The organism is Pseudomonas sp. OV226 (assembly GCF_003148705.1).
GTDB lineage: Bacteria > Pseudomonadota > Gammaproteobacteria > Pseudomonadales > Pseudomonadaceae > Aquipseudomonas.
On record NZ_QGGS01000022.1, the window covers coordinates 53,595 to 111,265 of the forward strand.

48 protein-coding genes and 2 pseudogenes (2 of these 50 cut by a window edge) are annotated in these 57,671 nt (G+C 59.8%); 18 read left to right on the forward strand and 32 right to left on the reverse strand.

Annotation, left to right across the window (positions count from 1 at the left end; genetic code table 11):
• Both C7534_RS25935 and C7534_RS25940 read right to left on the reverse strand, forming a co-directional pair.
• On the reverse strand, positions 1-2,361 hold the 5' portion of the coding sequence (locus C7534_RS25935) for a bifunctional glycoside hydrolase 114/ polysaccharide deacetylase family protein (RefSeq protein ID WP_109787480.1). The gene continues 453 nt to the left of window position 1, outside the view; the window shows 2,361 of its 2,814 coding nt (coding positions 1-2,361); the start codon lies at positions 2,359-2,361; its stop codon lies beyond the left edge, outside the window.
• A 63-nt stretch (positions 2,362-2,424) separates the two neighbouring features.
• Positions 2,425-3,357: an NAD-dependent epimerase/dehydratase family protein gene (locus C7534_RS25940; protein WP_046031877.1), complete on the reverse strand. Its 933-nt coding sequence runs from the start codon at positions 3,355-3,357 to the stop codon at positions 2,425-2,427.
• Positions 3,358-3,805: 448 nt separating this feature from the next.
• On the opposite strand from C7534_RS25940, the gene C7534_RS25945 reads away from it, so the two are divergent.
• The 3 genes from C7534_RS25945 to C7534_RS25955 all read left to right on the forward strand — a co-directional run bounded on the left by C7534_RS25945 (position 3,806) and on the right by C7534_RS25955 (position 6,108).
• Positions 3,806-4,723 (forward strand): hypothetical protein, encoded by a 918-nt coding sequence (locus tag C7534_RS25945; RefSeq protein WP_109787481.1) that lies wholly within the window; start codon positions 3,806-3,808, stop codon positions 4,721-4,723.
• A 711-nt stretch (positions 4,724-5,434) separates the two neighbouring features.
• Positions 5,435-5,815 carry a DUF6124 family protein gene (locus C7534_RS25950; protein WP_109787482.1) on the forward strand — a complete coding sequence of 127 codons (381 nt, stop codon included), beginning with the start codon at positions 5,435-5,437 and terminating at the stop codon, positions 5,813-5,815.
• Between the two features lie 35 nt (positions 5,816-5,850).
• A complete protein-coding gene (locus C7534_RS25955; RefSeq protein WP_109787483.1) occupies positions 5,851-6,108 on the forward strand; it encodes a hypothetical protein in 258 nt (85 codons plus the stop codon).
• Between the two features lie 187 nt (positions 6,109-6,295).
• Here C7534_RS25955 and C7534_RS25960 read toward each other — a convergent pair whose 3' ends face one another.
• From C7534_RS25960 to C7534_RS25970, 3 genes are all read right to left on the reverse strand, one after another.
• Positions 6,296-7,495, reverse strand: coding sequence for a type II toxin-antitoxin system HipA family toxin (locus C7534_RS25960; RefSeq protein ID WP_109787484.1), 1,200 nt, complete (start codon positions 7,493-7,495; stop codon positions 6,296-6,298).
• Positions 7,492-7,743 carry a helix-turn-helix domain-containing protein gene (locus tag C7534_RS25965; RefSeq protein ID WP_077430915.1) on the reverse strand — a complete coding sequence of 84 codons (252 nt, stop codon included), beginning with the start codon at positions 7,741-7,743 and terminating at the stop codon, positions 7,492-7,494. The genes C7534_RS25960 and C7534_RS25965 overlap by 4 nt, the downstream gene beginning before the upstream one ends.
• 74 nt (positions 7,744-7,817) lie before the next feature.
• On the reverse strand, positions 7,818-8,732 hold the full coding sequence (locus tag C7534_RS25970) for a YeeE/YedE thiosulfate transporter family protein (protein ID WP_109787485.1): 915 nt from the start codon (positions 8,730-8,732) through the stop codon (positions 7,818-7,820).
• A 144-nt stretch (positions 8,733-8,876) separates the two neighbouring features.
• On the opposite strand from C7534_RS25970, the gene C7534_RS25975 reads away from it, so the two are divergent.
• Together C7534_RS25975 and C7534_RS25980 are read left to right on the forward strand one after the other, a co-directional pair.
• The gene (locus C7534_RS25975; protein WP_046031870.1) at positions 8,877-10,283 is read left to right on the forward strand and encodes a DUF2252 domain-containing protein; all 1,407 of its coding nucleotides are present in this window, start codon (positions 8,877-8,879) and stop codon (positions 10,281-10,283) included.
• Positions 10,284-10,504: 221 nt separating this feature from the next.
• Positions 10,505-11,956 (forward strand): phospholipid carrier-dependent glycosyltransferase, encoded by a 1,452-nt coding sequence (locus C7534_RS25980; RefSeq protein WP_109787486.1) that lies wholly within the window; start codon positions 10,505-10,507, stop codon positions 11,954-11,956.
• Here C7534_RS25980 and C7534_RS25985 read toward each other — a convergent pair.
• On the reverse strand, positions 11,907-12,770 hold the full coding sequence (locus C7534_RS25985; RefSeq protein WP_109787487.1) for a phosphatase PAP2 family protein: 864 nt from the start codon (positions 12,768-12,770) through the stop codon (positions 11,907-11,909). The genes C7534_RS25980 and C7534_RS25985 overlap by 50 nt on opposite strands.
• A gap of 25 nt (positions 12,771-12,795) precedes the next feature.
• Complete coding sequence (locus C7534_RS25990) at positions 12,796-13,467, reverse strand: histidine phosphatase family protein (RefSeq protein WP_109787488.1); 672 nt, start codon at positions 13,465-13,467, stop codon at positions 12,796-12,798.
• Positions 13,468-13,860: 393 nt separating this feature from the next.
• Here C7534_RS25990 and C7534_RS33385 point away from each other — a divergent pair.
• Positions 13,861-14,739 (forward strand): annotated as a pseudogene (locus C7534_RS33385) (methyl-accepting chemotaxis protein); the annotation flags it as partial.
• A gap of 201 nt (positions 14,740-14,940) precedes the next feature.
• The gene (locus C7534_RS33390) at positions 14,941-15,645 is read left to right on the forward strand and encodes a methyl-accepting chemotaxis protein (RefSeq protein WP_371916723.1); all 705 of its coding nucleotides are present in this window, start codon (positions 14,941-14,943) and stop codon (positions 15,643-15,645) included.
• Between the two features lie 144 nt (positions 15,646-15,789).
• Here the strand turns inward: C7534_RS33390 and C7534_RS26000 are convergent, their stop codons facing one another.
• From C7534_RS26000 to C7534_RS26040, 8 genes are all read right to left on the reverse strand, one after another.
• Positions 15,790-16,209 carry a type II toxin-antitoxin system VapC family toxin gene (locus C7534_RS26000; protein ID WP_109787489.1) on the reverse strand — a complete coding sequence of 140 codons (420 nt, stop codon included), beginning with the start codon at positions 16,207-16,209 and terminating at the stop codon, positions 15,790-15,792.
• A complete protein-coding gene (locus C7534_RS26005; RefSeq protein WP_109787490.1) occupies positions 16,206-16,451 on the reverse strand; it encodes a FitA-like ribbon-helix-helix domain-containing protein in 246 nt (81 codons plus the stop codon). Before C7534_RS26005 ends, C7534_RS26000 begins: the two co-directional genes overlap by 4 nt.
• 94 nt (positions 16,452-16,545) lie before the next feature.
• Entirely contained in the window at positions 16,546-17,919 is a 1,374-nt protein-coding gene (locus C7534_RS26010) for a DUF1329 domain-containing protein (protein ID WP_109787491.1), read from the reverse strand.
• Positions 17,920-18,084: 165 nt separating this feature from the next.
• Positions 18,085-20,040: a DUF1302 domain-containing protein gene (locus tag C7534_RS26020; RefSeq protein ID WP_175648961.1), complete on the reverse strand. Its 1,956-nt coding sequence runs from the start codon at positions 20,038-20,040 to the stop codon at positions 18,085-18,087.
• Positions 20,041-20,110: 70 nt separating this feature from the next.
• A complete protein-coding gene (locus C7534_RS26025; RefSeq protein ID WP_109787492.1) occupies positions 20,111-21,400 on the reverse strand; it encodes a phospholipase in 1,290 nt (429 codons plus the stop codon).
• Between the two features lie 240 nt (positions 21,401-21,640).
• Positions 21,641-23,209 (reverse strand): FGGY-family carbohydrate kinase, encoded by a 1,569-nt coding sequence (locus tag C7534_RS26030; RefSeq protein ID WP_109787516.1) that lies wholly within the window; start codon positions 23,207-23,209, stop codon positions 21,641-21,643.
• Positions 23,210-23,422: 213 nt separating this feature from the next.
• On the reverse strand, positions 23,423-25,024 hold the full coding sequence (locus C7534_RS26035) for a glycerol-3-phosphate dehydrogenase/oxidase (protein ID WP_109787493.1): 1,602 nt from the start codon (positions 25,022-25,024) through the stop codon (positions 23,423-23,425).
• A 5-nt stretch (positions 25,025-25,029) separates the two neighbouring features.
• A complete protein-coding gene (locus C7534_RS26040) occupies positions 25,030-26,625 on the reverse strand; it encodes an FAD-binding oxidoreductase (RefSeq protein WP_109787494.1) in 1,596 nt (531 codons plus the stop codon).
• Between the two features lie 211 nt (positions 26,626-26,836).
• On the opposite strand from C7534_RS26040, the gene gliR reads away from it, so the two are divergent.
• Together gliR and C7534_RS26050 are read left to right on the forward strand one after the other, a co-directional pair.
• Complete coding sequence (gene gliR, locus C7534_RS26045; protein WP_109787495.1) at positions 26,837-27,853, forward strand: AraC family transcriptional regulator GliR; 1,017 nt, start codon at positions 26,837-26,839, stop codon at positions 27,851-27,853.
• Between the two features lie 483 nt (positions 27,854-28,336).
• Positions 28,337-28,705: a DUF6124 family protein gene (locus C7534_RS26050; RefSeq protein ID WP_046031861.1), complete on the forward strand. Its 369-nt coding sequence runs from the start codon at positions 28,337-28,339 to the stop codon at positions 28,703-28,705.
• A gap of 117 nt (positions 28,706-28,822) precedes the next feature.
• On the opposite strand, the gene C7534_RS26055 is transcribed toward C7534_RS26050, so the two are convergent.
• The 8 genes from C7534_RS26055 to C7534_RS26090 all read right to left on the reverse strand — a co-directional run bounded on the left by C7534_RS26055 (position 28,823) and on the right by C7534_RS26090 (position 37,514).
• Positions 28,823-29,191: a glyoxalase superfamily protein gene (locus tag C7534_RS26055; protein ID WP_077430924.1), complete on the reverse strand. Its 369-nt coding sequence runs from the start codon at positions 29,189-29,191 to the stop codon at positions 28,823-28,825.
• Between the two features lie 120 nt (positions 29,192-29,311).
• Complete coding sequence (locus C7534_RS26060) at positions 29,312-30,769, reverse strand: N-acyl-D-amino-acid deacylase family protein (protein WP_109787496.1); 1,458 nt, start codon at positions 30,767-30,769, stop codon at positions 29,312-29,314.
• A gap of 1 nt (position 30,770) precedes the next feature.
• Complete coding sequence (locus C7534_RS26065) at positions 30,771-31,631, reverse strand: MurR/RpiR family transcriptional regulator (RefSeq protein ID WP_046031858.1); 861 nt, start codon at positions 31,629-31,631, stop codon at positions 30,771-30,773.
• A gap of 15 nt (positions 31,632-31,646) precedes the next feature.
• Positions 31,647-32,996: a GntT/GntP/DsdX family permease gene (locus C7534_RS26070; RefSeq protein ID WP_046031857.1), complete on the reverse strand. Its 1,350-nt coding sequence runs from the start codon at positions 32,994-32,996 to the stop codon at positions 31,647-31,649.
• Between the two features lie 303 nt (positions 32,997-33,299).
• On the reverse strand, positions 33,300-34,745 hold the full coding sequence (locus C7534_RS26075; protein ID WP_046031856.1) for a SulP family inorganic anion transporter: 1,446 nt from the start codon (positions 34,743-34,745) through the stop codon (positions 33,300-33,302).
• 212 nt (positions 34,746-34,957) lie between these two features.
• Complete coding sequence (locus tag C7534_RS26080; protein ID WP_109787497.1) at positions 34,958-35,851, reverse strand: NAD-dependent epimerase/dehydratase family protein; 894 nt, start codon at positions 35,849-35,851, stop codon at positions 34,958-34,960.
• 103 nt (positions 35,852-35,954) lie between these two features.
• A complete protein-coding gene (locus C7534_RS26085) occupies positions 35,955-36,866 on the reverse strand; it encodes a LysR family transcriptional regulator (RefSeq protein WP_046031854.1) in 912 nt (303 codons plus the stop codon).
• A gap of 57 nt (positions 36,867-36,923) precedes the next feature.
• Complete coding sequence (locus C7534_RS26090) at positions 36,924-37,514, reverse strand: NAD(P)H-dependent oxidoreductase (protein ID WP_046031853.1); 591 nt, start codon at positions 37,512-37,514, stop codon at positions 36,924-36,926.
• 162 nt (positions 37,515-37,676) lie between these two features.
• Between C7534_RS26090 and C7534_RS26095 the strand changes: the two genes are divergently transcribed.
• Positions 37,677-37,991: a putative quinol monooxygenase gene (locus C7534_RS26095; RefSeq protein WP_109787498.1), complete on the forward strand. Its 315-nt coding sequence runs from the start codon at positions 37,677-37,679 to the stop codon at positions 37,989-37,991.
• Here the strand turns inward: C7534_RS26095 and C7534_RS26100 are convergent.
• Positions 37,981-38,745: a sulfite exporter TauE/SafE family protein gene (locus tag C7534_RS26100; RefSeq protein ID WP_109787499.1), complete on the reverse strand. Its 765-nt coding sequence runs from the start codon at positions 38,743-38,745 to the stop codon at positions 37,981-37,983. The genes C7534_RS26095 and C7534_RS26100 overlap by 11 nt on opposite strands.
• A 201-nt stretch (positions 38,746-38,946) precedes the next feature.
• Between C7534_RS26100 and C7534_RS26105 the strand changes: the two genes are divergently transcribed.
• The 4 genes from C7534_RS26105 to C7534_RS26120 all read left to right on the forward strand — a co-directional run bounded on the left by C7534_RS26105 (position 38,947) and on the right by C7534_RS26120 (position 41,324).
• Entirely contained in the window at positions 38,947-39,831 is an 885-nt protein-coding gene (locus tag C7534_RS26105) for a LysR substrate-binding domain-containing protein (RefSeq protein WP_109787500.1), read from the forward strand.
• A gap of 45 nt (positions 39,832-39,876) precedes the next feature.
• A complete protein-coding gene (locus C7534_RS26110) occupies positions 39,877-40,452 on the forward strand; it encodes an NAD(P)H-dependent oxidoreductase (RefSeq protein WP_109787501.1) in 576 nt (191 codons plus the stop codon).
• Positions 40,453-40,500: 48 nt separating this feature from the next.
• Positions 40,501-40,872, forward strand: a complete 372-nt coding sequence (locus C7534_RS26115) for a MerR family transcriptional regulator (protein WP_109787502.1) — start codon at positions 40,501-40,503, stop codon at positions 40,870-40,872.
• Between the two features lie 107 nt (positions 40,873-40,979).
• Entirely contained in the window at positions 40,980-41,324 is a 345-nt protein-coding gene (locus C7534_RS26120) for a cupin domain-containing protein (RefSeq protein WP_007946320.1), read from the forward strand.
• 70 nt (positions 41,325-41,394) lie between these two features.
• Here the strand turns inward: C7534_RS26120 and mmsB are convergent, their stop codons facing one another.
• Together mmsB and C7534_RS26130 are read right to left on the reverse strand one after the other, a co-directional pair.
• The gene (mmsB, locus tag C7534_RS26125) at positions 41,395-42,282 is read right to left on the reverse strand and encodes a 3-hydroxyisobutyrate dehydrogenase (protein WP_046031847.1); all 888 of its coding nucleotides are present in this window, start codon (positions 42,280-42,282) and stop codon (positions 41,395-41,397) included.
• Positions 42,283-42,292: 10 nt separating this feature from the next.
• Positions 42,293-43,819: a CoA-acylating methylmalonate-semialdehyde dehydrogenase gene (locus C7534_RS26130; protein WP_046031846.1), complete on the reverse strand. Its 1,527-nt coding sequence runs from the start codon at positions 43,817-43,819 to the stop codon at positions 42,293-42,295.
• Between the two features lie 150 nt (positions 43,820-43,969).
• Between C7534_RS26130 and C7534_RS26135 the strand changes: the two genes are divergently transcribed.
• From C7534_RS26135 to C7534_RS26155, 4 genes and pseudogenes are all read left to right on the forward strand, one after another.
• Positions 43,970-44,917 carry a LysR family transcriptional regulator gene (locus C7534_RS26135; protein ID WP_046031845.1) on the forward strand — a complete coding sequence of 316 codons (948 nt, stop codon included), beginning with the start codon at positions 43,970-43,972 and terminating at the stop codon, positions 44,915-44,917.
• Positions 44,918-45,307: 390 nt separating this feature from the next.
• Positions 45,308-45,598: a hypothetical protein gene (locus C7534_RS26140; protein ID WP_109787503.1), complete on the forward strand. Its 291-nt coding sequence runs from the start codon at positions 45,308-45,310 to the stop codon at positions 45,596-45,598.
• A 560-nt stretch (positions 45,599-46,158) separates the two neighbouring features.
• Positions 46,159-46,413: a hypothetical protein gene (locus tag C7534_RS26150; RefSeq protein WP_077430930.1), complete on the forward strand. Its 255-nt coding sequence runs from the start codon at positions 46,159-46,161 to the stop codon at positions 46,411-46,413.
• A 166-nt stretch (positions 46,414-46,579) separates the two neighbouring features.
• Positions 46,580-46,687: pseudogene (locus C7534_RS26155) on the forward strand (LysR family transcriptional regulator); the annotation flags it as partial.
• On the opposite strand, the gene C7534_RS26160 reads toward C7534_RS26155, so the two are convergent.
• The 6 genes from C7534_RS26160 to recC form a co-directional block, all read right to left on the reverse strand.
• A complete protein-coding gene (locus C7534_RS26160; protein ID WP_077430932.1) occupies positions 46,684-47,187 on the reverse strand; it encodes an OmpA family protein in 504 nt (167 codons plus the stop codon). The pseudogene C7534_RS26155 and the gene C7534_RS26160 overlap by 4 nt on opposite strands.
• A 4-nt stretch (positions 47,188-47,191) precedes the next feature.
• On the reverse strand, positions 47,192-48,460 hold the full coding sequence (locus tag C7534_RS26165; RefSeq protein ID WP_109787505.1) for a diguanylate cyclase domain-containing protein: 1,269 nt from the start codon (positions 48,458-48,460) through the stop codon (positions 47,192-47,194).
• A complete protein-coding gene (locus C7534_RS26170) occupies positions 48,457-49,032 on the reverse strand; it encodes a YfiR family protein (protein WP_109787506.1) in 576 nt (191 codons plus the stop codon). Before C7534_RS26170 ends, C7534_RS26165 begins: the two co-directional genes overlap by 4 nt.
• 118 nt (positions 49,033-49,150) lie before the next feature.
• Positions 49,151-51,259 carry an exodeoxyribonuclease V subunit alpha gene (gene recD / locus C7534_RS26175; RefSeq protein ID WP_109787507.1) on the reverse strand — a complete coding sequence of 703 codons (2,109 nt, stop codon included), beginning with the start codon at positions 51,257-51,259 and terminating at the stop codon, positions 49,151-49,153.
• Complete coding sequence (recB, locus tag C7534_RS26180; RefSeq protein WP_109787508.1) at positions 51,256-54,948, reverse strand: exodeoxyribonuclease V subunit beta; 3,693 nt, start codon at positions 54,946-54,948, stop codon at positions 51,256-51,258. The genes recD and recB overlap by 4 nt, the downstream gene beginning before the upstream one ends.
• Positions 54,948-57,671, reverse strand: partial view of an exodeoxyribonuclease V subunit gamma gene (gene recC / locus C7534_RS26185; RefSeq protein ID WP_109787509.1) — the 3' portion only. Its footprint extends 726 nt past the window's final position; the window shows 2,724 of its 3,450 coding nt (coding positions 727-3,450); its start codon lies beyond the right edge, outside the window; its stop codon occupies positions 54,948-54,950. Before recC ends, recB begins: the two co-directional genes overlap by 1 nt.

Here is a 57,671-nt window from a genome sequence, read left to right on the forward strand (position 1 = left end):
CAAACGATCCAGGTAATCGCTCATCCACAGCGACATCGGCTGCTGCGTCTTCATGTAGCCGTAGATGTCGTCCATGGCCTTGATCGAGGCCTGCTTGGTGCTCGAATAGAAGTGGTAATAGAGGTGCAGCCCACGCAAGCGCCGTGGGCTGTCGGTGAGCTCGAAGGTGTCGATCACATCGCGGAAACCGTAATACGGTCCCTTCCACAAATTGGTGTAGAGGTTCTCGTTGATGATCGGTGCGTAGTACTGCAAACCCCCTTCGGTCGGGCGCAGCAGCGGGTTCAAACCGGTCAGCGACGGGTTGGCCTTGGTCAGCATGGTCTCGGCGCCGTTGACGTTTTTCAGACCGGCGTCGTACGCCAGTTTGATCGTGGCGGCAGACGGCAATGCGTCGCCCGGCCAGAACACCATCTTCACCGGTTTTTCCGGGGTGGTGAGGTGCTGGTTGATGTAGTCGCGCGAGCCAAAAATCTCGCGGCGAAAATCGATTTTGTCGTAGCCCGGTATGGCCATTTTCAGGCCGTATTCAGGGTTGAAATTTTCACGCTTCTTGGCCAGTTCAGGTTGCAGAAAAAACGGGTGGCTGAAGGTGTGAGTGGCGACTTCGACTTTCGGGTCGGCGAACAAATCACGGGCAATCGGTTCCAGTTCGCGGGCGAGAAACGGGAACATACCGCGCGGTGAAATCTCACCTTCGATCACCGACACCGAGGTCAGAAACGGATTGGGCCGAATGAAATCGTCGAGCACCTGTTTGCCGGCATACGGCGTGCCGCGCACTTCAGCCCGGGACGGGAAACCATCGCCATCGATGTGCACGGTAGCGATGCGCCGACCGTTTTCGGTGGTGGTGTCCGGACGTGGTTGCACCGGCAGGCGCAAGCTGGCCTGAAGGAAAGCAAACGGATCGAGAATCCAGCGGCTGCGCTCGTTGTTGGTTTCGAGAATGTACGGCGCGAGGGCCAGACCACCCCACTCGCCCACCGCCACCGGCGCAAAGGTCTGGCCATCAGCAGCGGTCAACAGCAGCGCGGCTTTTGGACCTTTGGGTAACAGGGAGATCGCAGTCAGGTCACGGGATCGGGGCTGCACCGGTGCTTCGAACGCTCCAATCAGCGCCTTGTCCTGATAGGTGATGCTCAACGCTTGCGTGCCGATCGGCGCCGCACGATTCAAGCCCAGACGCTTGAGCAGCAGCGGGTCTTGAATCGGCAGGCCGGAAAAAAACACCACCGGCACTTGCTCGTCCAGACGCTTGCCGATCCAGCTGTTGAATGCCGGGGCATCCTGCGGCGGGCCGCTGGTCATCCAGGTAATGACGCCAGCGTACAAACCGCTGAAGCGATATTCCGGCAAGGTGTTGTCGACCGGCAGGTAATCCACGCGATAACCAAGGTATTCGAGCAAGCCACCGAGCAAAGTGTGCCCGGCGTTGCGAATCAGGTCGCCTTCACGCGGGTCGTACAGCAGCGCGACCCGGCGCGGCTGGACTTCGATGTTGCTGACGCCCATCGAGTCCAGTTCAGGCGTGCCGATGTAGGGAATAAACCCCTCTTCGCGCAGACGCGCGGCCAGTTTGCGCGCTTCATCGCGACGCTCCGGCGGCAAGTAGTCGATCGCCACCAGCGGGATGCCTTTGGCACGCAAGGGCTGGATCTGGGTTTCCAGCCATGCTCGGTCGGCTTCAGGCACCGGGCGATAACGCTTGGCGGTCGCATCCCAACCAGCGTGAATCGATTCGACAGCCACAGCCGCTGCGACACCATCAAGCTCGGGCAGCACTTCAAAACCACGGTTGAAAAACAGCTTCAGTGTCGGCTGGCGCTGGTGCAATTCGCGCAGGAAACTGGCGAGCGCCAGACGCTGTGTTTCTCGGTCTGCCTCGGGCTGCAACTGGAAACTGTCGAGGGTGTCGAGGAACAACCCGGCATAGCCTTCGGCCTGCAACGCCTTGGCGCGACCGAACAAATGCTCACGCCAGGCCGGCGCGGCAAGGTTCATCACCTGACTGTCCCAAGCGCCGTTACGCACCGGGCTGATCGCGCCGGCGAGGTGGGCTTTTTCGATGTCGGCCTTGTTGCCGCTGAACTCGCCAATCGACAGATAGGCGAATGGCTGGCTGCCCAAGTCGCGCAGGGTTTTGACGTCGCCTTGGGTCATGTGCCCGGGCTCCACCACCGACCAGTCGAACTGTGCGAGCTCCGGGATCGGCGGCTGATCGGCGTACCAAAACGTCACACTAGAGGGTTGTGGCAAGGCCGCAGCCTGGGCGGCGGGGCCACTCACGATAAGCGCGATGGCAGCCAGCAGCCGTTTAGCGGCCGAGCGGACACGCGTCCTGCGAAAAACGATTTCCATAACGCACTCTTGAATTGACTGAATCGATACCGCGTCAACGTCGAGCCGAGTGACTCGGCCGAATTACAGACTGCGGATAAGCTGCGCTAAACCCTTGCCGATGGTGGTCGGTTCAGGGAGCGTGAAACGCTCGAGCAGGCGAGCGTTGTTGGCGCGCGAGTGGCGAATGTCGCCTTGTCGTGGCGCGTGATGAACCACCTTCAGTGGCGTGCCGACCACACTCCCCAACTCAGTGATCAGGTCGTTGAGACTGGTGGAGCGGCTGAGACCGACGTTGACCGCACCGGGGCTCGGTTCGCTCACTTCCAGGGCCTGGACGAGAATGCTCACCAGGTCCTTAACAAACACGAAATCGCGGGTCTGCCCACCGTCACCGAAAATCGCCACCGATTGCTCGGCCATGGCCAGTTTGGTGAAAATGCTGATCACGCCGGAGTACGGCGAAGACGGGTCTTGGCGTGGCCCGAAAATATTGAAGAAGCGAAAGATCATCGGCTCCAGGCCGTGCTCGCGACGATAGAAATCGAGGTAATACTCGCTGGCCAGTTTGTCGGCAGCGTAGGGTGTGAGCGGGGATTTTGGCGTGTCTTCGTGGATCGCCGTGCCTTCGCCGTTATTGCCGTAAATGGCCGCGCTGGAGGCAAACACCACACGCTTGATCCCGGCTCTCGACATGCTTTCGCAGACGTTGAGGGTGCTGACGAAATTGCTTTGATGCGTGCTGACCGGATCATCCACCGAGGCTTGCACTGAAGCCACTGCCGCCAGGTGCACCACGGCGCTGCAATCGCGCATGGCCTGCTCAACGACAGCGCCATCCGCCGCATCACCGATGACCAGGTTGAGATGGGCATTGTCCATTGGCAAATTATCGACTTTGCCGGTCGACAGATTATCCAGCACGCGAACTTTGTAGCCCTTGCCAAGCAACGCTTCGACAAGGTGCGAACCAATAAATCCCGCCCCGCCAGTCACCAGTATTCGCTCGACAAACATCACATTTCTCCCTGAACAGTAGAGCGGGTTCCGCCGACTTTATGGCGCAAGGCCACCAAAACGCGGCCGATAATGGGAGTTCAGGAGCGCACTGTCAATAGTTTGTCTAATCTGATCAGGCATGAAAAAACGCAGTCGAACACGTCATTAATTTGGCGGCATTTAATAGATTCAAGATGTCATGCTACTGCCAAGAAAGAACGACAGACTCGTCTGAAACGGGGCTCTGCGCCGGTTTCGAGGGGCACATAGGCGACGGCTAGCCCACCCCGACCGCATCACCGCTTATCGACGCAAGCCACTGGACGATGACGGCGTGATTGAGGCTGATCGCTGCGCATCAAGTACCAGAGTCGAATGGCTGATCGAGCCAGTGGCGAATCGATTTCAGCGCCGAATGGACTCCCTGATCTATCCTTTCGTCGTCGGTGTACTCAGGAAAATAAATATGAATTTTTGGCTGGGCGCCATTCTGTTGACCGTGATTTTCACGTCTGCACAGGCCGCCACTGAAGTTGCACCTCGGGTCGAGCAAGTGCCTTTCGACAAGGGGACCGATAGCGCCAGGTTCAATGAGTCCATCAAAGGCCGGCTCACCGCGCAGTACCGCACCACCGCCAAGGCCGGCCAGATACTGACCGTCGACCTCAAGACGTCCAACACATCTGTCTATTTCAATATCAGCGCCAAAGGCGCGGACGCTGCGCTGTTCAACGGCTCGATCATGGGCAACCACTTCATGGGCCCGTTGCCCGTGGATGGCGAATACACGGTTCAGGTGTACCTCATGCGCAACGCCGCACGGCGCAACGAAGTGGCGAATTACAGCCTGTCCATGAACCTCAGCCCCTCCTCGGACAGCGCCCAGCCGTTTGATCAAACACTTGAACTGCAAGGCATTCGATTTCAGGTGAAGGGCGAATGGGTCGACGGCAATCCGGTGGTGCGCATCTCGCCGCAAGGGCTGGAAATCGACAACTCGGCTATCAGCCGACCGCTGACCGGCAACATCGCCCGCGCTGAAGTCGCCGACCTTGACCAGGACGGCTCGCCGGAGATTTACGTCTTCGCCCGATCACCTGGTCGCGGCATGCCGGGGGAGTTGGTGGCGTACGCGGCTAACCGTAAGAAGTCGCTGAGTGAGATTTACCTTCCGCCGGTTAGTGAAAACGCGAAGTGGGCGGAGGGGTATCAAGGGGAGGATGAGTTTGCGGTGGTGGAGAATGCGCTGGTGCGGCGGTTTCCGGTTTATGAGAGTGCGGATGCTGGGGCGGGGAGGACGGGGAAGATGCGGCAGGTTCGGTATCGGTTGGAGGCTGGGGAGGCGGGGTGGGTTTTGAAAGGGGATGAGGGGGTGGAGTATTAAGAAATAATCTGGCATCCCTGAACTTCCATACCCCCAGATACGAAAAAACCGACTTTCGTCGGCTTCCCCCCCGTTCTCCAGATGGTCATGCCACGCCGGAGATATGGGTTAGTTGTTGACGCAGACTTTAAGCAGCTCGACCACCATCGTCAATGCTCATCTGATGTTCACGGAGAGTTGTTGAGGTGCCGAGGTAGAGGACAAGCATTGAGGTAATCGCAGTCAACGGACACGCCTCGTAAGAAATATAGATTGGTGATGTAGCTAGATTTCTTGGGCGCTATCCCAAGCCGTATTTTTGAAAAAAAAGAGACCGATTTCCCTGATGCCAGTCAGTTAAGCAATTTCTGTGGTAACGCAATTTTTGTAGCAGCTGGCGAAGCCTGCGTCCGACTGCGCAGCAGTCGTGAAATCAGGTGACGCGGTGTTTCAGGAAAACCGAAAACGCAGGTATTACGACTGCTGCGCAGTCGGACGCAGGCTTCGCCAGCTGCTACGGATCGCGTTATTGCTTAACTGATCAGCATTGACCGATTTCCCAGCAAAAAAATATGTAGTCCACGCCCTAGGAAACTTCCCGCAACTCGTATCGACTTTCATGAACTGGCGGACACCACGTCCGGCAGATAACCTTGGTTCTTCGCTGTGAACCAGCGAACGGTTTTGACAGGCCGAAAAAGTGGAGATCCAGAAAATAAATGGAGTTCCTTTATGAAAAAAACTAACCCGAACCAACCTGAAGTTCCGACTCTTTCCGAGTCAGAACCCCTCGATTTATCAGACCTATCCAAAACCACCGAACGCACCATCAGCACCCGCCTCCGCAACCCAAAACGCCCCGACCCCATCAGCCACATCTTCACCCTCCTCCCCGACGTCGACACTCCCACCCTGCTGGCCCACGCCTGCGAAACCCTCGCTTCCCTCAACGTCATGACCACCGACCTCGCCTGTGAACTCGAAGGCTCACGTCGCAACGTGGCACTGGCCATTCAGCAACTGAGCGTACTGGCCGAGCTGCTGGTAAACCGCGCACTGGACAACCTCGACCCGCCCGACGGGTTGCCCGAGGTTGCATCCGCCAATCACTGAGTGGTCGTGTTTTTTTACACAATGGAGGGTTTGTCATGGATCGATACATGCCTGTCACCGGCATCGACTGCACCATCGCGTCGTTGCTGATCGACACCCAGGCACCGCTGGACGTGTTGCACGAAACTGCGGCTTACCGAATCCGCACCGCGACTCAATTGCTGGAGAGCATCGCCGTTGGCGAGGGTGTTCACAGTGAACTGGCGCGGGGGTTGGTGACGTCGCTGCGCGATGGCTGCGATTTGCTGGATGTCGTAGGCCGGCGATTGCAGGCGCAGGTTTCGACGATGTAACGGAATGGCTATTGAGTCTGCCTCATTAAAAAAAGCACCTGACGAAAACATCGCAGGTGCTTTTTTTCAGCAAAGTGTTTCTAGTCAACAGGCTCAGCACGCCCCCAGCCTTCTGAGGGCCCTCCCCACGCATTGGCCCGTGCACTCAATGAGCTGACTACAGTGAAAGGCCATTCGGTATTCGCGATTACCCAAACGACAGCATAAATGGCGCTGCCGCTTGTTGAATGGCAGTGACTACATGAGGCGCTCGCTCCCGATGCTGCGGGTAACGATCAAGCACCGCCTCCACCGCCGCCAGCAACTTCTGGACACGCTCCTTCGGCCGCTCGACTTCACACGTCTGTGCAAACTCCAGCACCCCTTGGCGGGAGGCAAATAATGACTTGTTACCTGCCAAATCCAGCGCCAAGACATCTTCCGGGATATAGGCCGTGGTGTTGACGATGTCATAAGCCGGCGCCAGATGCGCATCGCGCTGCGTAGGTTCGGAGTAGAGCAAGCCAAAGTTCTTCAGGTGAGCGTCACCGTTTCCGACGATGCAACTCAAGGCGACGCTATCGAACAGTTGATCAAGTGAAGACTGCAAATGTTTAGCCGGACAAAACAGCCGTACCGCCTTGGCAATTGCCGCGTAACTTTTGCTGTATTTCTGATCGGCCGAAAGCCCCATCAACGCTGCCATGTCCTCGAAGCCAATCGGATTTAACTGATCGTCCCTGTCAAAGCGCCGCATGACAAACAACTGCGCATTATCGGACAGGAAAAATTCCGGGACGGGAATGCCCGCTTCCCTGGCAATGGACATGCAAAGAAATTCATTGATCGCCAGCCCTGGAAACTCTTCCCGACCACTTTTGATTATCAAGTCAGATGTTTTCGAAGTGACTCGTGGCAAATCAGTTTCCTGCTGTTCAGGTACCAACACCTTGGGTTGAACACCGGAAATACCTGCACGCAGAATGTAGCGGTCAAGTAGGTCAGCGAAGATATCTTCAGCTCCGTCCCACGTCAGAATCTCATCGAGCTTTTCACCCGGAAACTGTTGTTCTGCCAGCAAGGTATCGACAGTTTCGGAGCGCACATGAACCCGTCCTATGGGAGAGCTGCTACCGGAAAGGGCGAGTAACAACATCGGATCGACATTGACGGTTTTAGCCAACCGATTACGTAATTGCTCCAGGACATAACCTTCCGGCAAGTTCATCTGAAAAATAGGGTGCAGTTCACGCCGACGGAACTCATCAGGTCTCACTGGCATCGACAAACTGATTGCCATGGGAGGCAATGCATCTTCGTCATAACGAAAGAGGAAATCCTGGCCGCTAGTGAGGATCCTGCCGCTACGACCCTCCGGTGTACTGACGTTCAGAGAGGTCATTTTCATTCGAACATATCCCCAAGTTCTTCCAGCGTCGGCATCGCCGCGGGAATGACCGATAGTTCACAATCCAGTGCGGCTAGAATTCGCGCAAAAGCGATCATTCCGACGGAAACGGTGCCCTTTTCTACCGCGATAACTTTGTATCGTGTCAGCCCGGCGAGTTCGGCAAGCTGGGCTTGCGTCAGTCCACGATTGATACGTTTTTCGCGTATTTGATCGCCAAGGCGAGTGATGATCAGAGAATAGTCCATGTGCAGCTACCGTAACATTTATAACTCAATGTACCGTATACACAACATTCAAGCTAACCCGAATTGCTGACTTATCAAATTCGGCCGCTAATCCGCCTCACTCCAACCCCCACCAATATCCCCAAAACAATCGCCCCCAACGGCACCGCCCCCACCCACGTCATCGTTGGAAACACCAACAAGATCTGCGAGTCATTCCCCCCCAGCATCATCGACGCCCCAATCCCCATCAGCACCCCCGCCAGCAAATGCTTCCCTGCGGCCATCACGTCAAACCGCTGGTAGCTGAAGGTTCGGCGATGCAGCGTGTAGCTGAGCATCCCCAGCAACAGCACGACGAACACGGCCACCCGCCGGCTGGTCAGGGAGCTGTCCCCCGAGTCCCAGAACAGTTGCGAAACGTTGTAGATGAATACGCTCGGGGTCCACAGCGGTTCGAAGGTGTAGAGGGCGCTGGTCAGGGCGCCCAGCAGCATGCTGGACAGGACCAGGTGTTTGTCACCGTGAACGCGGATCAGCAAAAGCAGCACCAGCAGGACGATGCCCAGGGTCAGCCAGTAGTGGCGGCTGGTGATGGTCGGCATTTGCAGGGCTTTGTGTTCGGCGAGCATGTTCAGGTGGTACCAGAGGACGATCCCCAGCACCCAGCCGAAGAGGGTGAAGGCTTTGTTGAGGTTGCCGCTGGCGAGTTTGGTGAGTGTGCCGACGCTGCAACCGTCATTGAGGACCGAGGCGAGACCAAACAACAGCCCGCCCCCGACCAGTGACAGGTAGCCGATTTCAGGAATGAACAGCGGCTGACTGACACCCAGCAATGCGTAGAGCGGCGCCAGTAACAGGCCGAACAAACCGCACGTGATCAACGCCACAAACAACGTCGGCCGCCCCTTGAGCAACTGCCCCGTGGCATTGACCAGGCACATGCCCATGCGCTGGGACACCCAGCCGATCAGGAAGGCCAGCAGCAGCGAAATCAGCAGTGAGAGCACAAACCTCCTTGTTGCCGGGCAGCGAGAAGTCATCAGGGCATGAAGGACAGATTAGTCGCTGCTCAAACACTTCGGATGAGCCTGCAAAGCCCTTCTACACTCAGTTCGAATTCGTCTTTTTATGCCGACCAGAAAAGAGCCCTCATGACGCCCCTCGAAGACCGCTTGAAGCAAGGCAAGGATGCTCGCAAAAGCTGCCCGCGCAGTTCGCAGGCGTCCACCGGGAAAGTAACGCGTGATCCGCTGCCGCTGATCAAGCGGTCCAGTGAAGGCCGGATCAAATCGCTGGTCGAGCTGCGTTATGGGCGCATGCTGGTTTCGCCCTTTACCTTTTATCGCGGTAACGCACTGCTGCAAGCCCACGACTTGGCGGGCACGTCGAACATGGGCCTGATTTCGACGATCTGTGGCGATTGCCACTTGATGAACTTCGGCGGATTTGCCACGCCCGAGCGCAACCTGTTGTTCAGCGTCAACGATTTCGACGAAGTCCATCCCGGCCCCTGGGAATGGGACCTGAAACGTCTGGTGGCGAGTTTCATGGTGGCGGCCCGCGACCTGCGCCACGGTGAGACGGTTGAAGAAACCGTCTGCCGCCAAGTGGTCGGCGCCTACCAACAAACCATGTTCGAGTGCGCCCAACAAGGCTCGCTGGAAAACTGGTACGAGTCCATCAGTTATGACGATCTGCTCAAGCAGGCGAACAAAAGCACGCTGGAGCACGTGGAACGCGCTATCGAAAAAGCCGAACGGCGTACACATGCTGAACTGCTGCCCAAAATCAGCGAGCGCGACGCTCAAGGTCGCCTGATTATTCGCGATGACCTGCCGGAAATTTTCCACCTGCACAAACACACCACACTGCTTGATGCCGAGGATGACTGGTTGCGCCTTGCGGACTGGCGGCCCCTATACGAAACCTTCATGCGTGATTACCGAAACACACTGCAAACCGACCGACGCGAATTGCTCGCTCGGTTTCATGTTCAAGACTTGGCGTTCAAAGTGGTGGGTGTCGGCAGCGTTGGCACGCGTTGCCTGGTGGCATTGCTGACGGATGACCAGGAGTTCCCGCTGTTCCTGCAATTCAAGGAAGCGCGGCGCTCAGTGCTGGCCGATTACGTGAAGGCCAAGTCACGGGTACGCCATGACGGTCAACGGGTGGTCGATGGTCAACGGCTGATGCAATCGGCCAGCGACCTGTTCCTCGGCTGGACCACCGGCCCCAGCGGTCGACACTTTTATGTGCGCCAGTTGCGCGACATGAAAATTTCCGCCGAACTCGAAACCTTCGATGCGGAGACTTTCGCGGCCTATGGGCGAGTCTGCGGCCGCGCCCTCGCCCGTGCGCATGCCAAATCCTCCGGTTATGCGGCACAGATCAGCGGGTATGTCGGCAAGAGCGACGCGCTGGCCGATGCGCTGTTCAAGTATGCAAAAAGCTATACCGAACAGAATGAGCGCGACTACGAACGCTTCCAGCAAGCCTGCCGCAAGGGCCGGTTAACGGCACGTTCAGAAGTGGACTTTGCAGCCGATCATTTGCCATAGGCACTCGCGTGCAGGGGCGTTCATCTAGATGAACTTTTCTTCACCCCTACGCGCCTCGGCAATCGGTACAGTGCACACGCTCATTCAAGAAACTACGGTTTGCCCGCCCTCCCGCGGGCTTTTTTTTGCCTGAAGGAAACATCCACCCAGCGTTCACATATCGTTCAGCTTTCGTTGCCTATGATCGGCTCTCCACCCTCCTTCCCGGTCACCACAAGCCCATGTCGCGCGCTGCCTCCTCCCTGTTTCTGCTTGCTGCTTTGCTGTTTTTCTTCGCGCTGGGCAATTACCAATTGCAAGGTTCCACAGAGGCTCGAGTGGCCGGGATCGCCATGGAAATGCACCTGGACAACGATTGGGTGACACCACGCTTGTTCGGCGAGCCGTTTCTGGAAAAACCACCCTTGAGCCTATGGCTCGACGCCACGGCGATCCGCGTGTTCGGTGGCACCCCGTGGGCGGTGCGGCTGGCGTCGGCCTTTGCCGGGTTGTTCAGCGTGATGGTTCTTTACGCGATGCTGCGCCGATTCGGCCGCCCCAAAGAAATCGCGTGGACGGCGGGCATCCTGCTCGCAACCATGGCCAGCTACTGGAGCAATGTGCGTAGCGTCGGCGAAGACGCCTTGCTGGCCTTGGGTGTGACCGTGGCGTTGCTGGCGTTTTTCCAGGGTGTGAGGCAACCGCAACGCCAGTCGACGCTCGGTAATGCGTTGCTGTTTGCTTCAGGAATTGCCATCGCCACCTTGAGCAAAGGCGTGCTGGGCCTGGCGATGCCGGGCGTGGTGATTTTCGCGTATCTGTTGGTCGAAACCCTGATCGACAAACGCCTGACCCTCTCGGACTGGCTGCGCCCCGGACTGCTGACGTTGCTGGGGTTGGTGCCGTTGTTGGTCTGGCTCGCGTTGCTGTATCAGCGTGGTGGCATACAAGCGGTGACGGATGTATTGCTGACCAACAGCGTCGGGCGCTTTAGCGGTTCCTTCGTTGAAGCAGGGCATTACGAGCCGTTCTATTACTACCTGGCCAAGCTGCCGCAAGCGTTTTTACCCTGGAACATTCTGGTGTATCTGGGGCTGTGGCACTTTCGCAAAAGTCTGATGGCCAATCGTTACTTGTTGTTTTTTACGCTGTGGCTGCTGGCGCAGTTCGCCGTGCTGACACTGGCCTCGAGCAAACGCACCGTGTACCTGATGTCGATGACACCTGCGGCAGCGGTGATTGCAGCGGAATACGCGAGTGTGTTGTACGCAGGACTGAAGGCCCGTGAAACCGCCTCGACTGTGTTGGGTTGGATCGCACGGCATCGACGTGGAGGGGTCATCGGCGTGCTCGCCGTGGTGATGGGCAGCTACCTCGCCACCGCGCAATGGTTGCTACCCCAGGCTGATAGCAGCTTGTCCTTTGTGCCGCTGACTGCGCAGATTCAGACAATGCAGGATAACGGGCAGCACGTTGCCCTGTTCCAGGCCAATGAGCGAGTAGGTGGCGCCAGCGTGTTCTACGCCCAGCGCCTGTTCAAGGGCCTGGACACTGACGCGCAACTGCATGAGTTTCTGGCGGCGTCAGCGTCCAACGTGGCGGTCATGTCCGGTGATACCGAACCTGCCGCGCCGTTGAAGGTGATCAAGACATTGATGGTGGGACGACAGGCTTACTATTTTGTAAATCTGTAAGTGCTTCAGCGCTGCGCCGCTCGGCCTTTTGCAGCACCGGCACATCCAGCCTTGCCCGTCCATAGAACGCCAGGGCTGTCAGCAAGCACGCCAGCCAGACGAAGATCCCGGCCCAGAAGGTGTGGGACATGTAGTGCCAGCCTTGCAGAACGCGTGTGGTGCCGTAGACGAAACCGAGAATCAACGAGCCCCACAACACGGCTTTGGAAAAACGCCATTGGTAACGGCGTGCCACGAAGTACAGCGCGAGCATGGTGAAACCACCCGACGCATGACCACCGGGCCAGCAACGACCGTCGCCGGCTTCCCTGAACAGCTGGAAGTTGTTGTACCACTCCATGTGGGCAATTTTGCCGCCATAGAGGGTCGTTTCAATTGGGCAGTACACGCTGGTGTGCGCCTTGAGGAAATGGATCACGCCGGTGCAAACGGCAAACGCCACCACTACAAAAATGAAGTCACGGCGATGCTCGTAGGTAAACCGCAGCACGGAAGCAGCTTTGCTGCGCTCCAGAAAACCGCCGAGGCGTGGATGCTTTTGCGTATTGATCCGCGGCCAGACAAACGACAGCATCGCGCCGATCAAGGCGATTTCAGCGGTCCAGTTGGGAATGATGCGCGCCCACTTGTGGGTGAGCTTCTCAAAGAAGTGCACCTTGTCGAGCGGGAAAGTCTGGCTGACTGGATCAAAAAGAAGGTTGCTGAACGCGATATCGATTGTGGTCATGTCGAACATCAGGAAAACCACGGCCGCGCAAACCAGCGCAATACCGAAGTTCACCCAGTAAAAGCGGTGTCGGGAAAAATTCAGCATTGTGTGTCCTGATCCAGATAAAAAGTTATTCGGTGGTCACCGCGCTCCAGTCGGAGGCCTCAATGAAACCCAGCATGTGAGTCGTTTGCGGTGTTGGAGCGGAGATAAACAGCGAAGCGCCGTAATCCAGGGTGGAGACTGGCAACTTGAGGTCTTTTTCAAGTTGATCCATGCATTCACTGTGGGTCACCAGAACCAGATTGCGGCCCGCCGCTTTGTGCGCCAGCGCATCACGCAACATAGTGCCCTTGCAGCTGATTAGCCAGTCTTCGCCGACGCCTGCCTTGTTAAACATATAACTGGCGGTTTGCGCAGCCCGCAGGATCGGGCTGTGGTAAATGTCGGTTTTGTCCAGTCCGAGCCGTTGGAAGTGCGCGCCCACACTGGCCGCGACGCCTCGGGAACGCTCGGTGATGCCATCGTTTCCAACCAGGCAAGGGGCGGTGGAGTGATCGCAGCGCTCGACATGGCGCACCAGCACAATCATTTCGCCTTTGGCCCAACCGGCCGCCAATGCCTTGGCACCGGCAAAATTGCCATGGGCAAGGTCCGGCACAGCGGCGGGCTGCAACAGCCATAGCGTCAACGGGATCACCAGCAGCGCAGAGGCCAGCACCACCGCCGCATTACGAAAACGGGCATAGCGGCTCAAATCAATCGAGCGCTTTATCCCGAATAGATTCAGTCTCAATTCCACATCAGGCCGCCTCGCCGGCACGTACCACTGTCATTTAATCCCGGGAAGTTAGCGAGGCGTGCGTTGGCAGCAAGTGAAAGTCATGTGAAAAAAAGCTGAAACCCGCGCAAAGTCTTGTTACAGGATCCGTCCTACAAAATCCTTTCAGCTCTCGCGAATGCGGCCGATACAGACCTGCTACCTACTTTGCTGGCTCCCAAAAACAACAATCTTCCAGCCAACTGACGATCAAGAAACACATTGTTCCTGGAGGAATTGATGAATAGCTGGTTCGGCAATATCAGCGTGAACATGAAACTGGGCCTGGGGTTCGGCCTGGTCCTGGCTCTGACCTGCGTCCTGGCCCTGACCGGCTGGACAAGCCTGGGCAGCCTGATTGACCGCAGCAACTGGATGAGCGACATCACCCAGCTCAACGCCGGCCTGACCAAGTTGCGCGTGGTTCGCCTGCAATACATGCTGACCAACGGCGACGAAACCGCAGCGCAGAGTGTGCAGACCACCCTTGACGCCTTTTCCGCTCAGCAGCAGGCATTGCTGACCAAGTTCAAGAGCCCGGAAAACCTCAAGCTGCTCAAGGAACAAGGCAGCGTCATTGCGGCGTACCAGACGTCCCTGAACAAAATGCGCAGCGCCTACCGCACCGGCAATGGTGCCCGCGACGCCATGGGCGCCAATGCTGAAACTGCCGGCACGCTGATCGAAACCATCAGCACCCGCGTGCAGCAAATGCCGCTGAGCGATCAGCGTTTCGAACAATTCCAGGCCATCACCGCCGCCAAGGAAGCGTTCATCCTCGCCCGTTACGAAGTGCGCGGCTACACCGCCGCCACCAACGCCGAAACCGAGCAAAAAGCCGTCGGCCAACTGGATGCGGCGATTGCCAGCCTCAAAACGCTCAATGCGCAATTCGCCGACACTCAGCAAGACGCCTTGCGTCAGCTCGAAACCGCGCTGAACAATTACCGCAGCGCCTTGCAGGCCTACAAATCGGCCAGTTCCGACGCTGTGCAGGCTCGCAAGGAAATGACCGACCAGGGCGCCGCCATCGTGACCCTTAGCGATCAGCTGTATCAGATCCAGCTCGACCGCCGGGACGCCGAGAGCGCCCAGGCCCGCACCCTGCAATTGATCAGCATCTTGCTCGCGTTGCTGGTTGGCGTGATTGCCGCCGTGATCATCACCCGTCAAATCACCGGTCCGATTCGTGACACCCTGGCCGTGGTTGAACGCATTGCCAGCGGTGACCTGTCCCAGGACATCAAAGTCACCCGCCGTGACGAACTCGGCGTGTTGCAGCAAGGCATCGCGCGCATGGGTGTGACCCTGCGCGACCTGATCAGCGGCATCCGCGATGGCGTCACGCAAATTGCCAGCGCCGCCGAAGAACTGTCGGCCGTGACCGAACAAACCAGTGCCGGGGTGAACAGCCAGAAGATCGAGACCGACCAGGTCGCCACGGCCATGCACGAGATGACGGCCACCGTGCAGGAAGTCGCGCGCAATGCTGAAGAAGCCTCGCAAGCCGCCGCAGCGGCAGACGGCGAAGCCCGCGAAGGCGACAAAGTGGTCAACGAAGCCATCGCCCAGATCGAGCGTCTGGCCAGCGAAGTGGTGCGTTCCACCGAAGCCATGAGCGTGCTGCAACAGGAAAGCGACAAGATCGGCAGTGTCATGGACGTGATCAAAGCCGTCGCCGAGCAGACCAACCTGCTGGCGCTCAACGCTGCGATTGAAGCGGCCCGTGCCGGTGAAGCCGGTCGTGGTTTTGCGGTGGTGGCCGATGAAGTGCGGGGCCTGGCCCAGCGTACGCAGAAATCCACCGAAGAAATCGAAGGCCTGGTGGCCGCTCTGCAGAACGGTACGCAACAAGTGTCGGCGGTGATGAACAACAGCCGTGCGCTCACCGACAGCAGCGTCGCCCTGACCCGCAAGGCCGGCGCGTCGCTGGAGAACATCACCCGCACGGTGTCCAACATCCAGTCGATGAACCAGCAGATCGCCGCCGCTGCCGAACAGCAAAGCGCGGTGGCCGAAGAAATCAGCCGCAGCATCATCAACGTGCGCGACGTGTCCGAACAGACCGCCGCCGCCAGCGACGAAACCGCCGCCTCCAGTGTTGAACTGGCGCGGTTGGGTGGTCAGCTGCAACAGATGGTCAGCCACTTCCGCGTTTGACGCTCCGTCAGCGCTGAGTCAACGATCCAATCGCGAGCAAGCTCGCTCCCACAGGTACGGGGTCGAACACAGAATTTGTGAACGACCCCGTACCTGTGGGAGCGAGCTTGCTCGCGAAGGCTGTCTACCTGCCGGCGAAGATGTTCATGCCTCCCACGGATTGATTACTTCAATCCCTGAAAACTCGAAGTCCCGTATATTGCGGGTGGCTATCGAAGCCCCGTGACTTCGGCAAATGGCGGCAATTTGCGCATCTGCCATTGAAACCGCTCTCCCCTTTGCTTCAGCACCTGCGACCAGCGTCGCGTACTCGACAGCGGCATGGGCATCAAACGGCAAAATACGCCCGGCAAAGTCCTCTTCGAACATGGCCATCGCATGAGATTCCAGTTTCTGCTTACGTTTGCCAAACGGAAGTCGCGCGATGCCGTGAAGAATTTCCGCCACAGTTATTGCACTGATCGCCAGATCCATCGCGGGCAGCGCATCGACCCAATCCAATACGGCTGGCTCCGGCTCGACACGCATAAATTCAGAAAGCACATTGGTATCGAGCACTATCATTCAGAAAAATCCACCGCAGTCGCTTTTTCTGAACGCTCTGGCAGATCAAGCTCCACTCCACCGACAGCGCTGAATCTGTTGCGTATCCGGCTTCCAAGTCCACCGGCGCGATCAACCGTCGCCAAGGCCCTGCCCAGAATCAGGCGAGCCTCCTCCTCCATGGAATGTCCGTTGTGAGCCGCCGTGATACGCAACTGCTCCTTTAGCTTCTCATCGAGGTTTCGAATTGTGATGCTGGCCATGATGCCTCCTGCAATCAATGAAATCATTGATTGCAGGCTAGCACATCCTCCCTGGCCAAAACCCGGCAATCTTCCGAACGGCCAATGTCACCACTCACCGCGTCCCGCGCTGACGCAAGGCCGACGGCATGAAGTACGCGTCTTCCGGCACCGCTTGGGCGAAGTCGACGGTTTCCGGTTCTTCGTTGTCCAGGTTCTGCACGTAGTAACGACGCGCCTGCAAGTCATGGAAGACGTCCATCGCACTCCAGGTGGTGGGCAGGTCGTAGAAGTTTTTCAGGTAGGCCATCGACACCCGCCACAACTCCCCTCGCCCGTCATATTGATCCACCAGCGCGGCGCCCCAACTGTCCTCGTCCAGAAACAGCACGCGCTTGGAATAGATGTGCCGCGCGCCCGGCTTGAGCGTGCCTTCGACCACCCAGACCCGATGCAGCTCATAACGGGTGTATTGCGGGTTGAGGTGGCCCGGTGTGAGCAACTGCGCGTACTTCACCTCAGGGCTGCCGACTTTGTAGCTGTTGTAGGGAATGTAGACCTCTTGCTTGCCCTTGAGCTTCCAGTCGTAGCGGTCCGGCGAGCCGTTGAACAGGTCGGTATCGTCCGCCGTGCGCAAGCCGTCGGATGAGGCGATCGGCGTGTCATACGCCAGGTTCGGCGCCCGCCGCACACGGCGTTGGCCGGCGTCGTAGACCCAGGCCTGGCGCGGGTCCTTGAGCTGGTCCAGGGTCTCGTGAATCAACGCCGCACCGCCGGCCAGCCGGGCCGGGCTCTTCACGAATGCCAGGTAGTAAAACAGGATGTTTTTCAGGTCGGCGAACTGACCGCCCGGACGGTAGTAGTTGAACATCCCCTCCTGCTGCGAGGTCACCAGCGCGAAGCTGCCGTTGCGCTGTACCGGCGCTTCGGAGGCACGACGGACCACGTAGATGCCGCGATAACGGGTGATGTGGTTCCACAGCGCCTCGACGCCATCCTTGGGCACGGGGAACGGTACGCCGCCATAGGCATCGGCAAAACCGGTTCCGCCGTCGAGCAGCTTGGCCGAAGTCGCGTTCTTGAAGGTGTTGTCATACAGCCACTGCGGCGCCGACCCCGAACGACGAGAGGTATAGACCGGCATCTGGAAGGTGTCGGGGTAGCTGTTGAACAGCGCGATCTGGCCCGGGCTGAGGTGGGCCTTGTACTGGTCAAGGTTGGCCTTGGTGATGGTGAACAAGGGCTTGTCCGCCGCATACGGGTCCGGGTGATGCTGACCCGGTTTGTAGCCTGCCGGCGCCTGGGTGATGCCGCCGCTCCAGGCCGGAATGGTCCCGGCCGCGTTGCCGGCACGCTCGGCACCCAGCGGCGTCAGCGTGGTTTTCAATTGCTCGGCTTGTTGCGGCGTGATGGCGGCCATTGCGCTGCCGGTGGCCAGGCTCAGGGCCAGCACCAGTGCAGTCTTGGTGAGTCGTGAAGTGTGAAACATGATCGTTCTCCGAAATACAAAAACCTGTGGGAGCGGGCTTGCCCGCGATTGCGGTGGGTCAGCCAACATTGATGTCGAATGTGCTGCCGTCATCGCGGGCAAGTCGGATCGCCGCACCGCCGCTCCCACAGGGAGATGAGCTGCCGCGACGTTTGTTCTTGGCAATCAAAGGAAGTACTTGAGGTTGAAGCCGACGTTATCTCGGTCGCGAACACCGTTGTCCTGCCCGCCGCCGTAGAACTCGGTGTATTGCAGCTCGGCCTCCAGCTTGTTCTGGTAGTTGGCCTTGATCCCCAGGGTGTAGGCCTTGCGGCCGTCGATCGTGTTGCCCGCCTGATAGCTGTTGCCCTTGAAGTCATCCTTGTAGACAACGTAGGGCGAGACGTTGACCCCGGCGTACACGTCGTTCCAGGTGCCGTTGAGCATCGCGGTGTAGCTGTAGGAGTTGCGGTTGACCTGGTCGCTGCGCTCACCGCCGGACACATAGGAAAAGTTGCCGGTGCCCGCGTAGTAACGGGTGCTGCCGTCAAAAGCGGTGTATTGCAGATCGCTGCCGCGCAAGTGCTCGGAGGCGAGTTCGAACACGCCGAACATCGAGTCGAACGACAGGCTCGGGCCAAAGTTGTAGATGGTGCCCAGGGACGTGTTGAACGCTTCCACCCGCTCGGCGTTATTGATCTGGCTGTCGAGCGTGACCATCTGCCCGCCAATGTTGATGGTCTTGCCGGACGCGGCCGCAGCTGCGCCATTGGCCAGGTCGCCGATCAGGTCGTTGGTGGCGGCGACACCGATGGGCAGGTTCGGCCGATACGCGACTTCACCGAACACTGACGCCTCGCCCAGGGTGGTGTTGAAGCTGAAGCCGTACATGCGGATGTCTTCGGCGTAGCGACGATGGGCCTGAATACTGCCCAACACATCAATGGTCGTCAGGCCGTTGGCCAGTTGCCCCGCCTGACTGCCCGCCACACCGGACAACACGTTAGTCAGCGCGTTGATGTCGACGCCTTGGTACCCGCCCAGGTCGGCGGAAATGGTCGGTTCCTTGGCGTGGTAATTGACCATGTACACGCCGAACTCGGTGCTGTTGAGTTCTTCTGCAATGTAGCGAAAGGCAAAGCCGAACTGACCGTCGTTGCGCGCGTTGTAATCCTTGCCGACCGAGGCCACCTTGAGGGTGTTGCCGAAGGCCGGGGTCACGCCGTTTGCGTAAAGGCCGGTGGTGCTCAGGGCCTGGTTGAGCAATGGATTGTTGCCCAGTGCGGTGTACAGACCGATCACGTTGCCGAAGCCGGGAACCGGCGTGTCCAGCGCGGTGTTGCTGAAGTTGTTGTAGCCCGTATTGCCACCGTCGGCGAACAGGTCCGTCTGCGAGTAGAAGGTGCCGACCGGGTCGATGCGGGTTTCCTTCCAGTTCGTCTGGTAGAAGCTTTCCAGGGTCAGGCTGTCGGTCAGGCCAATATTGAAGCTGAGCGCTTCCACCGGCACCAGCACTTCCTTGACTTCGGCCCCGGGCAACCGGTACTTGGCGGCGTCTACCGGGTTGGTGGTGTTGATCCCGCCACGGTAGAAAATCCCCTCGCCCCAGTTGAACACCTGGCGCCCGACACGGGCCGTGACAGGCATTTGCGCAACGTCCCAGTTGCCATAAAGGTAAGCATCGAGCATCTCCACCCGGCTGCCGGCGATGTCGCGAGTCTGGCCAGTGAAGTGGTCGTCCTGGGGGTAACTCTGGCTAGGTTGCGACGGGTTGTTGTTGCGGTAGTAATCGTTGCGCTTGTCCATCAGTTGGGTGTCATAGAACGCGGTGCCGCGCATGAACATCCCGTAGTTCTGATAGTTGGCCTCAAGTTCCGAAGTGATCTTGTACACCTCGGAAACCAGCCCGGTGTCGAAGTTGCGATTACCGTCGTTGGTGTTGACGTCATCGTTGTTTTTGTCCCGGCCCTGGACCCGCCACAAGCGGCCATAAGACAAGGTACTGTCGAACGAACCCGTGACCTGTTTGTCCAGCACACTGAATTCCACGGCTTGCACGCCGTCGACCGCGCACAGTTGCAGCAGCCCTGCCAGGCCGACGCCAGGTAGCGCCGCGCCAGACAGGCGTAATCGAGTGCTCATGATCTGTTCCTCTTCCCTGGTTTTATTGTTTTTTTGGTGTCTGTGTGAGCGGTTAACGTTGCCGCGATGGCTAGGGCGCCAACCCCGCATTGACATAAATCCGGCTGTGCGCGCCGAAATGTCCCAGCAGCGTGAACAGCTGCTGATTCAGTGCCGGGTGGTCGTAGTCTTCGCGCTTCACTTGATTACTGGCGCTGAAATCGCGGGTGACCGGTGCCGTGTCCAGCCACTGCCCGATGGCGTCATCGAACGCGGCGGATTCTTCGGCGGACTCGGCACTCACCACCTCGCGCAGGTAGTCCACCGAGTACGGCGGGTAGCGAACGTCTTGTACGAGGTCGGCGTAAGCCTTGAGCATCGGGTGTGGCTGGCCTTCGCGCAGCAAGCGACGCAGCCAGGTCGACTGATATTTCTCCACTTCCATGTGCCGGGTCGCGACCCGTTCAATGGCCGCGTGCTTGTCGGCATCGAAGCCGGCCAACGCCTTGCTTTCCAGCAGCAACAGGCTCGCCAGTTCGACGCCGGGCAGCGGCTTGGCGTGATAAGGCTGGGTCAGGTCCTGGACGTGGTGCAAACCCCAACCGAGAAAACGATAGCCCCAGTAAGGATGGCCGCTTGCAAACGCCAGTCGCGCCAACCCCATGTACTGGTAGGCACGCCAGTCCGGCCAACTGCGCTGAAGAAATCCGGCCGCGGCATACACCACCGAGCTCTCATGGAAGAAACCCATATGAAACGGCGCCTGGGAGCTGTACTGAAACCGTGCGTCGCCGAAAGACTGCGCGCCGAAGCCGTACAACGCGCCCACCTCGCCTGGGTTGTCGCTGAACAGGTTGATGTCATGGCCGTAATCCGGTTCATCGGCGGCGCTGGCCAACACGGCCAGGGGCGCGACTTTTTCGCCGTCAGCCACACGGATGAAACGCTGGCGGTTCCAGGGTGAGAGCGTCTGCTCGACCATGACCTGTTCGGCTTTCAGGTGTTCACGCTCGGGCAAATCCTTGCCCGGCAATGGCTGGATAACCATGGCCAGATGAATGTGGGGATTGATCCGCAACGCGGTGAGGAAGTCGTGTCGCAGATTGTCCCCAGGCTCGGCTGGCAGCCGCAGGTTATCGGGGCGCGGCGGGTACTGGGCGAAGTGCTCGCGGGCGAAGCGTTCCTGCTCGTCCAGCAGCGCGATCACGGCGGGGTATTGTTGCGCGAGAAACTGCTCCAGCGGCTCGACTTCAACCTGAGGGGCTTCGCGCAAGGCCGGCAAATCCTGCAACGCCAGGTAGCTGCCCACCGTATGGTTGGACCAACCCCACGCCATCGGGGCGGTTCCACAAAGCAGCAGCAGGAGAAAGGTCAGCTTCATTGCTTTTGGTTCTTATTGGATGTGCTGTGGGGTTGAGCCTAACAACCGACCCTGTCCCTGACACTGTCCAATCTCACCAGAAAAGCTCTCCGATAGCGCCACGCCCCGGTGCAAAAAACACCACCGTCCCCCGTAGGAGCCGAGCTTGCTCGCGATAGCGGTGTGTCAGTCAACAGTCATGCTGGCTGACATACCGCTATCGCGAGCAAGCTCGGCTCCTACAGGGATTTGAGGTGTCTGCTAGGCGGGGTAGCCGGTGATTTTGCGGATGCTTTGATACAGCGGCTTGAGCTGGCGGTACATGCGCAGGTACACCTCTTTATACAGTCGCTCATAGACCTGCTGCGCCTCGGGTTGCGGCATGAACACCGCACCGACCCGCGTCATGGCCGCCATCGCCGTGGGAAAGTCCGCGTACAGACCCAGCCCCACCGCGCAGCAAATCGCTGCGCCCAGGCCGGACGCTTCATAGACATGCGGACGCTCCGCCGGCAGGCCGAAAATGTCGGCCGTGAGCTGCATCGCCGCATCACTCTGGGAGCCACCACCGGCAACACGCAAACGCGTGACGGAGACTTTCGAGCGCTTCTCGATTTTCTCCAGGCCCTGACGCAAGGCATACGCCAGGCCTTCGAGGATCGCCCGATAGATATGCGCGCGGGTATGCACATCACCGAAGCCGATCATCGCGCCCTTGGCCTCCACACCCGGTTCGCGGATGCCGGGCGACCAGTAGGGTTGCAACATCAGCCCCATGGAGCCCGGCGGCACCGCATTGACCAGCGCATCGAAGAGTTGCTCGGGCTCGATGCCCTGCGCCTTGGCCTGCTGCATTTCCCGCAGGCCGAACTCGTTCTTGAACCAGCTGACCATCCAGTAGCCGCGATAGATCATCACTTCGCAGTTGTAATGATCCGGCAGCGCAGACGGGTAAGGCGGAATCAACGGGACGATTTCCAGGTAGCGCGACCGGGTGCTGGTAATCGTCGCCGTGGTGCCGTAGGACAGGCACACCGTACTCGCGTCGACGACGCCGGAACCCACCACTTCACAGGCCTTGTCGGCACCCGCGGCGATCAGCGGCAACCCTTCGGGAATACCGGTGTGGCGGCTGGCTTCAGCGGTGATGAAACCCAGGGTTTCGCCGGGCTTGTGCAGGCTCGGCAATTGCTCGGGGCGCACCGCCAATGCCTGCCATTTCCAGTCGCTGGGCGCGGCCCATTTCAGACGTTTGAAATCGAACGGCAGGTAGCCGACGCAACAGCCCACGGAATCGACAAAGCGCCCGCACAGGCGATGGGTGAGAAACCCCGAGAGCAGCAAGAACTTGTCGGTCGCCGCCCACACTTCAGGCTGGTGCTTCGCGATCCAGTTAGCCTCCGCCTGGGCGCGAAAATAATCCACGGTGGCTTGCGCGCCGACCAGTTTGAACAGCCAGCCCCACGGTCCCTTGATGCCGCCTTCGACTTCAGCCTGGCGCTGATCGAGCCACAGGATCGCCGGGCGCAGCGGCTTGCCGTGGGCATCGACGTTGATCAAAGTACCGCGCTGGGTGGTCAGGGAAACGCCGGCAATCTGTGAACGATCGATACCGGTTTGCTGCCACACCTGCTGGCAGGCCTCCCCCAGTTTCGCCCAGTAATACTCCGGGTCCTGCTCGGCCCAGCCCGGTCGAGTCGAATAATAGGCCTGCAACTCGACCTTGCCTTTGCCCAGCAAATTGCCCTGCAGGTCGAAGAGCAGCGCGCGCACGCTTTGGGTGCCATTGTCGATGGCCAGCAGGTAACGCTTGTTCGGGTGGTTATCCATGGAGCTCTCTTCAATGGGCATGGGTCGCGCACATTCCTGAATTTCTCATAATCCGAAGCACCCGTAGCCCTGTAGCAGCTGTCGAGCGAAGCGAGGCTGCGTCCGAGGACAGCGTTCTCGCAATCCCTGCCCCGGTGGTTTATCTGAAACATCGGGGTGAGGGTTTTACGACGGCTTCGCCGCCGAACGCTGCCTCGCTGCGCTCGACAGCTGCTACAGGGCTGCAGGGTCGCAGGGCAAACCGTGATGACGTTGCCACAACGCCTGGTAGCGCTGCTGCTCCTGCTGCCAACGCTCGTCGTCCCAGCCCAGTCGTGGTTGGCAGAGTTGGCGAATAGCAGTGAAATAATCCTCGCCACCGCGCGTCAGCAACAGGCCCAGACGGGTTCGGCGCAGCAGCAGGTCATCCAGGTGCAGGACCATTTCCGACTCGCAGGCAAAGGCCAGTTCCGCCCACAACGTATCCGTGGCGCCGACCGTGTCATGACCTAATTCTGCGAGCAGCTCCGCCAGCCTCGGCAGATCACGGCCATGCCGCCCCGCCAGACGCCGCCACTGGCTGCCACTGAGCCCCGGGATCGCCAGCGGCGGTACGGCGGCAAACACCGGCCCGGCGTCATCATCGAAGGGACGTTCGAGCATGTTCGCGCAGGCCTTGAGCACTTCGATGGCCTGCGGGCGAAAGGTGGTCAACTTGCCGCCAGCCAGGGTCACGCAGCCAGGCTCCTGCCACAGCACATGCTCGCGGGTTTCATTCGACGGTTTGCCTTGATGTTCACCCGCCGCACTGCCCACCACCGGGCGCACCCCGGACCAGGTCGACAGCACGTCGTCAGCGACTACCTCTGCGTGGGGAAATTGTTGAGTACAGGCCGCCAGCAAATAGTCGAGTTCCTCGCGGCTGATGCTCGCGCTCTGGTCCAGGTCTTCGTGATGATCGAGGTCCGTGGTGCCGACCACCGTGGCGCCCTCCCAAGGAAAAACGAACACCGGTCGACGGTCGCGCTCGTGCAAGAAGGTGAAAGCCTGCGCCACGGGCAGACGCCAGCCCGGTAGCAACAAGTGACTGCCCCGCAACGGGCGCAACTGACGAGGGGCATCGGGCAGGCGCAAGCGCTCGGCCCAGGCGCCGGTGGCCACGGCCAGCACACCACAACGCAAGGTCAGCAATCCGTCACCCTCGCAGTCCTTGACCTGAACCCCGCAAACGCGCCCCTCTTCACGCAGCAATCGCTCCACGCGCACGCCGTTGAGTACCACGGCGCCGTCGCCTCGCGCCTCGCCTAAAACGCGCATCACCAGACGCGCATCATCGGTCAGCGAATCGACAAAACAGGTGCCGCCCAGCAGGTCATCTTCCTTCACGCCCGGCGCCAGATAATGCAGTTGTTGCGCGTCATGGAAGCGATGGCTGCGCCGCCCGGCCAACGCGTCATAGATGGACAACAAACCACCCAGCACCCGTGGGCCGGGAAAGCCGCCACGGTAATGCGGCATCATGAAACTCATCGGTTCCACCAGCCCCGGCGCTTCGTCGAGCAGGCGCTGGCGTTCGCGCACCGAATCACGGGTCAGGCGCCATTGGCCCTTGGCGATGTAACGCAAACCGCCATGGACCATTTTCGAGGATCGGCTGGAGGTGCCCCAGGCGAAATCGCGCTGTTCCAGCAGCAGGCAGCGCCAGCCACGGCGCGCCGCCTCGCGCAGGATACCGGCGCCGCTGATGCCGCCGCCGATCACGATCAGGTCCCAGGTTTCATCCGCCAGCGTCGGCAATACGTGCTGTCGCCACGCGGCGTTCCAGTCCAGGCTCATGGCCGTCACTCCTGCAACAGCGTGCCAGGGTTGAGGCGCCCGGCCGGATCAAAATGTCGGCTCAGCGCCTGCAAGGTGTCCATCGCCAGCGCGCCCTTCTCGCGCAGCAGGTACGGCGCGTGGTCCTTGCCCACGCCATGCTGGTGACTGATGGTGCCGTGGTTGTCGACGATGGTCTGGCTGGCCGCGTGCTTGAGCGCCTGCCAGCGCGCCAGGGTGGCGGGATAGTCCGCCGCCGGGCGAAACACATAGGTGGTGTAGATGCTCGACCCTTCGCCGTAGACATGCGACAGGTGAGTGAACACGTGCACCCGCTCGCCCTCAGCCGCCAAGGCGTCGCGCAGGCTGTTTTCGATCAGGGTGAGCAGGTTGTCGACATTGCTCCAGTCGGTAGCGGTTTCCAGGGTGTCGACCACGTAACCGGCGTTCCACAAGTTCTCGCGCAGGTAGGGAAAACGGAAGCGGTTCTGCGCCCACTTCTTGCCGAGCAAGGTGCCGGTAAACACCCCGCCAAAAGCCTTTAGGTGCTGGCGGGCCTGGCTCAGGGACAGCGCATTTTGCTTGCGATTACCGGTCACGCCGAACGTCAGCAGGCATTTGCCCGCACCGGCGCCGCGCAGGTTCAGGTACTTTTCCAGCCAGGCGATCTGTTGCGGGTGACCGGCCAACGCCAGTTGGGTTTCGGTTTCCACCGCGTTGGACAGGCGCAGCATCGACAGCGGCACGCGCGCCTGGGCCAACTGGCGGATGGCTTGCAGCGCCTGGGTCCAATCGGGCAGAAAGACCCCGTAGAAACGTTCATCGGCCGGCAGGGCGCTGATCCGCACTTTGACCTCGGAAATAATCCCGAAACGGCCCTCGCAACCCAACACCACTTCGCGCAGATCGGGCCCGGCGGCCGAGGCCGGGAACGTTGGAATATCTAAAGGTCCGGCGAAGGTTTCCAGAGTGCCGCCAGCGAACAGTTGCTCGATTCGCCCGTAGCGCAACGATTGCTGGCCACTGGAGCGACTGGCGACCCAACCACCGAGGGTCGAGAGCTCCCACGACTGCGGAAAATGCCCCAGCGTGTAACCCCGGGCGCGCAACTGACTTTCCACCTGTGGCCCGCTGGCGCCGGGGCCGAAGGTGGCCAGCAGGCTCTGTTCGTCGAGGTCCAGCAGGCGATTCATGCGGGCCAGGGACACCGTCACCACCGGCCGCGCGGAACTTGGCGGGTTGATGTGCCCGGCCACCGAGGTGCCGCCGCCATATGGAATCAGGCACAAGTCCTGTTCATGAGCGAGCACCAGCAATTGGCGAATCTGCTCGGCCGTCTCGGGAAAGGCCACGGCATCGGGATAATTCCCCAGCGCGCCTTCACGCAACGCCAGCCAGTCAGGCAGGCTCTGACCCCGGGCATGCAGCAAACGATCCTGCACACCCACGCTGTACAAGGCGTGTTCCTGCAGCCGCGATGCCGGCACACGGGCCAATGCCGTCTCAAGCGTGGCATCGGGCAGCGCTCGACCGTCACCCAACCGTTGCGCGAGAAAACTCGCGCCCTGGGCCGGCAGTTCGACCACCGTGGTTGCATCTCCCCAGCCGTTCCAGCGTCGCATGCGTGTGTCCTTTTGCGGTTCTGATCAGTGAAATTTCAGGCCCCCATACTAATCAGCGGCCCGAAAGTGTCACGGTCGCATCCGGCCAGTTCGAGTAGCCAATTGAGTCAAACGTCGCGCAGGTGTCAGCCATTTACTTTAGCCGTGGTTTCAAATTACCTTTCACGGGCATTCATCCGCGCATGCGGGCCTTGATCAAAGGAAGACGATCATGCAATCCCTGGGCTTCACTTCAGTTCCGCCGCTGCTCAAATACCTGCGTCATGCCGAACAACTGGGCGTGGCCATCGAGCCTGCGTTGGCGGCGGCCGGGTTGCAGGCGCAGCAGTTGAGCGATAACAGCCTGCGGCTGCCGGGTGAAGCCCATGAACGGTTACTCGATTATTTCTGCGAACACTCGGGCGATCCGTTGTTCGGTCTCAATGCCGCGCGTTTTGTATTGCCCAACTCCTGGAGTGTGCTGGGTTACATCACCATGAACTGCGCGACCCTGGGCGATGCCATGAGCCGCATCATGCCCTTCGAGAAGCTGGTGGGCGACATGGGCGTCAGCCGCGCCGAGGTGCAAGGCAGCGAGGTGCACCTGATCTGGGCCTGCCGCCATCAACGCCCGCGCATTCGCCGGCACCTGGTGGAAAACGTGCTCGGTTCCTGGCTGCAATACGCACGCTGGATCGCCGATACCCAACTGTCGCCGGCCGCCGTCTGGCTGGAACATACACAGCCGGCCGACACGACGCTGGCGCAATACGAGCAGTTTTTCGACTGCCCGGTCCTGTTTGACCAACCTTACTCGGCGCTAATTGTGCCGTTGCCATACTTGCAGTTGCCCTTGCGCCAGGCCGATGCGCAATTGCTGCGCACCCTGGAAGAACACGCGATGGGATTGATGGCCACGCTGGAGGACGCGTCGCTGGAACAGCGGGTCAAAAGCATCCTGCGCCAGTTGCTCAAGGAGGGCCTGCCACGCAAGGAACAGGTGGCCGAACATCTCGCCGTATCCGTGCGCACGCTGCAGCGCCAACTGCATCAGGCCGGCACGTCATACCAGCAGATCCTCGATGACCTGCGCCAGGAGTTGGCCGAGCATTACCTGCTTAACAGCACCTTGCCGATCCAGGACATCGCCCAGTACCTGGGCTTCACCGAACCGCGCTCGTTTCACCGCACGTTCAAAAGCCGGCGCGGGATGCCGCCCGGTGAGTTTCGCCAGACTCATCGGGGGTGACTGCGCTGGCCTCTTCGCGAGCAAGCTCGCTCCACAGTGGATCTTCATTGACCACCAATTTTGTGAACCACACAAAATCCCTGTGGGAGCGAGCTTGCTCGCGAAGGCGTCAGTCGCAACAACGCAATAAACACCTTTCAGCGCGGGTGTTTAAAGACACTCAGCGTTACGTGACAACGCCCACAGATCCTTGCGCCGCTGCCTACGACTGCGCCAGAATCCGCCGGCTTGTGCGCTTGCGGGCTGCTCGGTAACTTGGATCGGGTCACTGATTCCCAGTGATCGGGTTTAGCAGCCCGGCTATGTTCGCTCCTGGTTGCACAAGTATCATCCAGTCAGGCATTTGCCTACGCTTGATGGTGGCTGTGCGCATGGCACCTTCGGGTGCGCCGGGATGGGATGCGACCGGTCTGCTAACTTGCGCATAGCCGCCACCCATTCGCTTAGCAGCGAAAGGGATGCGGCCTTACAAGGTACGCTCCCATGTTCAAAGTTACGCCAAACCCACCGGACACCGATCCGGCATCCCCCTACGAAACCCCTGAGTCAAAGAAATTCCACGAAGCCGCCGAGCGCGCGCTCAACCACTATCTTGGTCCTCCTCCGGCCGCCCAGATCATGGCGACGCCCTACCAACCGAACCGCCTCTACATGGCCAACCCGGCGTCCGGCACGGAACCCTTGCTGGCCGACGCCAGCGAAACCCTGGGCTCAGCCACCGTCATGCTCAACGACTTCGCCGCCCTGCTCCAGGGCTCGCACCGCAAAACCGTGCAAGGTATCGCCCAAGTGGTCATGGTGGCGGAAATGGCGGTCAATCAAGTGCTGGATAAATTAGTGCCCACGGAGTGATCAGTGCGGTGGCGAGGACGCTTGCCACATAGGCCTCTGATCCCTGAACGAAAAAGCCCGCGGCCAAACCGCAATGGTTTGGCAGCGGGCTTCTTTGTGCGGCGGGGGCTTTTCAGCTCAAAGGCTGATCGCGTTGGTGAACACCAACCGATTGCCGAACGGATCAGCGATGGTCATGTCCTGGCTGCCCCACGGCATGGCCTGAATCTGTGGATGCGAAAACGCGTATTCCTTGGCAATCAACTGCTGCTGGAAGGCCTCCAGTTCACCGGTCTCGATGCGCAGGGCCGAACCCGGCGTGGCGTCGCCATGGTGTTCGGACAGGTGCAGCACGCATTCGCCACGAGACACCTGCAAGTACAACGGGAAGTTCGCTTCGAAACGGTGCTGCCAGTCGACTTTGAAACCCAGGAAGTCGACGTAAAACTCCAACGCCTTCGCTTCATCGAAAATCCGCAGGATCGGGGTGGTTTTACCGAAGCTCATGCAGTTACTCCCTGACTGAAATGACGCCCAGTGTAGCTAGGCCGATTGTCAGCGCTTCGGCTTGGTAGCGGCTTTCTTTAGTTGCAATGTGCCACCAGTGTGACAGACCACTAAAAATGCTCACACAAACCCATCACGCAAATCCCCTTGCCGCGCCAGGAACCGCCCTTCCCTTTTGCCGTTCGCCTGCCCTTCGCTGTAACTCAATACACCGTTGACCCACACGCCATCGATGCCTTCCGCCGCCCGTTGCGGGTCATTGAAATCCGCCACGTCGCGAATGGTCACAGGGTTGAACAACACCAGATCCGCCCAGTTGCCTTCACGAATCTCGCCACGCTCTTTCAAGCCAAACCGCGCCGCCGACAGCCCGGTCATTTTGTGTACCGCCGTGTGCAACGGAAACAACCCGACATCGCGACTGAAATGCCCGAGTACCCGTGGAAATGCACCCCACAATCGCGGATGCGGGAACGGGTCTTCGGGCAGCCCGTCGGAGCCGACCATCGACAGCGGGTGCGCGAGGATTCTGCGGACATCCGCTTCGTCCATTCCGTAGTACACCGCACCCGCCGGTTGCAGTTGGCGGGCGGCGTCGAGTAACGACAGGTTCCACTCGGCGGCGATGTCCATCAGGTCGCGGCCGCCCATTTCCGGGTGCGGTGTCGACCAGGTGATGGTGATGCGGTGCGCATCGGTGACTTGCTTCAAATCCAGCGTCGAAGAACTGGCCGCGTAGGGATAGCAGTCGCAGCCCACCGGGTGGGTTTTCGCCGCGTGTTCAAGGGACGCCAGCAATTGCGGGCTGCGCCCCCAGTTACCGGCGCCCGCGCATTTGAGGTGGGAAATGATCACCGGGGATTTCGAATGACGACCAATCTGGAAAGCCTCGTCCATGGCCTCCAGCACCGGTTCGAATTCGCTGCGCAAATGGGTGGTGTACACCGCACCGAACGCCGTCAGCTCTTCGGTCAGTTGCTTCACTTCATCGGTGGACGCCGAGAACGCGCTGGCGTACGCCAGGCCTGTGGATAACCCCAACGCGCCGGCCTCAAGGCTCTCGCGCAGTTGCTCGCGCATTGCGCTGATTTCATCCGCCGTGGCGGTGCGGAACAAGTCGTCGAGGTGGTTGCTGCGCAACGCGGTGTGCCCGACCAGCGCGGCAACGTTCAGCGTGGTGTTTGCCGCTTCGACTGCCGCGCGGTAGTCGCTGAACGTCGGATAAACAAAGGCTGCGGCGGTGCCGAGCAGGTTCATCGGGTCCGGCGGATTGCCCTTCAAGCTCACCGGTGAAGCGCTGATCCCGCAGTTGCCGACGATCACCGTGGTCACACCCTGGCTGAGCTTGGGCAGCATCTGCGGTTGGCGGATGACGACAGTGTCGTCATGGGTGTGCACATCGATAAAACCCGGCGCCAGCACGCGGCCGGCGGCGTCGATTTCTTCGGTGGCCGTGGCATCGTGCAAATCGCCGATGCGCTCGATGCGCCCGTCCAGGATCGCCACATCGGCGGGGTAGCCAGGACGATTGCTGCCGTCGATGACCAGGGCGTTGCGAATCAGCGTGTCGTACATCATGTCAGTCTCCCAGCGGCAAGTGATCGTCGCCGCCGCGGTAATCGTCCAGGGCGAGTTTGATTCGCCGCAGACGCTCTTGATTGTCTTCAGGGTTAGCCAGCGCCAGCTCGGTGGCCAGCACGTCGATCGCCAGCAGCATGCCGTAGCGTGCCGCGGTCGGTTTGTAGATAAAGGACGTCTCGGCGCTTTGCAGCGGCAGCAGCACATCGGCCAGTTGCGCCAGCGCCGAGTCGGCCCGGGTGATCGCCAGAATTCGCGCGCCGTAGCTGCGCGCCAGTTCAACGGCTTGAAGCAGCTCGGGGGTAATGCCGGTCAGCGAGCAGACGATGACCGCGTGCTCGGCGCCAAGGCTGGCGGCGGTGACGCGCATCATCACCGGGTCGTGGCACACGGCAATCGGATAACCGAGCCGCACCAGCCGCACTTGCAGCTCATCACTGCACAAGGTCGAGCAGCCGCCCATGCCGAATGCATGAATCATGCGCGCCTTGCCCAGCAGCTTCACCGCATCGGTGAAGCGAGTCTCGTCGAACGCCGACAGATGCTGGTGCAAGGTCGACTCGATATCACCGACGATCTGCCGGTAAAACGCCGACTGGTCCGGCGTGCCGGCCGGGTCGAGAAAACGGCTGCCGACGCCACTGGCCTGGGCCAGTTGCAGGCGCAAATCGCGCAAATCCCGGCACCCTACCGTACGGGCGAAACGCGACAGGGTGGCCGTGCTGACTTCCGCTCTCAGCGCCAGCTCATCAAGGCTGGCGGACGAGGCAAAGCCTACGTCGTCGAGCATCAGACGAGCGATGCGTCCTTCACCGGCACTGAAGGAATCCTGGCGGGCGCGGATCTGGTAGAGGATGTCCATGGCAGGCGGCTCCGGTTAAATCAGGTAGGAAAGGCCCACGGTCAGACCGAACGCGACCACCGAAATAATAGTCTCCAGCACGGTCCAGGTCTTGAAGGTCTGGGCGACGCTCATGTTGAAGTATTCCTTGATCAACCAGAAGCCACCGTCGTTGACGTGGGAAAAGATCACCGACCCGGCGCCGGTCGCCAGCACCAGCAATTCTGGATGCGGATAGCCGAGCCCAATGGCCACCGGCGCGACAATCCCCGAAGCGGTGGTCATCGCCACCGTCGCAGAACCGGTGGCGATGCGCATCAACGCGGCGAACAACCAGCCCATGATCAGCGGCGACAGGTGAAATTCGTGGGCCAGGCTGACGATCTGGTCGGTGACGCCGGCGTCCACCAGAATCCGGTTGAGGCCGCCACCGGCGCCCACCAGCAAGGTGATGCTGGCGGTCGGGGCCAGGCATTCGTTGGTGAATTTAAGGATCGATTCGCGGCTAAATCCCTGGGCGATGCCGAGGGTCCAGAAGCTCAGCAGCGTGGCCAGCAGCAAGGCGATCACCGAGTTGCCGATGAACAACAAAAACTGGTTGAGGCCGCTGCCTGGCGTGGAGATCAGGTTGGCCCAGCCACCAATCAGCATCAGCACCACCGGCAACAGAATGGTCGCCATGGTGATGCCGAAGCCCGGCAGGCTGTCGCGCGGTTCGCGCTCGAGGAACTGGCGTTCCAGCGGGTTTTCCGCCGGCAACTGAATGCGCGGCACGATGAACTTGGCGTACAGCGGACCGGCGATGATCGCCGTCGGAATGCCGATCAGAATCGCGTACATCAACGTCTGCCCGACCGACGCCCCATACACCTGCACCGCGAGCATCGCCGCCGGGTGCGGTGGCACCAGCGCATGCACCACCGAGAGCCCGGCGACCATCGGCAAACCGACCATCAGAATCGACACGCCCACACGCCGCGCCACGGTAAAAGCGATCGGCACCAGCAACACAAAACCGACCTCGAAGAACAGCGGCAGCCCGACCAGGAATGCAATGCAGACCATCGCCCAGTGCGCGTTCTTCTCGCCGAAGCGGTCGATCAAGGTCCGCGCCACCTGCTCGGCGCCGCCGGACTCGGCCATCATCTTGCCGAGCATCGTCCCCAGCGCCACCACCAGCGCAATGTGCCCCAGGGTTTTGCCGACCCCGGCCTCGTACGCGCCCACCACGCCGGACGCCGGCATCCCGGCCAGCAAGGCCAGGCCGATGGACACCAGGGTGATGACGATAAAGGGATTGAGCCGGTAACGGGCGATCAGAACGATCAGTGCAATGATGGCGATGGCGGCATACACCAGCAGCCAATAGCCGAAGGACAGGGTCATGCGGTACTCCTCGAAAGGGTCACGTCGAATGGATTGTGAAACTCTTAAAACATTTCGAGAGGTGATTTTCAAACGAGGTGAAAGTAATTTTCGCGAAGGGGTAAGGGTTGTCGTTGAGAGATATGCGCGGTCGAGGATTATGAAAATCGGGCAGGCGGATTTTCATCCCTTCACGCTGATCGTTCCTACGCTCCGCGTGGGAATGCAGCCAGGGACGCTCTGCGTCCCAAAGTGGACGCGGAGCGTCCGGTGAGGCATTCCCACGCAGAGCGTGGGAACGATCTCGACTGCCGTGGCTGGACGTCAGTCGTGACTCACGCGGGCGCGTTTCAGCAGTTTTTTGCAACGCTCCGACACGTGCAGCACGCGCAGGTGCTTGCCGGCCTTGGTGTAGCGTTCGCGCAGCGTATCCAGCGCGGAGATGGCCGAGTAATCAACGAAGCTCAAATGACGGCAATCGAGCGTGACCTGGGCAGGATCATTGGCCGGATCGAATTGATTGAGGAAAGGGGTCGTCGAGGCAAAGAACAGCGTGCCATGCACCCGGTAGAGTTTGCTGCCGTCGTTCTCCAGATGACTGTCGGCGTACAGCTGCCGAGCCTGCTGCCAGGCAAAGTTGAGCGCCGCGATGATGATCCCGCACATCACGGCGGTGGCCAGATCGGTGAACACGGTGATGACCGTCACCGCGATGATCACCAGCACGTCGTTCAACGGCACTTTGTTCACCACCCGCAGCGAGGCCCAGGCGAACGTCTGCTGGGACACCACAAACATCACCCCGACCAGCGCCGCCAGCGGGATACGCTCGATCAGCGGCGAAAGAAACAGGATGAACAGCAGAATCAGAACCCCGGCCACCACGCCCGACAGCCGGCCGCGCCCACCGGAGCTGAGGTTGATCACGGTCTGGCCGATCATCGCGCAGCCACCCATGCCACCGAACACGCCCGAGACCATGTTGGCCGCGCCCAGCGCCACGCACTCGCGATCCGGGAAGCCACGGCTCTCGGTGATTTCGTCGGTCAGGTTCAGGGTCAGCAGGGTTTCCAGCAGGCCGACCAGCGCCATCAATATCGCGTAGGGGGCGATGATGCGCAGGGTTTCCAGGCTCCAGGGAATGTCTGGCAGCGCAAAGGTCGGCAGGCCACCGGCGATGTGCGCCATGTCACCCAGCGTGCGGGTCGGCAAGCCCAGCAGATACACCGCCAGGCCCACGCTCAGAATCGCCACCAGTGCCGGCGGCACGGCACGCGTGAGGCGCGGCAGCAGATAAACAATGGCCATCGTCACGGCCACCAGCCCCGTCATCAAGGACAGCGGCGTGCCGCTGAGCCAGGTCTCTCCGCTTTTGAAATGCTCCAGCTGCGCCAGGGCAATGATGATCGCCAGGCCGTTGACGAAACCGAGCATCACCGGGTGCGGGACCATGCGCACCAGTTTGCCCAACTTCAGCAGCCCGAACGCCAACATGATCAACCCACCCAGCAGCACCGTGGCCAGCAAATACTGCACGCCGTGTTGCACCACCAGTGCCACGATCACCACGGCCATCGATCCGGCAGCCCCCGAGACCATCCCCGGCCGCCCGCCGAACAGCGCGGTCAGGGTGCAAATGATGAACGCCCCGTAAAGCCCCATCAGCGGGTTGAGATGCGCGACCAGCGCGAAGGCGATGCACTCGGGGAGCAAGGCAAAAGACGTGGTGAGCCCGGCCAGGACATCGGCGCGTAGACGTTTGGGTTTCATCGGAGGGGACCGCACTTGGGAATGACAAAAATTAGTGTGCGGATGTTACGGAATCGAGGCCGGCCCGGCCAGTTGTCGCATTGCTGAAAATGTCATCGCGGGCAAGCCATGCTCCTACAGGTCTGGTGTCGTTCGCCAATGACGTGAACGGCTCAGTACCCTGTAGGAGCATGGCTTGCCCGCGATGAACGATGACGCGGTTTAAGGCGAACTCACACCATCTCGTCACGAATCCAGTCAATCACCGACGTCCGCTGCGGCACCCAGCCCAGCAGTTCACGCGCCTTTTGACCACGCACCCGGCTGTTGGAACCCAAACCGTAGTTGGCCATCTCATACCCCCACTCGGCTTCGGCATCTTTGAGCGGCCAGTCTTGCGCCGCCCCCAACTTCAGCGCCCCGGCCATCGCGGTGGTCATGTCGATGAACGACGCTTCACCGCTTTCAACGAAGTAGAACATGCCCGGTACGTTCTTGGTCAACGCCAACAGATACAGGGACACCACGTCTTCGATGTGCACGTTGGACCAGATGTTCTGCCCCGGGCCGACATGCCGGACCACGCCACTTTTGCGCGCCTGTTTGAGCAAGCGCGGCAGTTGCACGCTGTCGCGACTGACACCCAGGCTGTGGCCGTAGATCAGGGTGTTGCAGATCACGGCCGAGTTCACGCCGTCGTTCGCCGCGGCGAGGATCAGGTTGTCGATGGCCACGCGGGCAGCCTTGTCGGCGGTCGGTTCCGGCAAGTTGTCTTCGAAGTAGATGACGTCACTTGATTTGCCGCCCGACGCATCGCCGACGATGCTCGAACCGCTGGTGTGCAGGAACACTTTGTTGGAGCCACGCAGGGCGTTGAGCAACGCCTCGACGGCGCCACGATGGTCGCTGCTGGCGGCGTTGATAACGGCGTCGGCAGTGCGAGCCTGTTCGGCGAGCAGGGCGTTGTCGTCGAGCGTGCCGATCACTGGGGTGATGCCCAAGGCGCTCAGTTCATTGGCTTGTTCAGCGCTGCGCACCAGGCCGGTGACGGTGTGGCCGGCACGGATCAGACCGGTGGCGATGGAACCGCCGATAAAACCGGCAGCACCGGTAACGAATACGTTCATGGAGAAACTCCCTGCGTGGATAAGTGATGCAACGAGTATCCAGCAGGGATCACTGACGAATAATCCCCTCTGACCCAATTCACTCTTGCGCAGGAATCACGAATCAGCCCTTGAAATCCGAGTTCGCGTACTCCGCCAATTTGCTTTGGATAAAGTCCAGGAAACACTGAATCCGCAAGGCCAGTTGCGAGTTGCGGTAGTACACCGCGTTGATCGGCTGGCGATAGCCGCTGTTGAATTCGGCCAGCAGCACTTTCAAACGCCCGGCACGAATGTCTTCGATGGTCATGTAGTGCGACAGGCTGGCGATGCCCTGGCCTTCCAGCGCCAGGTGGCGAATGGTCTCGCCGCTGGAAGCGCTGATCGACGCCTGTATCGGCCAGCGATCGCCATGCACATAACGCAGCGGCCACTGATTGAGGCCTTCATTCTGGGTAAACCCCAGTAGCGTGTGCTCACTCAAATCCGCAACTGCCTGCGGCGTACCGTGCTGCTCCAGGTACGCCGGGCTGGCGACGATATGCAACGGGCTGCACCCCAGGGAACGGGCATGCAACGTGGAGTCGGTCAGGGTGCCGATGCGGATGGCGATGTCGGTGCTTTGTTCCAGCAGATCGATGATCAGGTCGTTACTGTTGAGTTCCAGCTGGATGTCCGGGTAGAGCCGGCGGAATTCGTCGATGTACGGCACGATGGCGTGCAGCATGAACGGTGAGGCGGCATTGATCCGCAGCCGCCCGGACGGGGTTTGCTGGCGTGAGTTGAGGCGTTCTTCAAGCTCGTCCATCTGATCGAGAATCCGCTTGGCGTGCTCGAAGAAGTACTTGCCCTCCTCGGTCAGGTCCATGCGCCGCGTGGTGCGATTGATCAACGTGGTATCGAGCTTGGCCTCCAGCCGTGACAACGTGCGACTGACCGCCGAGGGCGTTTGCCCGACCTGTTCAGCCGCAGCGGAGATAGACCCGCACTCAATCACGCAGACAAAAATCTGCAACTCATCGGATCTGGCTTTCACGGATGCCCCTCATTCAAAACTGGCTTGATAGTAGCTGGATGCGGGGCAAAAGGAACCTTACGCCGGCAGGCCGAACACCTCGGTCAAATGCTGCTCATAGCGCGCCACATCGGCTTCGATGTTCGGGCGTTTCATCACGTCGACGCTCAGGAAAGTCGGCAGGCCAGTCATGCCGAGAAACTCGTTGGCCTTGTGGAACGGGAAGTACACCGCGTCCACCCCTTTGCCTTCGAAGAAATCGCTCGGGTCATCGAACGCTTGTTGAGGTGCGTTCCAAGTCAGCGACAGCATGTATTGCTTGCCTTGAATCAGGCCGCCGCTGCCGTACTTTTGCGACGCGTCGGAACGGGTGCGGCCGTCGCTGGCGTAGAGGCTGCCATGGCCTTCGGTGAAGACTTCGTCGAGGTACTTTTTCACGGTCCACGGCGCGCCCATCCACCAGCCGGGCATTTGATAAATGATCACGTCGGCCCAGAGGAATTTGGCGACTTCATCGGCGATGTCGTAACCCTCGTCGATGAAGGTGGTTTTGATATCCATGCCGCCGCGATCCAGCACGCTCAGTGCAGCTTCATGCAGGGTGGTGTTGTAGCGGCCATCGGAGTGGGCGAATTTTTTACCGCCATTGAGCAACAGGACTTTTTTCATGAGAAATCTCGAAAGGTTCAGAAATTTGATGGCGGCAGGTTAACGGCTGACCCCGCGCGGAATAAGCGCTGAATTCGCAAAATTCATTTGACTCATACGCACGAATCAACAGGCGATTGTTGCCATAAACTTGCGACGATTCTTAACTTGAAGAGACTTCTGATGAGTGAAATGCAAGGTTTCATCCTGCACGCCAAGACCCGCCCGGAAAAATCCGACGCCTTCGAAGCGTTTTTCCGTGGCTATGTGGAAGCGAGCCGCGCCGAGCCCGGTTGCATCGAGTACCACATGCTGCGCGACAAACAGGACCCGACGCTGTTTATCTTCTACGAGATCTGGCAGTCCCAGGCCCACCTTGATGTGCACTCGAATCTGCCGCACATGAAGCAGTTCCTCGACCAGCGCGATGAGTACCTGGAACGGGATTTCGATATCCGCGCCATCGACATGCTCAGCCCGTCGTCGGCTAACCACTGATCAACAAATGGCCGCCGAGCACACCGAGGCCGATGAAGAACACACGCTTGAATAACGAAGCGCTGATCCGCTGACGCAGCCATTGGCCCAGCCACATACCGAGCACTGCCGGGATCAGCGCCAGCAACGAGGCGCTCAATTCACCACCGTCCAGAGTGCCGCGCCATAACAGGCCCGCGGCCAGCGCGAGGGTCGAAACGGTGAACGACAAACCCAGTGCCTGCACCAGTTCGTCCTTGCTCAAGCCGAGCGCTTGCAGATAAGGCACAGCGGGAATCACGAAGACACCGGTGGCCGAGGTGATGACGCCTGTCAGCACGCCACACAGCGGACCGAGCCAACGTTCGCTGCGACTGCCCACGCGCAAGGTTGGCAGGAACAAGCCGCTCAGCGCGTACAGCAACAACGCAGCCCCCAAGCCCCGCACCACCCAATGCCCTCCAGCCATGCCGATCCACAGCGTGCCCGCCCCCGTGCCGATGAAGATCGACAGCAACAGCGGCCATAGCCGTTTGATCAGCCCGCGCAAATGCCCGCCGAACGCCAGTTGCCAGACATTGGTGAGCGTGGCGGGAATGATCAGCAGTGCGGCAGCCTGCGACGGTGCCATAGCCAGACCGAGAAGGCCCATGGCGATGGTGGGCAAGCCGAGGCCGATGACGCCCTTGATCATGCCGGCCAGCAGGAAGGTGGCGATGACCAGTAAAGAAAGGGCAAGCCCGAGGTTTTGGTAGAACGCGGCGAGTGTATTCATGGGGCTATCCTGAGCCCGGGCGAGTCAGTTGAAAATCTGCCATATACTGAGTCAGCCTCTTGCCAAGCAAGAGGCAGTGATCGTTCCCACGCTCTGCGTGGGAATGCAGCCCGTGACGCTCCGCGTCACCTGCCGAAGCGGACGCAAAGCGTCCAGTGAGGCATTCCCACGCAGAGCGTGGGAACGATCTTGGGATAAAACATGCACTTCGACCTGACCGACCTGCGCCTCTACCTGAACATCCTCGACAGCGGCAACATCACCGCCGGCGCCGCGCGCAGTCATCTGTCGCTGGCAGCCGCGAGTGCAAGAATCCGCGCCATGGAGGCTTCGCTCGGTATCGAATTCCTGCAGCGTGGCCGGCGCGGCGTCACGCCCACGTCGGCGGGTAAAGCCTTGGTCAAACACGCCCGAGCCCTGCTGCAACAGGCCGAACTCATGCAACAGGATCTGGCCGAGTACGCCAAAGGGGTCAAAGGCCAGGTGCGGTTGCTGTGCAACACCACGGCGATCACCGAGTACCTGCCGGAGTTGCTCGCGGACTTCCTGCACGAGCATCCGAATCTCGACATCGACCTTCAAGAACTCCCCAGTGCGCGCATCACTCACGCCTTGCGTCAAGGTGCGGCTGACTTGGGTATCGTCTCCGACGCCGTGGAAACCGATGACCTGCAAACCCGTGCGTTTCGCGACGATCCACTGGTATTGCTGCTGCCCCGCGATCATCCGTTGGCGGACCGCGAATCCCTGAGTTTCGGCGACACCCTGCACCATGATTTCGTAGGACTGAACGCCAGCAGTGCCTTGGCCGTGTACCTCGAAGCACAAGCGCTGCACGCTGGCGTACGCCTGAAAATCCGCATCCGTGCCGACGGTTTTGATGGCGTCATGCGCATGGTCGCCCGGGGCGCGGGGCTGGCGATCGTGCCCCTCGCAGCCGTCGAGCGCTGGTCCGGCGAACAGCCTTTCCAGAGCATCGCACTGCAAGAACCCTGGGCCCAACGCAAACTCCTGCTCTGTGCCCGGGACTTTGCCACGCTGCCCGGTTATGCCAGAGCCCTTCTGCATACCTTGACTCTCCCCTGAGGGGCAGACTTTACCCTTGAGGTTTCATCTTCAAGGACAGAGACGATGGGCAAACGAATTCTGGTGATTCTCGGTCATCCTTCCAGCAACAGCTTTTGCGCTGCACTCGCCGAGCGATATGCTCAATCGGCGTTGCGCGCCGGGCATGAAGTCCGCCAGTTGTTTCTCGGCACAATGGACTTTGACCCGGTGCTACGTGATGGCTATCAACAGGTTCAACCTCTGGAAGCCGACTTGCGTCAGGCGCAGGCCGACATCCTGTGGGCGCAGCATCTGACGCTGGTTTATCCAATCTGGTGGGGCGGGATTCCGGCCTTGCTCAAGGGCTTTTTTGATCGAGTGTTCCTGCCCGGTTTCGCTTTCAAGTACCGTGAAGGCAAAGCCTTTCCCGACAAATTGTTGCGGGGTCGCAGCGCGCATTTGTTGGTGACCATGGACACGCCACCCTGGTATTACCGTTGGGTGTATCGCATGCCCGGGCTGCATCAGATCCGCAAAACCACCCTCGCCTTCTGCGGTATCGAACCCAGGCGCACACTCACCTTCGGCCCGATTCTCGGCGCCAGCGCAGTCCAGCGTGAAGCCTGGCTGCTGCAAGCCCAGGCTATCGCCAGTCGCTGAGTCTGCCGATAATGCGCGGGGCTGTACCACGGCAAAAAAGGATTTTTCATGTACATCGGCCAAGCCGCGCAACGCTCCGGCACCACGATCAAGAGCATCCGCCATTACGAGTCGATCGGCTTGCTGCCTGAGGCCCGGCGCTTAGGGAAATACCGCGTCTATGACCAGCAAAGTGTCGACCTGCTGATTTTTATCAAGTGCGCCCAACAACTGGGTTTCAGGCTCAAGGAATTGCAGGCGATCTTCGCCGGCCATCAGGGTCAGTCAATGCCGTGGGAACTGGCGCGTCAGGCCATCGATGCCAAAAAGCGCGAGATCAATGAGCGAATAACCGTGCTGTCGCACCAGCACGCACAATTGATCGCGTTCGACGCCAGCCTCGAACAATCCAGGGCCGATTGCCCATTGGAAAGTCTTTGAGGTGTTGCGCGTTTCTGGACACCTGGATGTCGAGTTCAGACAACTGACCGGTGCATGGGGGCTATAGGGTGCGACTTCAGTTCTTGAGCCCACTGCCCGGAGTCATCATGACCGCACCGATTACCGTCCTTCGCGATACTCATCCACTGCCGGTACTAGACGCCTGCAAATGGGAAAAACTCGAAGGTGACCCGCACACCGTCAACCTCAACGCCTACACCAGCGAAGACGGCAGCAAGATCATGGGCACCTGGATCTGCACGCCGGGCAAGTGGTATGTGGAATATGTGAAGTGGGAATACTGCGATTTCCGCGAGGGCTACTGCATCATCACCCCGGAAGGCAAAGAGCCGATCCATCTGCGCGCCGGCGATATTTTCGTCATCGAGCCGGGGATGAAAGGCACGTGGGAAGTGGTTGAAACCGTGCGCAAGTATTTCGTGTTTGCCTGATGCAAAAAAACCGGGGGATCACCCGACGTGATCTCCCGGTCAATGAGGGCATGCAGTACCTGTTAAGCGATTATTGCGGTTTGCGATAGCTGTTGATGATCGCCGAGAAGTCTTTACCACCTTCCCCACGCTGACTCATCGCCTGATACAACTGCTGGGCCACTGCGCCGAGCACCACCGGTTGATGCGCCTGACGGGCCGCTTCCGTGGCCAGTCCCAAATCCTTGAGCATCAGTTCGGCACCGAAGCCACCGGTATAACCGCGCGAGGCCGGCGCTGTTTCAACGATGCCCGGCCACGGGTTGTACATTTCCGAGCTCCAGCAACGCCCGGTCGAGCTGTTGATGATCCCGGCCAGGACGGTCGTGTCGATCCCCAGTGCATCACCCAGCGCCATGGCTTCGCTGACGCCGACCATGGAAATCGCCAGCAGCAGGTTGTTGCAGATCTTGGCGATTTGCCCGGTGCCGACTTCACCGCAATGGACGATGTTGCGGCCCATCTGCGCCAACACCGGTTGCAGGGTGGCGAACAGTTCCGGGGTGGCGCCGACCATAAACGTCAGCGTGCCGGCCGCCGCACCGCCGGTGCCGCCAGAGACGGGCGCATCGGCCATGGCCACGCCTTGCTTGGCTGCGGCGGCGGCCACATCACGCGCGGTCTGTGGATCAATGGTGCTGCAATCCACGGCCGGTACGCCTTGGCCGATACCGGCGAGAACGCCGTCTTCACCCAGCCACACACTGCGAACATGCACAGCGGCGGGCAGCATGGTGATCACCAGTTCTGCACCTTGTGCCGCTTCACGCGCCGAAGCGCTGATGCTGCCGCCCAACTGCTCAAGTTCAGCCAGCACGGTTTTGTTCAGGTCGACCAGGCGCAGCGCGTGGCCGGCCTTGATCAGGTTGCGCGCCATCGGGGCGCCCATGTTGCCGAGACCGATAAAAGCGATTTTCATGTCCGGCTCCTTAACGCAAGTTGATGGTGGTGTTCACACCGTCGTTGACGCTGTCGTCATCGAACCAGCGGCTGGTGACGGTCTTGGTCTGAGTGTAGAACTGCACCACTTGCTTGCCATACGGGCCGAGGTCGCCGAGTTTGGAGCCGCGCGAACCGGTAAAGCTGAAGAACGGGACCGGCACCGGAATCGGGATGTTGATGCCGACCTGGCCGACGTCGATTTCGTTCTGGAATTTACGCGCCGCCGCACCGCTCTGGGTGAACAGGCCCGTGCCGTTGCCGAACGGGTTGGCGTTGACCAGCGCAATGGCTTCGTCGAGCGTATTCACTTCCAGTACGACCAGCACCGGGCCGAAGATTTCCTGGGTGTAGATCTGCATGTCGGTGGTCACGCCGGAGAACAAGGTTGGGCCGACAAAGTTGCCCTTTTCGTAACCCGGTACCGTGATCTCGCGACCGTCCAGCTCCAGCTTGGCGCCTTCCTTGATGCCGCTTTCGATCAGATCGAGAATCCGCGCCTTGGCTTTTTTCGAAATAACCGGCCCCACGTCGGTGCCCGGCTCGCTGCCCGCATTCACAGTCAGCTTCTGCGCCAGCGCTTTCAGATCCGGCAGCCATTGCTTGGCCGCGCCGACCAACACCACCACGGAGGTGGCCATGCAGCGTTGACCGGCGGCACCGAAACCGGCGCCGACCAGTGCGTTCAGCGCTTGCTCGCGATTGGCGTCCGGCAGCACCACGGCGTGGTTCTTCGCGCCCATCATCGATTGCACGCGTTTGCCGTGTTTGCCGGCCAGGTCGTAGACGTGCGTACCGACGGCGGTCGAACCGACGAAGGACACAGCCTTGATGTCTTTGTGCGTGCAGAGCGCGTCCACCACGTCCTTGCCGCCATGCACGACGTTAAGCACGCCCGCCGGAACGCCGGCCTCGATCGCCAGTTCCACCAGGAGCATGGTCGACATCGGGTCCTGTTCGGACGGTTTGAGCACGAAGGTGTTGCCGCAGGCGATGGCCATCGGGAACATCCACAACGGAATCATCGCCGGGAAGTTGAACGGGGTGATGCCGGCGCAGACACCGATGGGTTGACGCAGGGTGTAGGTGTCGACACCGCCGGCCACGTTCTCGGCAAATTCGCCCATCTGAAGGCTGCCGATGGAGCAGGCGTGCTCGACCACTTCCAGGCCGCGGAAAATGTCGCCTTCAGCGTCGGCGATGGTTTTGCCCTGCTCGGCACTGAGGACCACGGCAATACGCTTGGAGTGTTCGCGAATCAATGCCTGGAGCTTGAGCATGATGCGCATCCGCGCGCCGATCGGGGTCAGTTTCCAGGTCTGGAAAGCACGATGGGCGGCGCTGATGGCGGCATCGACTTCTTCGGTGGTTGCAAACGGAACCTTGGCCAGCACTTGCTGGGTCGCAGGGTTGACGATGTCGTGCCACTCGGTGGACTTCGATTCGACCCACTGGCCGTCGATCAACAGCTTGACCTTCTGCACGGTGGTTTCGTTAGGCGTGAGCGATGCGTTCATGTGGGTCTCCGGATGCTTGTTTTTATCTTGGGAGCCAAGGCGAGTAAGTCGCCTTGAGATGAGGCGTGTGCCGCGAATTGGTTGTGGAGCTGTTTTTGGAGTATAGATGTGCAAACTTCTAATAAGAACGCACATAAAAGCCGGTCCATCATGCAAAAAAACATCACCTCGCTAGGCTCGCTGAACTGGGACGACCTGAAGTTTTTCCTCGAAGTCGCCCGCACCCGCAAGGCCAGCACCGCGGCCAAGCGCCTGGCGGTGGACTACACCACCGTGTCGCGACGAATCAGTTCGCTGGAAGCTTCATTGGGGACGTTGCTGTTCGAGAAATCCCGGACCAGCGGTTTTGTCCTGACCGCAGAAGGCCAGCGATTGCTGGGTTACGCCGAGTCGATCGAAAGCACGCTGCACATGGCCTGCGAGCAGGTTTCAGGATCGGGAGTCGCGCTTTCCGGGCACGTACGCATGGGCTGCACGGAAGGGTTCGGCAGCTTTTTCATCACCCCGCAACTGAGCCATTTCGTCGACGCCTACCCGGCCATCTCCGTCGACATCCTGCCGCTGCCACACTTCATCAGCCTGTCCAAGCGCGAAGCGGACATCGTCATCGCCCTGGAGCGCCCGGAACACGGGCCATATGTCTGCTGCAAACTCTGCGACTACCGGTTGCAGCTGTACGCAACCCAGGAGTATCTCGACAAACACCCACCGATCCGCCGCCCGGCAGACCTGGGCAAGCATTCATTCATTAGTTATGTCGACGATTTGGCGTTCAGCTCGGAGCTGTTGTACCTGGCAAACGTACTGCCCGGCGCCAGCGCCAATCTGCGCAGCACCAGCGTGATCGCGCAATTCGTGGCGGCGCAGCAGGGACGCTCGCTGGCCATCCTGCCGTGCTTCCTGGCGGCGCAGGACTCACGATTACTGCCGGTGTTGCCGCAAGAGATCAACATTACGCGGCAGTTCTGGATGTACTGCCGCGAGGACCTGAGGAAGCTCAAGCGGATTACCCTGTTGTGGGATTACATCCGCGCTGTAACCGAGCAGAACCAAGGGTTGTTGATGGGGGAAAGTCGGGAAATGTTGTTCGCCGACTGAGGATTTTCAAGGAATCAGGTATCGAAATCGTCACGAGGCCAGCAGTCCTTTACCAATGCTTTGTAACAGCGGTTGATACGCAACTTGTAACACCGCTGACGACAGATCGGTACGTCCGGAGAGAGGCATGGCTACCACGTAAAATCTGACTCAAGAAACGCTATACGCAAATCCAGATGAAAGGTCATGGATTGTCATGAAGTGCTAAAGCGCTGTCGCCAAATGAAAGGCTGGAACTCCCCTCGCCTATAAACTCCTCATACGTTCTACGCGGCAAGCCCAGCTATTTACCGGCTCGCTCCATAACCGTGCTTTATGAGGCTGGAGCATGGCTGTGAGATGAACTCCTATCTTTAAGCCATATTTAAAGTGCGTCCAAGGAGAAAAATCATGAAAGACATGGTTATCAGAACGCTCGATTTCCTTTCGAGTCTGTTGGTCGTCCTGGCCCTAATTGTGGGTGCGTTTTCCACGTTTTCCGGACAGGGACCTTATGGTGTTCTGATTGGTGTAGGTATTTTCATTGGCGCCTGCTTTACGTGCGGGTTCTGGATGGCCTTGTCCAAGATCATTGAGAATCAAGAGCGAATGATAGTTATCAATAAACGCTTGCTCCAATCCATCGATAATCTCGACGAAAATTTATCCTCCTCAACGACTAAAACGCTTTCGAGCCGTTAGTTCGGAGCTGGCCCGGCGAAGTCTGCCGCAGCTGACTCGTAAGAGACATCGGGCTTGAGAGGGGAGTGGCGATCTTCTTCACGCTTTTCGTGCAAGTGAGATATAGACCCCTGCCCACAGGACATGCCTACGTTGTGCGTTACTTGAATGTACTCCAGCGAGTTTTTCTCACGCAAACTCTTCGGAGTGATGCCGTTGAGCCACCCCCCATAAAAAGGAAGACTGTATGAGAAAGACGTTGTTTTTGGTAATTGTGGCTACAGCAGTAGCACTTTCCGGAAATGTATATGCTCGTGGCAGTAGTTATGGCGGGCAATCTTCGTACAAATCTAGTTATTCCTATGGAAGTCGCTCTGATCATACCGTCAGTGGATATACGCGAAGTAATGGAACGTATGTCCAACCCTCCCATGCTACAAATCCAGACTCCACTAGAAACAACAACTACAGCACTAGAGGGAATATGAATCCGTACACCGGAAAATACGGCACTAAACCTCGTGATAGCAGGTAGTTATGGAGTTGCTTTACTGGTTTGACAATTCACAGCGAGGTTGACGATGAAAACGTTGTATGCAATGGCGCTGCTTGTATCGATGCTAAATAGCACAATTGCATCTGCAGATACGTTTGACGACTACGAATGCACGGATGACTGCTCAGGGCATCAAGCGGGGTATGACTGGGCCGAAGAAAAGGGGATTGTTGATGAGGATTCCTGTAGCACACCGTCTCAATCATTCAACGAAGGATGTCAGTCGTTCGTTCAAGGTGGCAGTGGGACTATCTCATCGGATGACGATGACGATGAATGAGCTATCTAATGGCTGCTTGGGCAGAGGGCACTACTGAAAGTAGCGCCAACTCCTATAAGACAGATAACTCGTCCAATTTTTTCAGACCAAAAACGACACTACCTGCGTAAAGTGGAGGCGCCTCCGATTTTTAATATTATTTCCCCGGACGATACTATTCCCATGGCGCAAGTTGAAGCGGATTACCCTGTTGTGGGATTACATCCGTTCGGTCACTGAGCAGAATCAGCGGCTGTTGATGGGGGAAAGTCGGGAAATGTTGTTCGCCGACTAGTCGGCGCTCACCACGATCGACACTCGGCGGTTCTCGGTGCGGCCTGTTGTGCTGTCGTTAGACGCCACCGGTTCGCTGCTGCCGAAACCGCGCAACTGGATGTTCTGTTCTTGCATGCCGACGGTGGTCAGCACCTTGCCGACACTTTTTGCCCGGCGCAGGGAAAGCTTTTCGTTATAGGCCTCTTTGCCTGACGCATCGGTGTGGCCATCGACCCGCACGCGCTCGATGCCAACACCCAGCAACGCCTTGCCAATGCGTTCGACGATTTCGGTACTGGCAGGGTTCAGGCTGTCGTCGTCACTGCCGAACAGGACTTTGCCGGACAGACCAAATGCCCAGCCTTCCTCGGTCAGTTCAAAACCTTGCTGTTTCAGCACGGCAATTTGCGCCGGCGTCAGGCCCTTTTGCGGGGCCGTCTGGCAGCCGGTCAATGCCAGCAAGGCCATGAACACAGTCATCGCGAAAAATCGCAGGGAACGCGGGGTCATCGAGAACAAGAAGTCAGCTCCTGGTTTGATCATCGGCGACAGGATGCTCCGACCCTGCCGTGTGTTGCGCGCCACGAGAGACGCGCTTGGCTTGGTACATGGCCGCGTCGGCGGCGTGGAGCAGAGTGCCCGGTGTGAGGCCATGATCCGGGTAAACGGCGATGCCGATACTGAGCGAGGTCAGCACTTGGGTGTTGCCCGGCAACGGGATCGGCAGTTCCATGCTGGCGAGAATCTTGTCGGCAATCCGTTCGGCGTCTTCGGTCTTGTGCAGCGGCGACAGCAGCACGGCAAACTCATCGCCACCCAGCCGCGCCACCAGGTCATCTTCGCGAAGTTGTGCACGCACGCGGGTCGCTACCGCCGTCAATACCGCATCACCGGCCGCATGACCGAAGTTGTCGTTGATCTGCTTGAACCGGTCGCTGTCGAGAAACAGCACCGCCACCCGCTCGTTGAGTTTGTTGGCGTTGCGCAACGCACGAATCAGGCGGCCTTCGAAAAAGGCCCGATTGGGCAATCCGGTGAGGCTGTCATGGTTGGCCTGGCGCGCCAGGGTTTCGTTCTCGTTTTGCAGGTGGGTCTGCCAGGATTCCAACTCGTCGAGCAAGGCATTGAAGTCGTTGCCCAGATTGTCCAGTTCGGCGATGGCGGCGGGCGGTACACGACGGTCGAATGCACGCTCGCTGCGGGCGGCGTGAGCAACGGCGGCGAGGCTTCGCAGCGGACCGGTAATCCCGCGAAGTTGCCGCCGCGCCAGATACAGTGCCACCCAGGCACTGATCGCCGTACACAGGACAATGCCCACCAGACCACTGAGCAGAAAGCGCATCAGACTGTAGCCATGCCCTATGAGCTGGATGCTGCCGATTTCGCGGCCTTGATGAACAATCGGCATACCGATGGGCTTTTCCAGAATGATCTTGCCAATCTGTGATTCGAGGTCGGAGAGCAATCCGCTTTCCGAACGCTGCCAGCGCGCCAGCAACTGCCCTTTTGCGTCAAGCACCTGGGCATCGGCGACTTCCTCGGTGGATGCGATCATCGCCAGCGCTTCCGTCGCGGCGGCTTTGTCGTTGAACACCACGGCGGCTTCAACGGTGTAATTGATCGAACGCGCAATGAGGTGCAGGTTGTGGTCGGCATAGACCCGCAACGCCAAGACGCCCAGCAGGGTCAGCGACACACTGGCCATGGCCACGCCGACCAGCGCTACGACCAGATGCCCGCGACCGATGACCGAACGCAAGGTTGGGCGAGTATCGGGTTTGAACAGGCTCATGGTGCTACCGACTTGCGGCGCGACAGCTGCAACACACTGGGGTGAATGCGCACGCCACTGCGGGCGACGGAGTCGAGATTGACCTCGAAGGACACTTGATCATCGCTGACCCGCATGCAAAACAGACTGCCGACGGTGCATTGATCGTCACTTTCGCTGATGCTCAGCACCGGATGCCCGATCAACGAGGCGAACAGCCGAGTGCGCTCATCAGCGATCAGTTTGCCGATGTACACCGCATCGCACTCCCCGACAATCGACGGATTGTCGGCCAGCAGGCGTTGCACGGTGACGGATCGGCCAGTGGCCTGGGTCGTGCCTTTGACCAGATCGTCGGTGTATTCAGTGGGGCCGACCACGCACAAACGCAGTTGCGCAGGTTCGACGGGCCAGCGGGCGTAACTGAGAATGCCGAGCACCACTTGAGTGACCGATTGGGCACGCTGGTCAGCCATGCTCGCCGGCGTTTGCGACTGCGCAAAAACGGCGCCGGACAGCCAGCAGAGTAGGCCAGCGAGCAACACTTGCTTGCCGCCAATGACGCGTCCTGTCGTCCAGGCAGCCACCTTCATGCAGTGATTCTCTTCGATCATAGCGAAATAATGTCGCACGATAGCATAGCGATGAAACACCCGCGAGGCCGCGTACTACGGTGCTTTGGACGGTTTTTTGGCGCCGGGAACTCGCGCCTCAATCGCTCGGTGTACCCCCTTCTTCCAGCTCCAGCATCAACCCGCTCAAGCGCTTGACCTTGCGTCGAACAGCCTCTTCAAATACGCCGGCGCGAGGCTCGATCAAGGTGAACCAGTGCTTGGCCCGGGTAATCCCGGTGTAGATCAGCTCCTTGGTGAGCACCGGGTTCAGGGCGTCCGGCAGAATCAGCGCAGTGTGGGCAAATTCCGAGCCCTGGGATTTGTGCACGGTCATGGCGTAGACAGTTTCGACATCATTGAGCCGGCTCGGCAGAACAAACCGCACGCCGCCCTGACCATCATTTCGCGGAAACGCTACACGCAGAACCTGTTTCCCCGCCTCAGGCCCGTCACGCTCCGGCAGTTTGAGGGCGATGCCGATGTCACCGTTCATCAACCCCAAGCCATAGTCATTACGGGTCATCAACACCGGTCGCCCTTCGTACCACTGCTGATCACTGTCGATCAGCCCGGCCTTGAGCAACGCGGCGGTCACTCGCTGATTCAAACCTTCCACGCCCCATGGGCCTTTGCGCACGGCACACAGCAACTGGAATGCATCGAAGGCTTGCAACACCTCACGCGCCCACTCGGTCCAGCGCGGATCGTCGAGCGTGCTGTCGAGCGCTGGCCGCTGATTGAGAAGAAGGCTCAAGTAGTGGCGATAACCTTGTGGTCCGTCGCCATGTCCTTCGAGCAACAAACGCTCCAACGCCCGATCGTGCTCCCCTTTGAGCGAGAGGGAAAACACGTCGTCGTGGCTTCGAGCCGCCAGTAATGTGCGGGCTTGTTCGGGTTGTTGCTGATTGACCCAGCGCGCCAGTTGCCCAATGCCGCTGCCCTCGCCGAACCGGCGCGAGTGGCGCAGCATCACGACTTGCTGGGCCAATGGATGAGTGCCTTGGGTGTCGGCCTGCAAACCACTGGTGTCCAGGTTTTCGCCACTGACCGCTTCCAGCCATTGGCGTGTCTGCGGGCTGTACCAACCGGCCTCGGCATCCCGGCACAAATCGCCCAGCACCGCACCGGCCTCCACCGATGCCAGTTGATCCTTGTCCCCCAACAACACCAGCCGCGCGTGAGCCGGCATCGCATCCAGCAGGTTGGCCATCATTTCCAGGTCGATCATCGACGCTTCGTCCACCACCAGCACATCCAGAGGCAAGCGATTACCGGCATGGTGGCGGAAGTGTCGCGTGCCGGGTCGACTGCCCAGCAAACGGTGCACCGTGGTGACCTCAGACGGGATCTGGCCGCGAACCGATTCGACGACTTCCAGGGTACGAACCTGTTGGCTGATGGACTCCGTCAGTCGGGCCGCCGCTTTGCCGGTGGGTGCCGCCAGGCGGATGCGCAGCGGTTTGCCAGCCTCCACGGCGGGCGCCTGGAGCAACGCCAGCAAACGCACCACGGTGGTGGTCTTGCCGGTTCCCGGGCCGCCGGTGACGATACTGAACGCACTGCGCGTCGCCAGGGCGCAAGCGAGTTTCTGCCAGTCGATCACGTCACCGGTTTTGGCTGAGCCGAACAAACCGGTCAGGTGCAGGGGCAAATCATTCGGCGTTGTTTCCTGTTCAGCCAGGCGCAGGCGCAGGGCATCGTCGATGCGTCGTTCGTAAGTCCAGTAGCGGCGCAGGTACAGACGCTTGCCCGATAAAACCAAGGGCCGCGATTGCGCCGCTTCACGACTGTCAGCCGCCAGGGCCACCAGCGGGCTGGAGGCCAGAACCTTGCACCAATGGGCACCGTCCAGCGCTTCAAGCAATTGCGACGGCAACACCATCGCGCCACCGTGTAGATCACCTTCAGGGGGCAGCGACAGGGCGAAATCCGGTTCTTTCAATGTTTCGAACACATCCAGGCACACATGACCGTGGCCCAGTTGGTGACTGGTCAGGGCGGCAGCGAGCAGCACCAATGGATCATCGTCGGGAGCGAGTTCATGAAGGAAGGCGACGAAGGCCTTGTCCAACGCTCGCAACCAGCCCCGTTCAACCCAGCGCGTCAGCAACAGCAACAGGTCATCGGCACGACTCAACGGTGCCAGGTCCGCCAGGCTTTCGGCCGCCAAGGGCGTGGGCAGCAAATCGGCGAAGGTACGGGTCATAGCAGTACTCCCTGTTCCCAGGCGGGTTCGGCGGCCTTGGGTTCTGGCTTGCCCTGGAACATTCGGTCCAGTTGCTCGATCAGTGCTTTGGGTGGACGGGCGAAATACACGCCTTGGCTGGCGGCACGCGTGCCACGCAAGAACAGATAGAGCGCCCCGCCAACATGCCGATCGTAGTCATAGTCGACAAGACGTGCCTTGAGTTGCCGGTGCAAGGCCAACAGGTACAACACGTATTGCAGGTCATAGCGGTTATCGAGAATCGACTGCTCCATGGCCTGTTCGGTATAGGCCGCGTCATCAACGCCCAGCCAGTTGGATTTGTAGTCGGCGACGTAGTAGCGCCCCTCGTGCTCGAAGGTGAGGTCGATAAAGCCCTTGAACATGCCGTTGAGCGTGACCGGTTCGGCAGCCACTCGGGCGACGCCGTTGTGGGTGTGCTGACGCACCAACTCATCCAGTTTGAGCACGTCGACTTTATGGCTGGCGAACCAGAACTCCATCTCGACGCGGTACTGGGTCAATTGCTCGAAGATGACCGGTGCCTGCCCGTCGCCGAGGTGCAGCGGGGACTTGAGCAAATGTTGCAGCCAATCGCTCAGCGTGGTGATCCAGCCTTCCCAGCCACGGCGGTTGCAACGGCGGGCAATGGCGTCTTCGACGGCTTGCGGGGCAGCGGCAAAACCTTCGTCACCGGCCCATTCCAGCAAGCCATGGAGAAAGGTGCCGGGATTCGGGCCACGGGGGAATCGGTGGATATCACCGCCACCGGCCATCACTTCTCGTGGTGCTTGCGGATCGAGGCGTTCGTCGTCGAAGAGCTTTTGCGCCTGCGGGCTCTCCGGGGCTTCGTCACTGCCCACACTCAAACTGTCGCCAATGCGCAAGGCACTGTAGGAGGCAATCCACCAGTTTTCACTGGCCTTGCGTTTGGGGATGCGCAGTGCGAGCAACGTCGCCTGGTTCTGCGGCGGATCGAAGAGCCCATCTGTGGCGTCGGGCATTTCAGCGTAAATCAGCGCCGGGCAATCCTGTTGCACGTCTTCCAGCCAGCGCTTCAAGCCTGCCGACTCGGCTAAAGGCAACCCACCTCCCAACAAGTAACCCAACGCTGACAAGTGCAGCACCGAGCTGTTGTTGTTGCCGCGTTTGAGATCCGCCACGCCGAGCCAGCACGCGTGTTGCGCGCGGGTCAGGGCGACATAAAGCAATCGCAGGTCCTCGGCCAGACGCTCGTCATCGGCCAGGGCAATCAATTCGGCTGTCGGCTTCAACGTCACTTGAGCCTTGCCGTCTGCGTCGTGGTAATGCAGCGGCAAACGGCTGCCATCCACCGGTTTCGCCGAACAAATGAAGGGCAGAAACACCAAGGGATACTCAAGGCCCTTGGACTTGTGGATGGTCACGACCTTGACCAATTGCTCGTCGCTCTCCAGTCGCAGGATTTGCTCTTCACCGGCCTGGCCGGACAACGCCAGATGCTCGGACAAATGACGAATCAGCGCTTGCTCGCCATCGAGCTCGGCCGCTGCCTGCTGCAGCAATTCGAACAGGTGCAGCAGGTTGGTCAGTACTCGCTCCCCGTCGCTGCGCGCGATCAATGCCTGGGGTAACTGGAAGTCATGCAGCAGGCGTCGCAGCATCGGCAGCACACCTTGCTTGCGCCAGAGTTCGCGATACCCACGAAACTGCATGACCCGGGCTTCCCAGGCCAGTTCGTCCTGATTCAATCGCTCCAGTTCGGCCAGCGACAGATCCAGCGTGATGCAGGCCAGCGCGGCTCGCAGTGGCCGCTCGGCATCGGGCTCCGCACAGGCCTTGAGCCAGGTCAGCACATCGTGAGCTTCTTGTGCGGCGAATACCGAGTCCTTGTCCGACAGATAGACGCTGCGCACACCGCGCGCCGACAGTTCGCCGCGCACCGCTTGAGCTTCCTTGCCATCGCGCACGAGGATTGCGATGTCCGCTGGCAGCAGGCCTCTGAAGTCCTTGCCATCCTCGGTGAAACCCGCTCGCCCTTGTTGTCCTGCGTTGAGCAATGCAGTGATTTCACTGGCGCACGCAGCGGCCAGTTTCTGCCGGTACACAGCACCCGACAGAGGCTGATCTGCGGATAGATGCCAGATGTTCAGGGCCGGGACCACCTGGCCTTCCACGTGCAGAACCTCGTCGCGCCCCTGGGATTGAACGGGCTGGAACGGCACAGGATTTTCGCCGTTTTTTTCCCGAAACAGAAACGCGCCGCGCCCCAGTTCACGAGACTCGGCACGCTCGAACACATGGTTCACCGCGCTGACCATGCCATGGCTGGAGCGGAAGTTGGTGCCCAGTGTATGCAGTCGACCGGTGGTGGCCTGACGGGCGCGCAGGTAGGTGTAGATGTCGGCGCCACGGAACGCATAGATCGCCTGCTTCGGATCGCCGATCAGGAACAGACCACTCTCTGGATTGTTGTCTTCGATGCGATAGATGCTTTCGAAGATCCGGTATTGCACCGGGTCGGTGTCCTGAAACTCGTCGATCAATGCGACAGGGAACTGCTCGCGAATCAAGGTTGCCAGGCGCTCGCCGCCCTCGGACTGCAAGGCCGCATCCAGGCGCAGCAGCATGTCATCGAAACCCATCTCTGCGCGGCGACGCTTTTCTTCCTCGAAACGTGCTCCGACCCAGTGAGCGGCATGCTGCAAAACGGCAGCATCGGGGGTTGGCAGTTCGTCAAGGCTGGCCTTGAGGCCGGCCATCGCGTCCAATCCTGGATGGCGAGGCGCTTCGCCCTTCCAGGCTTCGTCCATGCCATCAGGTGTCAGGCGAGTGAAGCCGGTGCTGATATCCAGTTGCTCAAGGGATTCATCTTCGGCCCAGGCTTTGATTTTTTCGAACCAGGGTTCGAAATAGCGCGCCTGCATCTTTCGACCGTCGACGCTCTTGCTCGCCACGCCCTGGTGACAAATGACAAGCAGCTCGTCCGCCCATTGGCACCAAGGCTTCTTGAGTTCGAGCAAGGCGACTCGCCGCTCCTGCAAGCATTCGCTGATCAGCTCGGCAGGCTCTTTATCTTCAACTCGGTCACGCTCACTGGCAAACAACCCTCGCACCCGCGGCAGCAACGCCGCCGGACCGCCCCAATTGCTACGCACCCAATTCAACGCATCGCCTTGCATCGGGTAACAGAACAAGCGCCAGTAATCGCGCAGGACTTCGCCCAGCAAATCGCTGTGATCGGTTTCCAGGGTCTGGGTAAACAGGCTGCCGCTGTCGAACGCATGTTCGCGCAGCATGCGCTGACACCAGCTGTGAATGGTCGAGACGGCAGCCTCATCCATCCATTGCGCGGCGATGTCCAGACGGTTTGCGCAGCCGGACCATTGTTCGGGCAGGTACTGCTCACGCAAATCAGAAATGAGGCTATCCGGCGCCTTCGTCTCATCGCGGAAAAACCGCGCGGCCTCGGCCAGGCGAGTGCGGATACGTTCACGCAACTCTTTGGTGGCGGCATCAGTGAATGTCACAACAAGGATTTGCGGCGGTAACAATTCACGCCCGAAACCGCTCGCCTCACCACCGTGGCCAAGGACGAGGCGCAGATAAAGCGCGGAAATGGTGAAGGTCTTGCCGGTCCCGGCGCTGGCTTCGATCAGTTGGCTGCCGCGCAGTGGGAATGCCAGGGCCAATGGTGTTTTTGTGGTCATCAACGAGCCTCCTCGCTGGTCAATGAACGCCAGGGGGCTTCAAGCATCGGTTTGTACAAGGCGTTGCACCAGTCGGGGAACGTTTCGTCAGCAATCAGCGCATCGAAGTCAGCAAACTGCCGGGGGAGTGCAGGGGTTTCACGGCGTTCACCGTCAGTGGTCTGGCCATCGCCTTCATAGGCTTTACGTGCAGCGGCGTCGGCTTTCAGCGGATCGGTCTGGCCAAGCCAGGCGAAAGCTGTTTTGACTGCAATTGGCAGTGGCTGACGCATACCCGCACGCCAGGCTTGCAGGAGGTGTCCCAGCGTTTGAAGTGCTGCGCCCTTCTCCAGCGGTTCCAGCAGCAGGCTGTCGTCGCTGGCGACCAGTGCGGTAGATATCGGTATGCCGCTGGCGCAGGCCACCAGATGATTGACCCAAGGCCGCGTCAAGCGGTGCCATTTACGGTTCTTGACTGAGCCAATGCTGTTGGGGATGGTCGTGACCGAGAGCAATCCGCCGTCTGCTCGTTGATGCAGACCACTGAGCCAACCTTCCAGACGCAGTCCTTCCAACTCAAGCGCCACCGGCAGAGCACTGGCAAGCGGTGTCGGCCATAGCGCCAGGAGCTGTTGATAGCGTTGCAGCAGATTCGGCAGCGGTTCGATCAATTCACGCTGCAGACATTCGCCGAAACCAGCCATGGGCAGTAGTCCGCTGTTTTGCAAGCGTTTTGCCTGATCTTCAAGTGCCTGATCGGCTTGATCAATTTTCCCTAAAGCAGCAGCCAGCAAGCTGTCGCTGAGGCTATAGCGTTGCAGCGCATCGAGAACGAAGGGTTCTTCATCGGCCAAGGGCACTTCAGCCGCCTCGAAGAACACCTTGAGCCGCTGGCTGAAAAAATGTCGCACGGGATTGCGCAGGAAATCCTGCAATTGACCAAGGCTGAGTGGCTCCTCCTGCGCGTAGGCCTCCAACACTTCGGCACCGGCCGTTTGGTCAGTGACCTGATGAAGAACTTGCCACTCATTGGCGTAGCTGAACAGCGCGTCACCTTCATGAAAGTAGCGAGCGCTGAAGGGTTGCAAAGGGTGCTCCTGAGTCATGGCCTTCAGCAGGTTCTCGCCTTCATTGCGCAGTCGCCAGCCGCTGGCGAGATGGTCACGTAACTGGCCAATCAGGACTGAGGCCGGGCGCTCACTGTTGTCGCGAATGCTGCGGCCAACCCAGCTGATGTAGAGCTGATCGCGCGCCGACAGCAGCGCCTCCAGCAGAAGATAGCGGTCATCTTCGCGGCGGGATCGATCGCCAGGGCGGTAATCACTGCCCATGAGATCGAAATCCAGCGGCGGTTGCGCGCGGGGATAGTCCCCGTCATTCATGCCAAGCAGACAAACCCGTTTGAACGGGATCGCACGCATGGGCATCAAGGTACAGAAGTTGACGGCACCCGCCAGAAAACGCTGAGACAGACGGCCCTGATCCAGTCCCGCCAGCCAGGCTTCGCGAACGACGGTTAACGGCAATTCGTCGTGTAAACCTACGGAATCGCAGGTGTCGAGCCAGGTTTCACGCAGTTCTTCGAGCTGGGCCAGCAAGTAGTCGTCGTGCTCATTGCTTGCCTGGAAGAACAGCTGCACCAGTGCTTGCAAGCGCACGCCCCACTCTTTGGGCGGTGCAGGTTGAGCCAGTTCCTGGTGGGCGATTTCCAGCGCATCCAGCAGCGCCACCAACGGCCCAATGAGTGCGGCATCCAGGCCGCCAATTTCGTCATAAGGCTCGATGCCTTCGCATGCATTGGCGTTGCCCACGGCATAACCCAGCAGCATCCGGCGCAGGCCGAATCGCCAACTGTTTTGCTCCAGCGCTTCAGGCAATCCCAAACCCGCACGCTGTTCGGCATTCATTCCCCAGCGGATGCCAGCCCCTTCGATCCAGCGATGCAGCGTTGGCAGGTCACGCTCCACGACGCCAAAGCGGGCACGTAGCGCTGGAACGTCCAGCAAGTCGAGGATCTCGCTGACAGGGAAACGGCTATCGGGGAGCTTGAGCAGGTGTTCGACAGCAATCAGCAGCGGATCGCGGCCACGCTGGCCTTGGTCCGCGAGCGTGAACGGAATGAAGCGTGGATCCTGTCGGTCAAGTTGACCGAACACTGCTCGAATATGCGGTGCGTAACTGTCGATGTCCGGGACCATCACGATGATGTCGCGGGGCCTTAAGTCAGGGTCAGCGCTGAAGCGTGCCAGCAACTGATCATGGAGAATTTCTACTTCACGTTGAGCACTGTGTGCGATGTGAAAACGGATTGATTCGTCCTGCTCCAGATCGACGGCTGGCCAACACGCGCGCGTTTCGTTCAGGGGACGTAGTTCGAGAATATCGTCCTGCAATTGGTTGAGCATGTTCTGTGGCTGATTGTCGCTGAACAGGTCGATGCGCCCATCACGAAATGCCGAACTATAGCTATTGGGGTCGTCGTAACTGTCGAGAAGATTGATGTAGTCGCGCCCCTGTTTACCCCAGGCAGCCAACAGCGGATGGGCATGCTGGTGGAGCGTTTGCGGGTCGAGCACAACCGGCATTCCGCTCTTGCGGGCCTGGCGTTTGTATTGATGCCGCAGCAGGTCTTTATCGGCGACGATGTCGGCCCAATGGTGACGACATGGGTTATGTACGCACAGCAGAACCTGACTGAAACGGGCCAGCCCGGCGAGCGCTTCGAGGGCTTGAGCCGGTAGAGA

Coding starts and splice junctions, on each gene's coding strand:
- C7534_RS25940 (WP_046031877.1), bottom strand. CDS start 3,357: ATGTTTGTCGAGCGAATACTGGTGACTGGCGGGGCGGGATTTATTGGT.
- C7534_RS25945 (WP_109787481.1), top strand. CDS start 3,806: ATGAATTTTTGGCTGGGCGCCATTCTGTTGACCGTGATTTTCACGTCT.
- C7534_RS25950 (WP_109787482.1), top strand. CDS start 5,435: ATGAAAAAAACTAACCCGAACCAACCTGAAGTTCCGACTCTTTCCGAG.
- C7534_RS25955 (WP_109787483.1), top strand. CDS start 5,851: ATGGATCGATACATGCCTGTCACCGGCATCGACTGCACCATCGCGTCG.
- C7534_RS25960 (WP_109787484.1), bottom strand. CDS start 7,495: ATGAAAATGACCTCTCTGAACGTCAGTACACCGGAGGGTCGTAGCGGC.
- C7534_RS25965 (WP_077430915.1), bottom strand. CDS start 7,743: ATGGACTATTCTCTGATCATCACTCGCCTTGGCGATCAAATACGCGAA.
- C7534_RS25975 (WP_046031870.1), top strand. CDS start 8,877: ATGACGCCCCTCGAAGACCGCTTGAAGCAAGGCAAGGATGCTCGCAAA.
- C7534_RS25980 (WP_109787486.1), top strand. CDS start 10,505: ATGTCGCGCGCTGCCTCCTCCCTGTTTCTGCTTGCTGCTTTGCTGTTT.
- C7534_RS25985 (WP_109787487.1), bottom strand. CDS start 12,770: ATGCTGAATTTTTCCCGACACCGCTTTTACTGGGTGAACTTCGGTATT.
- C7534_RS33390 (WP_371916723.1), top strand. CDS start 14,941: ATGACGGCCACCGTGCAGGAAGTCGCGCGCAATGCTGAAGAAGCCTCG.
- C7534_RS26000 (WP_109787489.1), bottom strand. CDS start 16,209: ATGATAGTGCTCGATACCAATGTGCTTTCTGAATTTATGCGTGTCGAG.
- C7534_RS26005 (WP_109787490.1), bottom strand. CDS start 16,451: ATGGCCAGCATCACAATTCGAAACCTCGATGAGAAGCTAAAGGAGCAG.
- C7534_RS26010 (WP_109787491.1), bottom strand. CDS start 17,919: ATGTTTCACACTTCACGACTCACCAAGACTGCACTGGTGCTGGCCCTG.
- C7534_RS26020 (WP_175648961.1), bottom strand. CDS start 20,040: ATGAGCACTCGATTACGCCTGTCTGGCGCGGCGCTACCTGGCGTCGGC.
- C7534_RS26025 (WP_109787492.1), bottom strand. CDS start 21,400: ATGAAGCTGACCTTTCTCCTGCTGCTGCTTTGTGGAACCGCCCCGATG.
- C7534_RS26030 (WP_109787516.1), bottom strand. CDS start 23,209: ATGGATAACCACCCGAACAAGCGTTACCTGCTGGCCATCGACAATGGC.
- C7534_RS26035 (WP_109787493.1), bottom strand. CDS start 25,024: ATGAGCCTGGACTGGAACGCCGCGTGGCGACAGCACGTATTGCCGACG.
- C7534_RS26040 (WP_109787494.1), bottom strand. CDS start 26,625: ATGCGACGCTGGAACGGCTGGGGAGATGCAACCACGGTGGTCGAACTG.
- gliR (WP_109787495.1), top strand. CDS start 26,837: ATGCAATCCCTGGGCTTCACTTCAGTTCCGCCGCTGCTCAAATACCTG.
- C7534_RS26050 (WP_046031861.1), top strand. CDS start 28,337: ATGTTCAAAGTTACGCCAAACCCACCGGACACCGATCCGGCATCCCCC.
- C7534_RS26055 (WP_077430924.1), bottom strand. CDS start 29,191: ATGAGCTTCGGTAAAACCACCCCGATCCTGCGGATTTTCGATGAAGCG.
- C7534_RS26060 (WP_109787496.1), bottom strand. CDS start 30,769: ATGATGTACGACACGCTGATTCGCAACGCCCTGGTCATCGACGGCAGC.
- C7534_RS26065 (WP_046031858.1), bottom strand. CDS start 31,631: ATGGACATCCTCTACCAGATCCGCGCCCGCCAGGATTCCTTCAGTGCC.
- C7534_RS26070 (WP_046031857.1), bottom strand. CDS start 32,996: ATGACCCTGTCCTTCGGCTATTGGCTGCTGGTGTATGCCGCCATCGCC.
- C7534_RS26075 (WP_046031856.1), bottom strand. CDS start 34,745: ATGAAACCCAAACGTCTACGCGCCGATGTCCTGGCCGGGCTCACCACG.
- C7534_RS26080 (WP_109787497.1), bottom strand. CDS start 35,851: ATGAACGTATTCGTTACCGGTGCTGCCGGTTTTATCGGCGGTTCCATC.
- C7534_RS26090 (WP_046031853.1), bottom strand. CDS start 37,514: ATGAAAAAAGTCCTGTTGCTCAATGGCGGTAAAAAATTCGCCCACTCC.
- C7534_RS26095 (WP_109787498.1), top strand. CDS start 37,677: ATGAGTGAAATGCAAGGTTTCATCCTGCACGCCAAGACCCGCCCGGAA.
- C7534_RS26100 (WP_109787499.1), bottom strand. CDS start 38,745: ATGAATACACTCGCCGCGTTCTACCAAAACCTCGGGCTTGCCCTTTCT.
- C7534_RS26105 (WP_109787500.1), top strand. CDS start 38,947: ATGCACTTCGACCTGACCGACCTGCGCCTCTACCTGAACATCCTCGAC.
- C7534_RS26110 (WP_109787501.1), top strand. CDS start 39,877: ATGGGCAAACGAATTCTGGTGATTCTCGGTCATCCTTCCAGCAACAGC.
- C7534_RS26115 (WP_109787502.1), top strand. CDS start 40,501: ATGTACATCGGCCAAGCCGCGCAACGCTCCGGCACCACGATCAAGAGC.
- C7534_RS26120 (WP_007946320.1), top strand. CDS start 40,980: ATGACCGCACCGATTACCGTCCTTCGCGATACTCATCCACTGCCGGTA.
- mmsB (WP_046031847.1), bottom strand. CDS start 42,282: ATGAAAATCGCTTTTATCGGTCTCGGCAACATGGGCGCCCCGATGGCG.
- C7534_RS26130 (WP_046031846.1), bottom strand. CDS start 43,819: ATGAACGCATCGCTCACGCCTAACGAAACCACCGTGCAGAAGGTCAAG.
- C7534_RS26135 (WP_046031845.1), top strand. CDS start 43,970: ATGCAAAAAAACATCACCTCGCTAGGCTCGCTGAACTGGGACGACCTG.
- C7534_RS26140 (WP_109787503.1), top strand. CDS start 45,308: ATGAAAGACATGGTTATCAGAACGCTCGATTTCCTTTCGAGTCTGTTG.
- C7534_RS26150 (WP_077430930.1), top strand. CDS start 46,159: ATGAAAACGTTGTATGCAATGGCGCTGCTTGTATCGATGCTAAATAGC.
- C7534_RS26165 (WP_109787505.1), bottom strand. CDS start 48,460: ATGAGCCTGTTCAAACCCGATACTCGCCCAACCTTGCGTTCGGTCATC.
- C7534_RS26170 (WP_109787506.1), bottom strand. CDS start 49,032: ATGAAGGTGGCTGCCTGGACGACAGGACGCGTCATTGGCGGCAAGCAA.
- recD (WP_109787507.1), bottom strand. CDS start 51,259: ATGACCCGTACCTTCGCCGATTTGCTGCCCACGCCCTTGGCGGCCGAA.
- recB (WP_109787508.1), bottom strand. CDS start 54,948: ATGACCACAAAAACACCATTGGCCCTGGCATTCCCACTGCGCGGCAGC.